Annotated in this window: 60 protein-coding genes and 4 tRNA genes (2 of these 64 running past the window's edge); 10 read left to right on the forward strand and 54 right to left on the reverse strand. The window is 62.6% G+C overall.

All coding sequences use genetic code 11. The annotated features are described in order from the left end of the window. From yccS to V6W80_RS21875, 50 genes are all read right to left on the reverse strand, one after another. A protein-coding gene (gene yccS, locus V6W80_RS21630; RefSeq protein ID WP_026083756.1) for a YccS family putative transporter crosses the window boundary here: on the reverse strand, positions 1–290 show its 5' end (the start). 1,915 nt of this gene lie to the left of the window's left edge; only the first 290 of its 2,205 coding nucleotides appear in the window; it begins with the start codon at positions 288–290; its stop codon lies beyond the left edge, outside the window. A 145-nt stretch (positions 291–435) separates the two neighbouring features. Next, the gene (locus V6W80_RS21635) at positions 436–1,893 is read right to left on the reverse strand and encodes a catalase (RefSeq protein WP_338545363.1); all 1,458 of its coding nucleotides are present in this window, start codon (positions 1,891–1,893) and stop codon (positions 436–438) included. A gap of 211 nt (positions 1,894–2,104) precedes the next feature. Then, positions 2,105–2,494 (reverse strand): 50S ribosomal protein L17, encoded by a 390-nt coding sequence (rplQ, locus tag V6W80_RS21640; protein WP_007161227.1) that lies wholly within the window; start codon positions 2,492–2,494, stop codon positions 2,105–2,107. Positions 2,495–2,538: 44 nt separating this feature from the next. Next, positions 2,539–3,540: a DNA-directed RNA polymerase subunit alpha gene (locus tag V6W80_RS21645; RefSeq protein WP_059316454.1), complete on the reverse strand. Its 1,002-nt coding sequence runs from the start codon at positions 3,538–3,540 to the stop codon at positions 2,539–2,541. A gap of 22 nt (positions 3,541–3,562) precedes the next feature. Beyond that, complete coding sequence (gene rpsD / locus V6W80_RS21650; RefSeq protein WP_017640289.1) at positions 3,563–4,183, reverse strand: 30S ribosomal protein S4; 621 nt, start codon at positions 4,181–4,183, stop codon at positions 3,563–3,565. A gap of 16 nt (positions 4,184–4,199) precedes the next feature. Then, positions 4,200–4,589 (reverse strand): 30S ribosomal protein S11, encoded by a 390-nt coding sequence (gene rpsK, locus V6W80_RS21655; protein ID WP_003281811.1) that lies wholly within the window; start codon positions 4,587–4,589, stop codon positions 4,200–4,202. A gap of 30 nt (positions 4,590–4,619) precedes the next feature. Next, the gene (gene rpsM / locus V6W80_RS21660) at positions 4,620–4,976 is read right to left on the reverse strand and encodes a 30S ribosomal protein S13 (RefSeq protein WP_017640288.1); all 357 of its coding nucleotides are present in this window, start codon (positions 4,974–4,976) and stop codon (positions 4,620–4,622) included. A 130-nt stretch (positions 4,977–5,106) separates the two neighbouring features. After that, on the reverse strand, positions 5,107–5,223 hold the full coding sequence (gene rpmJ, locus V6W80_RS21665) for a 50S ribosomal protein L36 (protein ID WP_002555468.1): 117 nt from the start codon (positions 5,221–5,223) through the stop codon (positions 5,107–5,109). Positions 5,224–5,253: 30 nt separating this feature from the next. Beyond that, a complete protein-coding gene (gene secY, locus V6W80_RS21670; RefSeq protein ID WP_026083755.1) occupies positions 5,254–6,585 on the reverse strand; it encodes a preprotein translocase subunit SecY in 1,332 nt (443 codons plus the stop codon). Continuing rightward, positions 6,586–7,020 carry a 50S ribosomal protein L15 gene (gene rplO, locus V6W80_RS21675; RefSeq protein ID WP_007161232.1) on the reverse strand — a complete coding sequence of 145 codons (435 nt, stop codon included), beginning with the start codon at positions 7,018–7,020 and terminating at the stop codon, positions 6,586–6,588. It abuts the gene before it with no gap. A gap of 3 nt (positions 7,021–7,023) precedes the next feature. Next, the gene (gene rpmD / locus V6W80_RS21680) at positions 7,024–7,206 is read right to left on the reverse strand and encodes a 50S ribosomal protein L30 (protein WP_007161233.1); all 183 of its coding nucleotides are present in this window, start codon (positions 7,204–7,206) and stop codon (positions 7,024–7,026) included. 2 nt (positions 7,207–7,208) lie between these two features. After that, positions 7,209–7,709, reverse strand: a complete 501-nt coding sequence (gene rpsE, locus V6W80_RS21685; RefSeq protein ID WP_007161234.1) for a 30S ribosomal protein S5 — start codon at positions 7,707–7,709, stop codon at positions 7,209–7,211. A gap of 3 nt (positions 7,710–7,712) precedes the next feature. After that, a complete protein-coding gene (gene rplR / locus V6W80_RS21690) occupies positions 7,713–8,063 on the reverse strand; it encodes a 50S ribosomal protein L18 (protein WP_007161235.1) in 351 nt (116 codons plus the stop codon). 10 nt (positions 8,064–8,073) lie between these two features. Further along, the gene (rplF, locus tag V6W80_RS21695; protein WP_017640286.1) at positions 8,074–8,607 is read right to left on the reverse strand and encodes a 50S ribosomal protein L6; all 534 of its coding nucleotides are present in this window, start codon (positions 8,605–8,607) and stop codon (positions 8,074–8,076) included. Between the two features lie 11 nt (positions 8,608–8,618). Continuing rightward, entirely contained in the window at positions 8,619–9,011 is a 393-nt protein-coding gene (gene rpsH / locus V6W80_RS21700; protein WP_017640285.1) for a 30S ribosomal protein S8, read from the reverse strand. Positions 9,012–9,174: 163 nt separating this feature from the next. Continuing rightward, the gene (gene rpsN / locus V6W80_RS21705; protein WP_017640284.1) at positions 9,175–9,480 is read right to left on the reverse strand and encodes a 30S ribosomal protein S14; all 306 of its coding nucleotides are present in this window, start codon (positions 9,478–9,480) and stop codon (positions 9,175–9,177) included. Positions 9,481–9,493: 13 nt separating this feature from the next. Beyond that, positions 9,494–10,033: a 50S ribosomal protein L5 gene (gene rplE / locus V6W80_RS21710; RefSeq protein ID WP_007161239.1), complete on the reverse strand. Its 540-nt coding sequence runs from the start codon at positions 10,031–10,033 to the stop codon at positions 9,494–9,496. Between the two features lie 19 nt (positions 10,034–10,052). Next, positions 10,053–10,367, reverse strand: coding sequence for a 50S ribosomal protein L24 (gene rplX, locus V6W80_RS21715; RefSeq protein ID WP_017640283.1), 315 nt, complete (start codon positions 10,365–10,367; stop codon positions 10,053–10,055). Between the two features lie 12 nt (positions 10,368–10,379). Beyond that, complete coding sequence (rplN, locus tag V6W80_RS21720; RefSeq protein WP_007161241.1) at positions 10,380–10,748, reverse strand: 50S ribosomal protein L14; 369 nt, start codon at positions 10,746–10,748, stop codon at positions 10,380–10,382. Between the two features lie 12 nt (positions 10,749–10,760). Then, positions 10,761–11,027 (reverse strand): 30S ribosomal protein S17, encoded by a 267-nt coding sequence (gene rpsQ / locus V6W80_RS21725; protein ID WP_007161242.1) that lies wholly within the window; start codon positions 11,025–11,027, stop codon positions 10,761–10,763. A gap of 2 nt (positions 11,028–11,029) precedes the next feature. Further along, entirely contained in the window at positions 11,030–11,221 is a 192-nt protein-coding gene (rpmC, locus tag V6W80_RS21730; protein WP_007161243.1) for a 50S ribosomal protein L29, read from the reverse strand. Continuing rightward, positions 11,221–11,634 (reverse strand): 50S ribosomal protein L16, encoded by a 414-nt coding sequence (gene rplP / locus V6W80_RS21735; RefSeq protein WP_017640282.1) that lies wholly within the window; start codon positions 11,632–11,634, stop codon positions 11,221–11,223. The genes rpmC and rplP overlap by 1 nt, the downstream gene beginning before the upstream one ends. Positions 11,635–11,646: 12 nt before the next feature. Continuing rightward, entirely contained in the window at positions 11,647–12,336 is a 690-nt protein-coding gene (rpsC, locus tag V6W80_RS21740) for a 30S ribosomal protein S3 (RefSeq protein WP_007161245.1), read from the reverse strand. Positions 12,337–12,349: 13 nt separating this feature from the next. Beyond that, entirely contained in the window at positions 12,350–12,682 is a 333-nt protein-coding gene (gene rplV / locus V6W80_RS21745) for a 50S ribosomal protein L22 (RefSeq protein ID WP_007161246.1), read from the reverse strand. Positions 12,683–12,694: 12 nt separating this feature from the next. Further along, positions 12,695–12,970 (reverse strand): 30S ribosomal protein S19, encoded by a 276-nt coding sequence (rpsS, locus tag V6W80_RS21750; protein ID WP_007161247.1) that lies wholly within the window; start codon positions 12,968–12,970, stop codon positions 12,695–12,697. Between the two features lie 18 nt (positions 12,971–12,988). Then, a complete protein-coding gene (rplB, locus tag V6W80_RS21755; protein ID WP_007161248.1) occupies positions 12,989–13,810 on the reverse strand; it encodes a 50S ribosomal protein L2 in 822 nt (273 codons plus the stop codon). 12 nt (positions 13,811–13,822) lie between these two features. Further along, a complete protein-coding gene (gene rplW / locus V6W80_RS21760) occupies positions 13,823–14,122 on the reverse strand; it encodes a 50S ribosomal protein L23 (protein ID WP_007161249.1) in 300 nt (99 codons plus the stop codon). Beyond that, positions 14,119–14,721, reverse strand: coding sequence for a 50S ribosomal protein L4 (rplD, locus tag V6W80_RS21765; protein WP_017640279.1), 603 nt, complete (start codon positions 14,719–14,721; stop codon positions 14,119–14,121). Before rplD ends, rplW begins: the two co-directional genes overlap by 4 nt. A 13-nt stretch (positions 14,722–14,734) precedes the next feature. Beyond that, the gene (gene rplC, locus V6W80_RS21770) at positions 14,735–15,370 is read right to left on the reverse strand and encodes a 50S ribosomal protein L3 (RefSeq protein ID WP_007161251.1); all 636 of its coding nucleotides are present in this window, start codon (positions 15,368–15,370) and stop codon (positions 14,735–14,737) included. An 84-nt stretch (positions 15,371–15,454) separates the two neighbouring features. Continuing rightward, positions 15,455–15,766, reverse strand: coding sequence for a 30S ribosomal protein S10 (gene rpsJ / locus V6W80_RS21775; RefSeq protein ID WP_003243886.1), 312 nt, complete (start codon positions 15,764–15,766; stop codon positions 15,455–15,457). A gap of 171 nt (positions 15,767–15,937) precedes the next feature. Next, entirely contained in the window at positions 15,938–17,131 is a 1,194-nt protein-coding gene (tuf, locus tag V6W80_RS21780; protein WP_160921986.1) for an elongation factor Tu, read from the reverse strand. 27 nt (positions 17,132–17,158) lie between these two features. Then, on the reverse strand, positions 17,159–19,261 hold the full coding sequence (fusA, locus tag V6W80_RS21785; RefSeq protein WP_026083934.1) for an elongation factor G: 2,103 nt from the start codon (positions 19,259–19,261) through the stop codon (positions 17,159–17,161). A gap of 30 nt (positions 19,262–19,291) precedes the next feature. Beyond that, on the reverse strand, positions 19,292–19,765 hold the full coding sequence (gene rpsG / locus V6W80_RS21790) for a 30S ribosomal protein S7 (RefSeq protein WP_007163088.1): 474 nt from the start codon (positions 19,763–19,765) through the stop codon (positions 19,292–19,294). Positions 19,766–19,851: 86 nt separating this feature from the next. Beyond that, on the reverse strand, positions 19,852–20,223 hold the full coding sequence (gene rpsL / locus V6W80_RS21795) for a 30S ribosomal protein S12 (RefSeq protein ID WP_007163089.1): 372 nt from the start codon (positions 20,221–20,223) through the stop codon (positions 19,852–19,854). Between the two features lie 165 nt (positions 20,224–20,388). Further along, complete coding sequence (gene rpoC / locus V6W80_RS21800; protein ID WP_338545364.1) at positions 20,389–24,588, reverse strand: DNA-directed RNA polymerase subunit beta'; 4,200 nt, start codon at positions 24,586–24,588, stop codon at positions 20,389–20,391. 62 nt (positions 24,589–24,650) lie between these two features. After that, positions 24,651–28,724, reverse strand: coding sequence for a DNA-directed RNA polymerase subunit beta (rpoB, locus tag V6W80_RS21805; RefSeq protein ID WP_026083933.1), 4,074 nt, complete (start codon positions 28,722–28,724; stop codon positions 24,651–24,653). Positions 28,725–28,948: 224 nt separating this feature from the next. Beyond that, on the reverse strand, positions 28,949–29,317 hold the full coding sequence (rplL, locus tag V6W80_RS21810; protein WP_017641869.1) for a 50S ribosomal protein L7/L12: 369 nt from the start codon (positions 29,315–29,317) through the stop codon (positions 28,949–28,951). An 80-nt stretch (positions 29,318–29,397) separates the two neighbouring features. Next, positions 29,398–29,898: a 50S ribosomal protein L10 gene (gene rplJ / locus V6W80_RS21815; protein WP_017641868.1), complete on the reverse strand. Its 501-nt coding sequence runs from the start codon at positions 29,896–29,898 to the stop codon at positions 29,398–29,400. 208 nt (positions 29,899–30,106) lie between these two features. After that, positions 30,107–30,802 carry a 50S ribosomal protein L1 gene (gene rplA / locus V6W80_RS21820; RefSeq protein ID WP_017641867.1) on the reverse strand — a complete coding sequence of 232 codons (696 nt, stop codon included), beginning with the start codon at positions 30,800–30,802 and terminating at the stop codon, positions 30,107–30,109. Beyond that, on the reverse strand, positions 30,802–31,233 hold the full coding sequence (rplK, locus tag V6W80_RS21825; RefSeq protein WP_017641866.1) for a 50S ribosomal protein L11: 432 nt from the start codon (positions 31,231–31,233) through the stop codon (positions 30,802–30,804). Before rplK ends, rplA begins: the two co-directional genes overlap by 1 nt. A 112-nt stretch (positions 31,234–31,345) precedes the next feature. Further along, a complete protein-coding gene (nusG, locus tag V6W80_RS21830; protein WP_026083932.1) occupies positions 31,346–31,879 on the reverse strand; it encodes a transcription termination/antitermination protein NusG in 534 nt (177 codons plus the stop codon). 11 nt (positions 31,880–31,890) lie between these two features. Beyond that, positions 31,891–32,259 (reverse strand): preprotein translocase subunit SecE, encoded by a 369-nt coding sequence (gene secE / locus V6W80_RS21835; protein ID WP_017641864.1) that lies wholly within the window; start codon positions 32,257–32,259, stop codon positions 31,891–31,893. Positions 32,260–32,294: 35 nt separating this feature from the next. Beyond that, positions 32,295–32,370 (reverse strand) — tRNA-Trp (locus tag V6W80_RS21840). A 54-nt stretch (positions 32,371–32,424) separates the two neighbouring features. Then, a complete protein-coding gene (gene tuf, locus V6W80_RS21845) occupies positions 32,425–33,618 on the reverse strand; it encodes an elongation factor Tu (protein ID WP_338545365.1) in 1,194 nt (397 codons plus the stop codon). An 84-nt stretch (positions 33,619–33,702) separates the two neighbouring features. After that, a tRNA-Thr gene (locus V6W80_RS21850) sits at positions 33,703–33,778 on the reverse strand. Positions 33,779–33,798: 20 nt separating this feature from the next. After that, positions 33,799–33,872: transfer RNA gene (locus tag V6W80_RS21855), tRNA-Gly, on the reverse strand. A 23-nt stretch (positions 33,873–33,895) separates the two neighbouring features. Next, positions 33,896–33,980 (reverse strand) — tRNA-Tyr (locus V6W80_RS21860). 219 nt (positions 33,981–34,199) lie between these two features. Beyond that, positions 34,200–35,741: a phosphoenolpyruvate carboxykinase gene (locus tag V6W80_RS21865; RefSeq protein ID WP_338545366.1), complete on the reverse strand. Its 1,542-nt coding sequence runs from the start codon at positions 35,739–35,741 to the stop codon at positions 34,200–34,202. A 104-nt stretch (positions 35,742–35,845) separates the two neighbouring features. Then, positions 35,846–36,739 (reverse strand): Hsp33 family molecular chaperone HslO, encoded by an 894-nt coding sequence (gene hslO, locus V6W80_RS21870; RefSeq protein WP_017639504.1) that lies wholly within the window; start codon positions 36,737–36,739, stop codon positions 35,846–35,848. A gap of 107 nt (positions 36,740–36,846) precedes the next feature. Then, positions 36,847–37,230, reverse strand: a complete 384-nt coding sequence (locus V6W80_RS21875; protein ID WP_007161254.1) for an RNA-binding S4 domain-containing protein — start codon at positions 37,228–37,230, stop codon at positions 36,847–36,849. A 118-nt stretch (positions 37,231–37,348) separates the two neighbouring features. Here V6W80_RS21875 and V6W80_RS21880 point away from each other — a divergent pair, with 118 nt between their 5' ends. The 3 genes from V6W80_RS21880 (at position 37,349) to rimK (ending at position 39,519) form a co-directional block, all read left to right on the forward strand. After that, entirely contained in the window at positions 37,349–38,125 is a 777-nt protein-coding gene (locus V6W80_RS21880; protein WP_338545367.1) for an EAL domain-containing protein, read from the forward strand. An 81-nt stretch (positions 38,126–38,206) separates the two neighbouring features. Then, entirely contained in the window at positions 38,207–38,617 is a 411-nt protein-coding gene (locus V6W80_RS21885) for an ATP-dependent zinc protease family protein (RefSeq protein WP_231356116.1), read from the forward strand. Continuing rightward, a complete protein-coding gene (gene rimK / locus V6W80_RS21890) occupies positions 38,614–39,519 on the forward strand; it encodes a 30S ribosomal protein S6--L-glutamate ligase (RefSeq protein ID WP_017639501.1) in 906 nt (301 codons plus the stop codon). Before V6W80_RS21885 ends, rimK begins: the two co-directional genes overlap by 4 nt. Positions 39,520–39,672: 153 nt before the next feature. Here the strand turns inward: rimK and V6W80_RS21895 are convergent, their stop codons facing one another. After that, complete coding sequence (locus V6W80_RS21895) at positions 39,673–40,992, reverse strand: ATP-binding protein (RefSeq protein WP_017639500.1); 1,320 nt, start codon at positions 40,990–40,992, stop codon at positions 39,673–39,675. 137 nt (positions 40,993–41,129) lie between these two features. Between V6W80_RS21895 and V6W80_RS21900 the strand changes: the two genes are divergently transcribed. After that, positions 41,130–42,002, forward strand: a complete 873-nt coding sequence (locus V6W80_RS21900) for an undecaprenyl-diphosphate phosphatase (RefSeq protein ID WP_064308151.1) — start codon at positions 41,130–41,132, stop codon at positions 42,000–42,002. Between the two features lie 40 nt (positions 42,003–42,042). Here V6W80_RS21900 and ompR read toward each other — a convergent pair whose 3' ends face one another. Beyond that, entirely contained in the window at positions 42,043–42,777 is a 735-nt protein-coding gene (ompR, locus tag V6W80_RS21905; protein WP_007161260.1) for an osmolarity response regulator transcription factor OmpR, read from the reverse strand. Between the two features lie 175 nt (positions 42,778–42,952). Here ompR and V6W80_RS21910 point away from each other — a divergent pair, with 175 nt between their 5' ends. From V6W80_RS21910 to gshA, 3 genes are all read left to right on the forward strand, one after another. Further along, a complete protein-coding gene (locus V6W80_RS21910) occupies positions 42,953–45,271 on the forward strand; it encodes a Tex family protein (RefSeq protein ID WP_093256949.1) in 2,319 nt (772 codons plus the stop codon). A 2-nt stretch (positions 45,272–45,273) separates the two neighbouring features. After that, positions 45,274–45,657: a PaaI family thioesterase gene (locus V6W80_RS21915; RefSeq protein WP_338545368.1), complete on the forward strand. Its 384-nt coding sequence runs from the start codon at positions 45,274–45,276 to the stop codon at positions 45,655–45,657. A 210-nt stretch (positions 45,658–45,867) separates the two neighbouring features. Continuing rightward, the gene (gene gshA / locus V6W80_RS21920) at positions 45,868–47,445 is read left to right on the forward strand and encodes a glutamate--cysteine ligase (protein WP_338545369.1); all 1,578 of its coding nucleotides are present in this window, start codon (positions 45,868–45,870) and stop codon (positions 47,443–47,445) included. Between the two features lie 471 nt (positions 47,446–47,916). Here the strand turns inward: gshA and argA are convergent, their stop codons facing one another. Together argA and argE are read right to left on the reverse strand one after the other, a co-directional pair. Further along, complete coding sequence (gene argA, locus V6W80_RS21925) at positions 47,917–49,215, reverse strand: amino-acid N-acetyltransferase (RefSeq protein WP_133860543.1); 1,299 nt, start codon at positions 49,213–49,215, stop codon at positions 47,917–47,919. A 159-nt stretch (positions 49,216–49,374) separates the two neighbouring features. After that, positions 49,375–50,535, reverse strand: a complete 1,161-nt coding sequence (gene argE / locus V6W80_RS21930; RefSeq protein WP_093256946.1) for an acetylornithine deacetylase — start codon at positions 50,533–50,535, stop codon at positions 49,375–49,377. 171 nt (positions 50,536–50,706) lie between these two features. Between argE and V6W80_RS21935 the strand changes: the two genes are divergently transcribed. The 3 genes from V6W80_RS21935 to V6W80_RS21945 form a co-directional block, all read left to right on the forward strand. Further along, positions 50,707–52,056 carry an inorganic triphosphatase gene (locus V6W80_RS21935; RefSeq protein WP_093256940.1) on the forward strand — a complete coding sequence of 450 codons (1,350 nt, stop codon included), beginning with the start codon at positions 50,707–50,709 and terminating at the stop codon, positions 52,054–52,056. Between the two features lie 187 nt (positions 52,057–52,243). Further along, positions 52,244–54,025 (forward strand): GspE/PulE family protein, encoded by a 1,782-nt coding sequence (locus tag V6W80_RS21940; RefSeq protein WP_017639492.1) that lies wholly within the window; start codon positions 52,244–52,246, stop codon positions 54,023–54,025. 39 nt (positions 54,026–54,064) lie between these two features. Continuing rightward, positions 54,065–55,999: the beginning of a PAS domain S-box protein gene (locus tag V6W80_RS21945; protein WP_338545370.1), read on the forward strand. Its footprint extends 2,412 nt past the window's final position; only the first 1,935 of its 4,347 coding nucleotides appear in the window; it begins with the start codon at positions 54,065–54,067; its stop codon lies beyond the right edge, outside the window.

Raw genomic sequence — 55,999 nt, forward strand, 5'->3', positions numbered from 1 at the left:
AGGCCGACCACGAAGATCCAGGGATAGGGAAACAGCAGCTCGACCGCGAAGGCCGCCACCGTGAAGCACAGCAGCGTCACCGCCAGCGACTTGAGTCGCCCCAGCCAACTGTCGTCGGTTTCCGCCAGGGCGCTGGCGATGATGCCGAGAAACACCGGCGACAGCGCACGCAGATCCCCCAGCGACCAGCAGACGGCCATGGCGCCGCTCAGGGCGACAAAGACGCGAACGCCATAGCTGGCCTTTTCGTGCGCCCAGAGCTGGCGCAAAGACACTCCAAACACAGTCATGACGGGAGAGCGAGCCTCGTGTTTTCGCGCTTGATGCGAACCTTAGCACTGCGACGTCGCAAGCGGCGTTCGAGACAGCCTTTCCCGCACTTTTTTGACGGACGAAGAAAACCCGGCATTCGCCGGGCTCCTTCCTATCCCTGGATCAGGCCACTTCGCTGGGATCTATCCCCAGGCCCTTGGCCACGCCCATGCCATAGGCGGGATCGGCCTTGAGGAAGTGACCGATCTGCCGCGTTTGCACATCACGAGTCACAGAGCCCAGGGCGCCGACGATGTTGTTGATCAGCAGTGCTTGCTGGTCGGCATTCATCAGGCGGAACAGCGCGCCGGCCTGACTGAAGTAATCCTCGTCCACCCGGTGATCGTAGCGATCGGCGGGGCCGGCGAAGTTCAGCGCCGGCTCGCGATACTGCGGCGCCTGCTTGGGCGTATGCCCATAGCTGTTCGGCTCGTAGTTCGGCTGCGAACCGCCATTGCCATCGAAGCGCATGGCGCCATCGCGCTGATTGTTGGCATAGGGGCAGCGCGGTGCGTTGACCGGTAGCTGCTGATAGTTGGTCCCTACGCGATAGCGCTGGGCGTCGGCATAGGCGAACACCCGGCCTTGCAGCATGCGATCAGGCGACAGCCCTATGCCCGGCACCACGTTGCTCGGTGCGAAGGAGGCCTGCTCCACCTCGGCGAAATAGTTCTGCGGATTGCGGTTGAGCTCCAGCACCCCGACTTCCTGCAACGGATACTGCTGCTGCGACCACACCTTGGTCACATCGAAAGGATTCTCGGCGCGACCGGCTGCCTCCTGCTCGCTCATTACCTGGATGCACATCTTCCAGCGCGGGAATTCACCGCGCTCGATGGCCTGGAACAGGTCACGCTGGCTGTAATCCGGATCGGTACCGGCCAGCCGTGCGGCCTCGGCCGGTGCCAGGTTCTTGATCCCCTGCTGGCTCTTGAAGTGAAACTTCACGAAGTGCCGCTCACCCTGGGCGTTGATCAGGCTGAAGGTGTGGCTACCGAAGCCGTGCATGAAGCGATAGCCATCCGGAATGCCGCGATCGGAAAACAGGATGGTCACCTGATGCAAAGATTCGGGCGACAGCGACCAGAAGTCCCACATCATCTGGGAGCTCTTCAGGTTGCTCCAGGGATCGCGCTTCTGGGTATGGATGAAGTCCGGAAACTTGAGCGGATCGCGGATGAAGAACACCGGGGTGTTGTTGCCGACGATGTCCCAGTTGCCTTCTTCGGTATAGAACTTCAGGGCGAAACCCCGGGGATCGCGCTCGGTATCCGCCGAACCGCGCTCACCACCCACGGTGGAAAAGCGCAGGATGGTCTCGGTCTGCTTGCCCACACTGGCGAACAGCTTGGCGCTGGTGAGGTGGGTGATGTCCTGGGTGACGGTAAAGGTACCGTAGGCCGCGGAGCCCTTGGCATGAACGCGCCGCTCGGGAATGACTTCACGGTTGAAGTGCGCCAGCTTCTCGATCAGATGGAAGTCGTCGAGCATCAGCGGACCGCGCGGACCGGCGGTGCGGGAATTCTGGTTGTCGGCTACCGGAATGCCGCTGGCAGTGGTGAGGATCTTGGTATCGGTCACAGGTATCTCCCTCTGGAAAGCGTTGGCTGATCGCCTGAGGGAAGTATCGCCGGGGTGATACTTTAGGACTAATTTATTGATCCTAGCATCCTGATAGAAAAACCTGAGTCACAAGATCCTACTGTCTGGACCTGAGCAGCGTCTTGCCATAGCCAAAAGGCGGGCATGAAAAAGCCGGGCAAGAGCCCGGCTTTTTCCAGAACGCAGCTACTTATTCAGCAGCCTGTTCCACGGTACCGCCGACCGGACGGTCGATCAGCTCGACATACGCCATGGGCGCATTGTCGCCAGCGCGGAAGCCGCACTTCAGGATACGCAGGTAGCCACCCGGACGGTTGGCGTAGCGCTTGCCCAAGTCATTGAACAGCTTGCCGACGGCAGCTTTCGAACGGGTACGGTCGAAAGCCAGGCGACGGTTGGCGACGCTGTCTTCCTTGGCCAGGGTGATCAGCGGCTCGGCAACGCGGCGCAGTTCCTTGGCTTTCGGCAGGGTAGTTTTGATCAGCTCGTGCTCGAACAGCGACACAGCCATGTTCTGGAACATGGCCTTGCGGTGTGCGCTCGTGCGGCTCAGATGACGACCACTTTTACGATGACGCATGATTGAAATTCCTTCCCAAACTATCGTTCGGTGAACAATGACGATCAGGCAGTAGCCTTGTCGTCCTTCTTAAGGCTTGCAGGGGGCCAGTTGTCCAGGCGCATACCGAGCGACAGACCACGGGAGGCCAGAACGTCCTTGATTTCGGTCAGGGACTTCTTGCCCAGGTTCGGGGTCTTGAGCAGCTCCACTTCGGTACGCTGAATCAGGTCACCGATGTAGTAGATGTTCTCCGCCTTGAGGCAGTTGGCCGAACGAACGGTCAGTTCCAGATCGTCCACCGGACGCAGCAGGATCGGATCGATCTCGTCTTCCTGCTCGACCACGACCGGCTCGCTGTCGCCCTTGAGGTCGACAAAGGCTGCCAGCTGCTGCTGCAGGATGGTGGCGGCACGGCGGATGGCTTCTTCCGGATCCAGGGTACCGTTGGTTTCCAGGTCAAGCACGAGCTTGTCCAGGTTGGTACGCTGTTCGACCCGGGCGTTTTCCACCACATAGGCCACGCGACGAACCGGGCTGAACGTAGCATCGAGTTGGAGACGACCGATTGCGCGGGTTTCGTCTTCTTCGCTCTGACGCGCATCGGCGGGCTCATAGCCACGACCGCGCGCGATTTTCAGCTTCATGTTCAGCGAACCGTTGTCCGCCAGGTGGGCGATGACGTGCTCACCGTTGACGATCTCGACATCGTGATCGACCTGAATGTCGGAGGCCAGAACTGGCCCCTGACCTTTCTTGCTCAGACTCAGGGTGACTTCGTCACGGCCGTGCAACTTGATGGCCAGGCCCTTGAGGTTGAGCAGGATCTCGATCACGTCTTCCTGCACGCCTTCGATGGCGCTGTACTCGTGCAGGACACCGTCGATCTCTGCTTCGACTACCGCGCAGCCAGGCATGGAGGACAACAGGATACGCCGCAGCGCGTTGCCCAAGGTATGGCCGAAACCACGCTCGAGAGGCTCGAGGGTGATCTTGGCACGGGTCTGACTAACCGCCTGCACATCGATATGGCGGGGGGTCAGGAACTCATTTACCGAACTCTGCATGGATGCACCTACTTTCTAGCCCTTACTTGGAGTAGAGCTCGACAATCAGGTTTTCGTTGATGTCGGCGGAGAGATCACCACGGGCCGGCACGCTTTTGAAGGTGCCTTCCTTTTTCTCGGTGCTCACTTCGACCCACTCAACCCGGCCACGCTGGCCGCACAGCTCGAGAGCCTGAGCGATACGCAGCTGGTTTTTGGCCTTTTCACGGACCGCGACGACGTCGCCGACCTTGACCTGATAGGAGGGAATGTTGACGGTCTGACCGTTGACGGTGATCGACTTGTGGGAGACCAGCTGGCGCGATTCGGCGCGAGTGGCACCGAAGCCCATGCGATACACCACGTTGTCCAGACGGCATTCGAGCAGTTGCAGCAGGTTCTCACCGGTAGCGCCCTTGCGACGGGCAGCTTCCTGGTAGTAACCGGCGAACTGACGCTCGAGCACGCCATAGATACGGCGGACTTTCTGCTTTTCACGCAGCTGCAGACCGTAGTCGGACAGACGACCGCGACGCTGACCATGCTGGCCAGGAACGGTTTCCAGCTTGCACTTCGAGTCGAGGGCACGAGCGCCGCTCTTCAGGAAGAGGTCAGTGCCTTCGCGGCGGGACAGTTTGCACTTGGGACCAATGTAACGAGCCATTTCTCACTGTCTCCTATTACACGCGACGCTTCTTCGGCGGACGGCACCCGTTATGCGGGATAGGCGTCACGTCGGTGATGCTGGCGATCTTGTAACCACAGGCATTCAGAGCGCGAACAGCGGACTCACGGCCGGGGCCGGGACCTTTGACGTTCACGTCCAGATTCTTCAGACCATATTCCAGAGCGGCTTGGCCGGCACGTTCGGCTGCAATCTGGGCAGCGAACGGGGTGCTCTTACGGGAGCCACGGAAGCCGGAGCCACCGGAGGTCGCCCAGGACAACGCATTGCCCTGACGATCGGTGATGGTCACGATGGTGTTGTTGAAAGACGCATGGATGTGGGCGATGCCATCAACCACTGTCTTTTTGACTTTCTTACGAGGACGAGCAGCAGGTTTTGCCATGACTAGATTCCTGTCGATTCGCGGATGCGATTACTTGCGGATCGGCTTGCGCGGGCCCTTACGGGTACGGGCATTGGTCTTGGTGCGCTGACCACGGACCGGCAGACCACGGCGGTGACGCAGACCGCGGTAGCAACCCAGATCCATCAGGCGCTTGATGTTCATGTTGATTTCGCGGCGCAGGTCACCCTCGGTGAGGATTTTGGCGACCTCGTTACGCAGCTGATCGACCTGCTCGTCGCTCAGTTCTTTGATCTTGGCGGTCGGCTGGATGCCGGTGGCCGCGCAGATCTTCTGAGAGGTGGTGCGACCGACACCATAGATGTAGGTCAGCGAGATAACAGTATGCTTGTTATCTGGAATGTTGACGCCTGCAATACGGGCCATTCAGAAAAACTCCAATTGACAGCTACCGACGCCCCGGAAGCCAAGAAAAGGGCGCGCGATATTAACGCTGTAGGAACAAATGATCAACCCGGCAGCACACTAGCTGCCGGGTTAGACGCGTGGTTCACACTCAGCCTTGGCGCTGCTTGTGACGCGGTTCAGCGCTGCAGATCACGCGCACGACGCCTTCGCGGCGAATGATCTTGCAGTTACGGCACAGCTTCTTGACCGATGCACGAACTTTCATGACAACTCCTCTAACCTTACGAGTAACGGCTCAACGCATCATGCCGTTGCCGTAGCCCTTCAGGTTGGCTTTCTTCATCAGGGACTCGTATTGATGAGATACGAGATGGGACTGGACCTGGGACATGAAGTCCATGACCACTACCACCACGATCAGCAACGAGGTCCCGCCGAGATAGAACGGCACGTTCGCCGCGACCACCAGGAACTGGGGCAACAAGCACACCGCCGTCATGTACAGGGCACCGAACATGGTCAGCCGGGTCAGCACGCCATCGATATAGCGCGCGGACTGCTCACCAGGACGAATACCCGGGATGAACGCCCCGGATTTCTTCAGGTTTTCCGCCACATCCTTGGGGTTGAACATCAGTGCCGTATAGAAGAAGCAGAAGAAGATGATCCCTGCACTAAACAGCAAGATGTTCAGCGGTTGGCCGGGGGCGATGGCCTGAGCCACGTCCTGCAACCAACCGAGACCTTCGGACTGACCGAACCACGAACCGAGCGATGCCGGAAACAGCAGGATGCTGCTGGCGAAGATCGCCGGGATGACCCCGGCCATGTTCACCTTGAGCGGCAGATGGCTGTTCTGCGCCGCGAAGACCTTGCGGCCCTGCTGACGCTTGGCGTAGTGCACGGCGATACGACGCTGCCCACGCTCGATGAACACCACGAAGGCGATGATGGCGACCGCCACCACACCGACCATGATCAGCGCGAAGATGTTGATATCGCCCTGCCGTGCCGACTCGAAGGACTGACCGATGGCGCGAGGCAAGCCCGCGACGATACCAGCGAAGATCAGCATCGAGATGCCATTGCCGATACCGCGCTCGGTGATCTGCTCACCCAGCCACATCATGAACAGTGCGCCGGCGACGAACGTGGTGACAGCGACGAAATAGAAGCTGAAGCCCACGCTGAACGCGACGCCCTGACTGGCGAGTCCTACCGACATCCCGGTGGCCTGAACGAGCGCCAGAACCAGCGTGCCGTAACGGGTGTACTGGCTGATCTTGCGACGACCAGACTCACCCTCTTTCTTCAATTGCTCCAGCTGTGGGCTGATCGCGGTAAGCAGCTGCATGATGATCGAGGCCGAGATGTACGGCATGATCCCCAGGGCAAAGATGCTCATCCGCTCCAGCGCACCGCCAGAGAACATGTTGAAGAGGCTAAGAATGGTCCCCTCGTTCTGCCTGAACAGTGCGGCCAGCTGATCGGGATTGATACCCGGAACAGGGATGTGCGCACCGATCCTGTAGACGATGATCGCCAGGAACAGGAATCGGAGGCGGGTCCACAGTTCGGACATACCACCGGTCTTGCTGAGCGCAGAGAGAGCACCTTGCTTAGCCATTTATTCCTCGATCTTGCCGCCAGCTGCTTCGATGGCTGCACGGGCACCCTTGGTGGCACCAATGCCCTTCAGGGTGACGGCACGAGTGACGTCGCCGGACAGCACAACCTTGACACGCTTGATGTCACGGCTGATCACGTTGGCGTCTTTCAGCGCCTGCAGATCGACCACATCGACATCAACCTTGGCCAGCTCGGAGGTACGAACCTCGGCGCGGTCCAGGGCCTTCAGCGATACGAAGCCGAACTTGGGCAGACGACGGTGCAGCGGCTGCTGGCCGCCCTCGAAACCGGGGGCAACCTTGCCACCGGAACGGGAGGTCAGACCCTTGTGGCCACGGCCACCGGTCTTGCCCAGGCCGCTACCGATACCACGACCGGGACGCAGCTTCTCGCGGCGAGCGCCGGGAGCGGAACGCAGATCATTCAATTTCATGATTTAACCCTCCACACGCAGAAGGTAATAGGCCTTGTTGATCATGCCGCGATTCTCAGGGGTGTCCTGAACTTCGACGGTGTGACCAATGCGACGCAGGCCGAGACCCTTGACGCAAGCCTTGTGATTGGCCAGACGGCCGTGGACGCTCTTGATCAGCGTGACCTTAACGGTTGCGTTAGCCATGATCAGAGAATCTCCTCGACGCTCTTGCCACGCTTGGCGGCAACAGCTTCCGGCGCCTGCATGTGCTTGAGACCTTCAAAGGTCGCGTACACCACGTTTACCGGGTTGGTGGAGCCGTAGCACTTGGCCAGGACGTTCTGCACACCAGCGACTTCCAGCACGGCGCGCATGGCACCGCCGGCGATGATGCCGGTACCGTCGGAAGCGGGCTGCATGTACACCTTGGAGGCGCCATGGGCGGCCTTGACGGGGTACTGCAGGGTGGTGCCGTTCAGATCCACCTGGATCATGTTGCGGCGAGCAGCTTCCATAGCCTTCTGGATGGCGGCAGGCACTTCACGGGCCTTGCCACGGCCGAAGCCAACGCGGCCTTTGCCATCGCCAACCACGGTCAGAGCGGTGAAGGCGAAGATACGGCCGCCTTTCACGGTTTTGGCTACGCGGTTAACTTGAACCAGCTTCTCGATGTAGCCTTCGTCGCGCTTTTGATCGTTATTTGCCATGACTTAGAACTCCAGCCCGCCTTCACGAGCAGCGTCGGCCAGCGCTTTGACGCGACCATGGTACTTGAAGCCAGAACGATCAAAGGCCACCTGGGTAACGCCAGCGGCCTTGGCACGCTCGGCGACCAGCAGACCAACTTTCTTGGCCGCCTCGACGTTGCTGGTAGCGCTTTCGCGCAGTTCTTTGTCCAACGTAGAAGCGCTGGCCAGGACCTTGCTGCCGTCGGCCGCGATGACCTGGGCATAGATGTGCTGGGAAGAGCGGTACACGCACAGACGGACCACTTCCAGTTCGCGCATCTTCAGGCGAGCCTTGCGAGCGCGACGCAGTCGGGTTTCTTTCTTGACGGTCATTTGCTATGCCCTACTTTTTCTTGGCTTCTTTACGGTGGACGACTTCGTCGGCATACCGTACACCCTTGCCCTTGTAAGGCTCCGGCGGACGGAAACCACGAATCTCAGCCGCAACCTGGCCGACCAGCTGCTTGTCGATACCCTTGATCAGGATTTCGGTCTGGTTGGGGGTTTCTGCGGTGATGCCTTGCGGCAGGTCGTAGTCCACGGGGTGAGAGAAGCCCAGAGCGAGGTTCAGCACCTGACCTTTGGCCTGGGCCTTGTAGCCCACACCGACCAGTTGCAGCTTGCGCTCGAAGCCCTGGCTGACGCCGACCACCATGTTGTTGACCAGGGCACGGGTAGTGCCGGCCATCGCACGGGTCTGCTGATCGCCATTGCGAGCAGCGAAACGCAGCTCACCGGACTCTTGAGTGACTTCAACGGACGGATGGACCTTCAGTTCCAGAGCGCCCTTGGCACCCTTGATCGAAAGCGCCTGACCGGCCAGATTAACTTCGACGCCTGCAGGCAGTCTTACAGGGTTTTTAGCAACGCGAGACATGCTGATTCCCCTTAGAAGACTGTGCAGAGCACTTCGCCGCCAACACCAGCAGCACGGGCCGCGCGATCAGTCATCACACCTTTGTTGGTGGAAACGATCGACACGCCCAGACCGCCACGCACTTTCGGCAGCTGGTCAACGGCTTTGTACTGGCGCAGACCGGGACGGCTGCTACGCTTCAGCTCTTCGATGACAGGCTTGCCTTCGAAGTACTTCAGCTCGATGGACAGCGACGGCTTGGATTCCGCGCTGACCTGAAAATCCGCGATGTAACCTTCGTCCTTGAGGACTTTGGCAACGGCAGCCTTCAGCTTGGAAGAAGGCATGCTCACAACGGCCTTTTCAGCCATCTGGGCATTACGGATACGAGTTAGCATGTCTGCTAACGGGTCCTGCATACTCATGGGCTATTAGCTCCTAATACAGAAATTGAGCCTACCGGCTCTCAAAAATCACCCCTCGGCAATAGGCCGATTCGGGCGAGCCGAGCATTCTAGAGATCGGCCTGAAACGAATCAAGCCCCAAAAGGGGCTTGATTCAATTACCGCGATGAAAGGCGCTAGCTGTTACCAGCTGGCCTTCACCAGGCCGGGCACGTCACCGCGCATGGCTGCTTCACGCAGCTTGATGCGGGACAGACCGAACTTACGGTACACGCCGTGCGGACGACCGGTCAGGCGGCAGCGGTTACGCATGCGGCTGGCGCTGGCGTCACGGGGCTGCTTCTGCAGGGCGACCTGGGCATTCCAACGGTCCTCGGGGGAGGCGTTGACATTACCGATGGTCGCCTTCAGCTCGGCGCGCTTCTTGGCGTACTTGGCAACCGTCTGCTGACGCTTCAGCTCGCGGTTAATCATGCTTTGCTTAGCCATCTGAAGACCTCAATCAGTTACGGAACGGGAAGTTGAACGCGCGCAGCAGCGCACGGCCTTCCTCGTCGGTACGAGCGGTGGTGGTCAGGGTGATGTCCATACCACGCAGCGCATCGATCTTGTCGTAATCGATTTCCGGGAAGATGATCTGCTCTTTCACGCCCATGCTGTAGTTGCCGCGACCGTCGAAGGACTTGGCATTCAGGCCGCGGAAGTCACGCACGCGCGGCAGGGAGATGGACAGCAGACGATCCAGGAATTCATACATGCGATCGCTACGCAGGGTCACCTTGACGCCAATCGGCCAGCCTTCGCGAATCTTGAAGCCAGCAATGGAATTGCGAGCATAAGTCACGACCGGCTTTTGACCAGCGATCTTTTCCAGGTCAGCTACGGCGTTGTCGATGATCTTCTTGTCACCGACCGCTTCGCCCAGACCCATGTTCAAGGTGATCTTGGTGATGCGCGGAACTTCCATCACGTTACCCAGCTGAAGCTGCTCTTTCAGCTTGGGCGCGATTTCCTTCCGATAAATCTCTTTCAATCGAGCCATGGTGATCTACCTAGCAGCTTCAGGCCTGGACCGCTTTTTGGGTCGACTTGAAGATACGAATCTTCTTGCCGTCTTCGACTTTGAAACCAACGCGGTCAGCCTTGTTGGTCTCGGAGTTGAAAATGGCAACGTTGGAGACATGCAGAGGGGCTTCTTTCTCTACGATGCCACCCTGAACACCCAGCATGGGGTTGGGCTTGGTGTGGCGCTTGATCAGGTTGACCCCGCCAACGACCAGACGGTCATCGGCGAGTACCTTCAGCACCTTGCCACGCTTGCCCTTGTCCTTGCCGGCAATGACGATTACCTCGTCGTCACGACGAATCTTTTGCATGTCGGCTACTCCTTACAGCACTTCGGGGGCAAGGGAGACGATCTTCATGAACTTCTCGGAGCGAAGTTCACGGGTCACCGGCCCAAAGATACGGGTGCCAATCGGCTCTTGCTTGTTATTCAGCAGAACCGCGGCGTTGCCGTCGAAGCGGATGATGGAACCGTCGGTGCGGCGGACGCCGTGCTTGGTACGCACGACGACAGCAGTCATCACCTGACCTTTCTTCACCTTGCCGCGCGGAATTGCTTCCTTGACGGTGACTTTGATGATGTCGCCAATGCCGGCGTAACGGCGGTGGGAACCGCCGAGCACCTTGATGCACATCACGCGACGAGCGCCGCTGTTGTCGGCGACGTCAAGCATGGATTGAGTCTGGATCATGGCTCTCTACCCTTATACCTGAACGGCGCGCTCGACGACGTCAACCAGGGTCCACGCCTTGGTCTTGGCCAGCGGGCGGGTTTCGCGAATGGTGACCAGGTCACCAATGCGGCACTGATTGGTTTCGTCGTGAGCGTGCAGCTTGGTGGAACGCTTCACGTATTTGCCGTAGATCGGGTGCTTGACGCGACGCTCGATCAGTACGGTGACGGTTTTGTCCATCTTGTCGCTGACCACTCGGCCGGTCAGCGTACGGACAGTTTTTTCAGCTTCAGCCATGATCACTTACCTGCTTGCTGGTTCAGCACAGTCTTGACGCGAGCGATGTCGCGCTTCACTTGCGAGAGCATGTGAGACTGACCCAACTGGCCAGTTGCCTTCTGCATACGCAGATTGAACTGGTCACGCAGCAGGTTGAGAAGCTGCTCGTTCAGCTCCTCTACGGATTTCTCACGCAAATCTTTCGCTTTCATCACATCACCGTCCGCTTAACAAAGGAGGTTTCGAGCGGAAGCTTGGCAGCGGCCAGGGCGAATGCCTGACGAGCCAGATCCTCGGAAACACCCTCGATCTCGTACAGGACCTTGCCCGGCTGGATCTGGGCTACCCAGTACTCGACACTACCCTTACCTTTACCCATCCGCACTTCGAGAGGCTTCTTGGTGACAGGCTTGTCAGGGAAGACGCGGATCCAGATCTTGCCGCCACGCTTCACGTGACGGGTCAGCGCACGACGTGCGGATTCGATCTGGCGAGCGGTCAGACGGCCACGGCCGACAGCCTTCAGCGCGTACTCGCCGAAGCTGACCTTGCTACCGCGATGAGCCAGACCACGGTTGTGGCCGGTCATCTGCTTGCGGAATTTTGTACGCTTGGGTTGCAGCATGTTGCGTACTCCTTACTTAGCAGCAGCTTTTTTGCGCGGAGCCGGGGCGACGGGCTTGAGCTCTTCCTGGCGGCCACCAATGACCTCACCCTTGAAGATCCAAACCTTCACACCGATCACACCGTAAGTGGTGTGGGCTTCCGCAGTGGCGTAGTCGATATCGGCACGCAGGGTGTGCAGAGGCACACGACCTTCGCGATACCACTCGGTACGGGCGATTTCAGCACCGCCCAGACGACCGCTCACCTGAATCTTGATGCCTTTGGCACCAATGCGGATCGCGTTCTGTACGGCGCGCTTCATGGCGCGACGGAACATCACACGACGCTCAAGCTGCTGCGCAACGCTCTGCGCAACCAGGGCACCGTCGAGCTCCGGCTTGCGGATCTCTTCGATGTTGATGTGCACGGGCACACCCATTCTTGCGGTCAGGTCCTGACGCAGCTTCTCGACATCCTCACCTTTCTTGCCAATCACGATACCGGGACGGGCGGTGTGGATGGTGATGCGTGCGGTTTGAGCCGGGCGATGAATATCGATACGGCTTACGGACGCGCTTTTTAGTTTGTCCTGGAGGTACTCACGAACCTTCAGGTCGGCCAGCAGATAGTCCGCATAAGTGCGCTTATCCGCGTACCAGACCGAAGTGTGCTCCTTGACGATACCCAGGCGAATGCCATTGGGATGTACTTTCTGACCCATCTGATCGACTCCGTTACTTGTCCGCAACCTTGACCGTGATATGGCAAGACCGCTTCACGATGCGATCAGCACGACCTTTGGCACGCGGCATGATGCGCTTGAGCGAACGACCTTCGTTTACGAAGACAGTGGAGACCTTCAGGTCGTCCACGTCGGCGCCTTCATTGTGCTCGGCGTTGGCAACAGCCGACTCCAGCACCTTCTTCATGATCTCAGCGGCTTTCTTGCTGCTGAAAGTCAACAGGTTGAGCGCTTCGCCCACCTTCTTCCCGCGAATCTGGTCGGCGACCAAGCGGGCTTTCTGGGCGGAGATACGAGCGCCCGACAGCTTAGCGGCTACTTCCATCGTCCTTACCCCTTAACGCTTGGCTTTCTTGTCAGCCGCATGACCGCGATAGGTGCGGGTAGCAGCGAACTCGCCGAGTTTGTGGCCGACCATGTCTTCGTTCACCAGAACGGGGACATGTTGACGACCGTTGTGCACAGCGATGGTCAGGCCGACCATTTGCGGCAGGATCATCGAACGACGCGACCAGGTCTTGATCGGTTTGCGTTCGTTCTTTTCCACCGCGACTTCGATCTTCTTCAACAGGTGAAGATCGATAAAAGGACCTTTCTTCAGAGAACGGGGCACAGTCGAATCCTCTACTGATTACTTGCCGCGACGGACAATCATCTTGTCGGTACGCTTGTTGGAGCGCGTCTTGAGACCCTTGGTCTTGACGCCCCACGGCGAAACCGGATGACGGCCACCGGAAGTACGACCTTCACCACCACCGTGCGGGTGATCGACCGGGTTCATGGCGACACCACGAACGGTCGGACGCACGCCACGCCAGCGGGTGGCACCGGCCTTACCCAGCGAACGCAGGCTGTGCTCACCGTTGGACACTTCGCCCAGGGTGGCACGGCACTCGGACAGCACCTTGCGCATTTCACCGCTGCGCAGACGCACGGTGACGTAGGCGCCTTCGCGGGCGACCAGCTGAGCGGAGGTACCCGCGGAGCGAGCGATCTGAGCGCCCTTGCCAGGCTTCAGCTCGATACCGTGGATGGTGCTACCGACCGGCACGTTACGCAGCGGCAGGTTGTTGCCAGCCTTGATGGGCGCGCCAGCGCCGGACAGCAGCTGGTCACCGGCAGCAACGCCCTTGGGAGCGATGATGTAGCGACGTTCGCCATCGGCGTACTTCAGCAGAGCGATGTGTGCAGTACGGTTCGGATCGTATTCGATACGCTCAACGACGGCAGGGATGCCATCCTTGTTGCGACGGAAATCGACCAGACGGTAGTGCTGCTTGTGACCACCGCCGATGTGGCGAGTGGTGATACGACCATTGTTGTTACGGCCGCCGGACTTGCTCTTCTTCTCCAGCAAAGGAGCGTAGGGCGCGCCTTTGTGCAGATCAGAGTTGACCACCTTGACCACAAAGCGGCGGCCAGCGGAGGTCGGCTTGCATTTTACGATTGCCATGATGCCCCCTGATTACTCGGCGCTGCTGGAAAAGTCGAGATCCTGGCCCGGCTGGAGCGCGATGTACGCTTTTTTCCAGTCGTTACGCTTGCCCAGACCACGAGCGGTACGCTTGGTCTTGCCCTGGACGTTCAGGGTGCTGACGCTGCGAACCTTGACCTCGAACAGCTGCTCGACGGCCTTCTTGATTTCCAGCTTGGTTGCATCGGTGGCAACCTTGAATACGAACTGCTTCTGGCTGTCCGCCAGCATGGTGGCCTTCTCGGAGATGTGCGGGCCAAGCAGCACTTTGAATACGCGTTCCTGGTTCATGCCAGCAGCTCCTCGAATTTCTTCACGGCGGACACAGTGACCAGCACCTTGTCGTAGGCGATCAGGCTGACCGGGTCAGAACCCTGGACATCACGCACGTCGACGAAAGGCAGGTTGCGGGCGGCCAGATACAGGTTCTGGTCGACAGCGTCGGTCACGATCAGCACGTCGCTCAGGCCCAGGCCGTCCAGCTTGCTGACCAGGGTCTTGGTCTTGGGCGCGTCGACGGCGAAGTCGTCAACCACGACCAGACGATCCAGACGGACCAGCTCGGCGAGGATGGAGCGCAGTGCAGCGCGGTACATCTTCTTGTTCAGCTTCTGGCTGTGATCCTGGGGCTTGGCTGCGAAAGCCACGCCACCGGAGCGCCAGATGGGGCTGCGGATGGTACCGGCACGGGCACGACCGCTGCCCTTCTGACGCCAGGGCTTCTTGCCACCGCCACGGACTTCGGAACGGGTCTTCTGGGCACGGGTGCCCTGACGACCGCCAGCCATGTAGGCGACGACTGCCTGGTGAACCAGGGTCTCGTTGAATTCACCGCCGAAGGTGTGCTCGGAGACTTCGATAGCTTGAGAGCCATTCACATTGAGTTGCATGTTCTCTCTCCTCTCAACCACGGGCCTTGACAGCGGGACGCACGATCACGTCACCACCCGGCGCGCCGGGGACGGCACCCTTGACCAGCAGCAGGTTGCGCTCGGCGTCTACACGCACGACTTCCAGCGACTGAACGGTTACACGCTCCGCACCCAGGTGACCGGACATTTTCTTGCCCTTGAACACTCGACCAGGAGTCTGGCACTGGCCGATGGAACCAGGTGCACGGTGGGAAACGGAGTTACCGTGGGTGTTGTCCTGACCACGGAAGTTCCAGCGCTTGATGGTACCGGCGTAGCCCTTACCTTTGGACTGACCAGTGACATCAACCATCTGACCGGCTTCGAACAGGGCTACGGTGACTTCGTCGCCGGCCTTGTACTCACCGTCCTCCAGGCGGAATTCGAGGACGCTACGACCAGCGGCAACGCTGGCCTTGGCGAAGTGACCGGCTTGCGCCTTGGTCACGCGGGAAGCACGACGCTCGCCCACGGTTACCTGAATGGCACGATAGCCATCGGTTTCTTCGCTTTTGAATTGGGTTACGCGATTCGGCTCGATCTCAATGACCGTAACCGGAACGGAAACGCCTTCTTCGGTGAAAACGCGGGTCATACCGCATTTACGACCGACTAAACCAATCGTCATGTTGAGAACCTCTTGAGTGTACGGGGCTTTCACCCGCTATGGCCGCCCATTTCAGAGCGTTACACGACTGAAACCTTGACGGTCTCAGCCGAGGCTGATTTGCACTTCAACGCCAGCGGCGAGATCGAGCTTCATCAGCGCATCGACGGTCTTGTCGGTGGGCTGAACGATGTCGAGCACACGCTTGTGGGTACGAATTTCGTACTGGTCACGAGCGTCCTTGTTGACGTGCGGAGAAATCAGCACTGTGTAACGTTCCTTGCGGGTAGGCAGAGGAATCGGACCACGCACCTGAGCACCAGTACGTTTCGCAGTTTCTACGATTTCCTGGGTGGATTGATCGATCAGGCGATGATCAAAAGCCTTCAACCGAATACGGATTTGTTGATTTTGCATTTGACCTCAGACTCCAAGCTTTCCTCTCGGACAAAAAGGTGCCCGATTAAAGGAGGCGCAATTCTAAGGATGTCGCCGGCGGCTGTCAAGAACGCCTCTTTTGCCATCTGTCAATTTCACGAGCCAAGAAAAAAGGCCCCGGAGGGCCTTTTTTCGTTTCAGATCAATCGATTACTCGATGATCTTGGCAACCACGCCGGCGCCGACGGTACGACCGCCTTCACGGATGGCGAAACGCAGACCGTCTTCCATCGCGATCGGAGCGATCAGGGTGACAACCATCTTGATGTTGTCGCCCGGCATCACCATCTCGACGCCTTCCGGCAGCTCGCAGTTACCGGTCACGTCGGTGGTGCGGAAGTAGAACTGCGGACGGTAGCCCTTGAAGAACGGGGTGTGACGACCACCTTCTTCCTTGGACAGCACGTACACTTCGCACTCGAACTTGGTGTGCGGCTTGATGGTGTTCGGCTTGGCCAGAACCTGGCCACGCTCCACGTCTTCACGCTTGGTGCCACGCAGCAGCACGCCGACGTTCTCGCCAGCACGGCCTTCGTCCAGCAGCTTGCGGAACATTTCAACGCCGGTGCAGGTGGTCTTGACGGTGGCCTTGATGCCCACGATCTCGACTTCTTCCTGGACCTTGACGATGCCACGCTCGACACGACCGGTTACCACGGTGCCGCGACCGGAGATCGAGAACACGTCTTCGATCGGCATCAGGAACGGCTTGTCGATGGCACGCTCGGGCTCGGGGATGTACGAGTCCAGGGTCTCGACCAGCTTGCGCACGGCGGAGGTACCCATTTCGTTGTCGTCGTTGCCGTTCAGAGCCATCAGCGCGGAGCCGATGACGATCGGGGTGTCGTCGCCGGGGAAGTCGTAGGTGTTCAGCAGATCGCGAACTTCCATTTCGACCAGTTCCAGCAGCTCGGCGTCGTCAACCATGTCGGCCTTGTTCAGGAACACGACGATGTAGGGAACGCCTACCTGACGGGACAGCAGGATGTGCTCGCGGGTCTGCGGCATGGGGCCGTCAGCAGCCGAGCAAACCAGGATCGCGCCGTCCATCTGGGCAGCACCGGTGATCATGTTCTTCACGTAGTCGGCGTGGCCGGGGCAGTCGACGTGCGCGTAGTGACGGATCGCCGAGTCGTACTCAACGTGGGAGGTGTTGATGGTGATACCGCGAGCCTTTTCTTCCGGCGCGTTGTCGATCTGGTCGAAACCACGAGCGGAACCGCCCCAGGTGTCGGCACAGACTTTGGTCAGCGCTGCGGTCAGCGTGGTCTTACCATGGTCAACGTGACCGATGGTGCCCACGTTCAGGTGCGGTTTGTTACGTTCGAATTTTTCTTTAGCCACGAGATAAACCTCTAGTCAAAGCGCTGATTAAGCTTGTTTCTTGATGATGGCTTCGGCGATGTTCGACGGAGCTTCGGCGTACTTGGAGAACTCCATGGAGTAGCTTGCGCGACCCTGAGACATGGAGCGGACATCCGTAGCGTAGCCAAACATCTCGCCCAGCGGAACCTCGGCACGGATGACCTTGCCGGTCACGGTGTCTTCCATACCCTGGATCAGGCCACGACGACGGTTCAGGTCGCCCATGACGTCGCCCATGTAGTCTTCCGGGGTCACGACCTCGACCTTCATGATCGGCTCGAGCAGCACGGCACCACCCTTCTGGGTGAGCTGCTTGGTCGCCATGGAGGCAGCGATCTTGAACGCCATCTCGTTGGAGTCGACGTCATGGTAGGAACCGTCGAACACAGCGGCCTTCAGGCCGAGCAGCGGATAGCCGGCAACGATGCCGTTCTTCATCTGCTCTTCGATGCCCTTCTGGATCGCCGGGATGTATTCCTTCGGAATCACACCGCCCACGACTTCGCTGACGAACTCCAGACCTTCCTGACCTTCGTCGGCCGGCGCGAAGCGAATCCAGCAGTGACCGAACTGGCCACGACCACCCGACTGGCGAACGAACTTGCCTTCGATCTCGCAGGTGTTGCGGATGGTTTCGCGGTAGGCGACCTGAGGCTTACCGATGTTCGCTTCCACGCCGAATTCGCGCTTCATGCGATCCACCAGGATGTCCAGGTGCAGCTCGCCCATGCCGGAGATGATGGTCTGACCGGACTCTTCGTCGGTCTTGACGCGGAACGAGGGGTCTTCCTGGGCCAACTTGCCCAGTGCGATACCCATCTTCTCCTGGTCGGCCTTGGTCTTCGGCTCGACAGCGACCGAGATCACCGGCTCCGGGAAGTCCATGCGCTCGAGGATGATCGGCTTCTCGATCGAGCACAGGGTGTCACCGGTGGTGACGTCCTTCATGCCGATCAGGGCGGCGATGTCGCCAGCACGAACTTCCTTGATCTCTTCACGGGTGTTGGCGTGCATCTGCACCATACGGCCGACGCGCTCCTTCTTGCCCTTCACCGAGTTGATGACGGAGTCACCGGAGCTCAGTACACCCGAGTAGACGCGGGCGAAGGTCAAGGTACCCACGAAGGGGTCGGTAGCGATCTTGAACGCCAGCGCCGAGAAGGGCTCGTCGTCGTCTGCATGACGCTCGTCGTGGATTTCCTCGTTGTCCGGGTTGGTACCCTTGATCGCGGGAATCTCGATCGGCGCCGGCAGGAAGTCGATCACGGCGTCCAGAACCAGGGGCACGCCCTTGTTCTTGAAGGACGAACCGCAGACGGCCGGGACGATTTCGCAGGCGATGGTACGCTGACGCAGGCCGGCCTTGATCTCGTCGATCGACAGCTCGCCGCCTTCCAGGTACTTGTTCATCAGCTCTTCGTTGGCTTCGGCCGCAGCCTCGACCATGTTGGAGCGCCACTGCTCGGCATCGGCCAGCATGTCCGCAGGAATGTCTTCCTCGCGGTAGGTCATGCCCTGGTCGTCATCGTTCCAGAAGATGGCCTTCATCTTCAGCAGGTCGATCTGGCCCTGGAAGTTCTCTTCCGCGCCGATGGCCAACTGAACCGGGACCGGAGTATGGCCCAGGCGCTTCTTGATCTGCTCGACGACGCGCAGGAAGTTGGCACCGGCACGGTCCATCTTGTTGACGTAGACGATGCGCGGGACGCCGTACTTGTTGGCTTGACGCCATACGGTCTCGGACTGAGGCTCGACACCGGAGGTACCGCAGAACACCACGACCGCACCGTCCAGCACGCGCAGGGAACGCTCCACCTCAATGGTGAAGTCCACGTGGCCGGGGGTATCGATGATGTTGACGCGGTACTTGTCGTACTGCTTGGTCGAACCGGACCAGAACGCGGTGGTGGCAGCGGAGGTGATGGTGATACCACGCTCCTGCTCCTGCACCATCCAGTCCATGGTCGCAGCGCCGTCGTGAACCTCACCCATTTTGTGGTTCACGCCGGTGTAGAACAGAATCCGCTCGGTAGTAGTCGTCTTACCTGCGTCCACGTGGGCGCAGATACCGATGTTCCGATAGCGGTTAATAGCGGTTGTACGAGCCATAAGGTCCTCGCTTGATTGGAAGCGCTAGGCTTAGAAGCGGTAGTGCGAGAAGGCCTTGTTGGCTTCTGCCATGCGATGCACGTCTTCGCGCTTCTTGACTGCGGCACCCTTGCCTTCAAAAGCGTCCATGAGTTCACCCGCCAGGCGCAGAGCCATGGACTTCTCGCCACGCTTGCGCGCGGAGTCCACCAGCCAGCGCATGGCCAGGGCATTACGACGGGAAGGACGAACCTCAACCGGCACCTGGTAGGTAGCACCGCCGACACGGCGGGACTTCACTTCGACCAGCGGAGCGATGGCGTCGAGCGCTTTTTCGAAAACTTCCAGGGGTTCGGCATTCTTGGAACGCTCTTTGACCTTGTCCAGAGCACCATAAACGATACGCTCGGCAACGGCTTTCTTGCCGCTTTCCATCACGTGGTTCATGAACTTGGCCAGGATCTGGCTTCCGTATTTCGGATCGTCAAGTATTTCGCGCTTGGCCGCTACACGACGTCTTGGCATTGATAAGCCCTCAAAACGGTCTTCAGGTTAGCTCGGGACTCGTTGCCCGACCTTACTCTTATCGACTCGAACAAAAAGAAAGGTGATTACTTCGGACGCTTGGTGCCGTACTTGGAACGGCCCTGCTTGCGGTCCTTCACACCGGTGGTGTCCAGCGAACCGCGCACGGTGTGATAACGCACACCCGGCAGATCCTTGACCCGGCCACCGCGGATCAGCACGACGCTGTGTTCCTGCAGGTTGTGGCCTTCACCGCCGATGTAGGAGGTGACTTCGAAGCCGTTGGTCAGACGCACACGGCAGACCTTCCGCAGTGCGGAGTTGGGCTTCTTGGGAGTGGTGGTGTACACGCGGGTGCACACGCCACGACGTTGCGGGCAGTTTTGCAGCGCAGGCACGTCGGATTTCTCGACGATACGCTTGCGTGCACTACGCACCAGCTGGTTGATAGTTGCCATCTATAGCTCCACTGATTGTCTTGCGACATAAACGAAATAGCAGAACGTCAGTCCTGCCCATTTTCGGGGAACGAAAGTCTAAAGAGCTTGGGCGCCCCAGTCAAGACAAAGCCCCCGGACGCCTGGGGCGCCGGGGGCTTTGTCAAGCGAGACCCGCTACCGAACTCAGCTGGCGCTGGAGTTCAGCGCTTCGGTCAGGGCGGCTTCGGCCTCGCTGGCGCTGACGCGCTGCGGCTTGCCGAGTTCGCGCTGGCGCTTGCGCTCGCTGTGGTAGGCCAGACCGGTACCGGCCGGGATCAGACGACCCACCACCACGTTTTCCTTCAGGCCGCGCAGGAAGTCGCGCTTGCCGGTCACGGCGGCTTCGGTCAGGACACGGGTGGTCTCCTGGAAGGAAGCGGCCGAGATGAAGGACTCGGTGGACAGCGAAGCCTTGGTGATACCCAGCAGCACGCGCTCGTACTTGGCGACGAAGCGATCATTGCCGACCAGTTGCTCGTTCTCTTCCAGGACATGGGTCAGTTCGACCTGATCGCCCTTGATGAAGCTCGAGTCACCGGTATCGCTCACTTCGACCTTGCGCAGCATCTGCCGCAAGATGGTCTCGATGTGCTTGTCGTTGATCTTCACGCCCTGCAGGCGGTACACGTCCTGGATCTCGTTGACGATGTACTTGGCCAGCGCGCTGACACCCAGCAGACGCAGGATGTCGTGCGGATTGCTCGGACCGTCGGAGATGACTTCGCCGCGGCTGACCTGTTCGCCTTCGAAGACGTTCAGGTGGCGCCACTTCGGAATCAGTTCCTCGTAGGGATCGGTGCCGTCGGTCGGAGTGATGACCAGACGACGCTTGCCCTTGGTTTCCTTGCCGAAGGAGATGGTACCGCTGATCTCCGCCAGGATGGCCGGCTCCTTGGGACGACGCGCTTCGAAGAGGTCGGCCACGCGGGGCAGACCACCGGTGATGTCGCGAGTCTTGGAGGTTTCCTGGGGGATACGGGCGATAACGTCACCCACATGCACCTTGGCACCGTCGCTCAGGTTGACAAGCGCGTTCGGCGGCAGGAAGTACTGGGCCGGTACGTCAGTACCCGGCAGCAGCAGATCCTTGCCGTTGGCGTCGATCAGCTTGACCGCCGGACGGATGTCCTTGCCGGAGGTCGGGCGATCCTTGGCGTCGAGCACCTCGATGTTGGTCAGACCGGTCAGTTCGTCGGTCTGGCGCTTGATGGTGATGCCCTCCTCCATGCCGACGAAGGCCACGGTACCGTCCATCTCGGTGACGATGGGGTGGGTGTGCGGGTCCCACTTGGCGACGATGGCGCCAGCGTCGACCTTGTCGCCTTCCTTGACCGAAATCACCGCACCGTAGGGCAGCTTGTAGCGCTCGCGCTCACGACCGAAGTCGTCGGCGATGGCCAGCTCACCGGAACGGGACACGGCAACCAGGGCACCGTCGGCACGTTCGACGTGCTTCAGGTTGTGCAGACGGATGGCACCGCCGTTCTTGACCTGGACGCTGTCGGCCGCGGAGGTCCGGCTGGCCGCACCACCGATGTGGAAGGTACGCATGGTCAGCTGGGTACCCGGCTCACCGATGGACTGGGCGGCGATGACGCCGACCGCTTCACCGATGTTGACCTGGTGACCGCGAGCCAGATCGCGACCGTAGCACTTGGCGCAGATGCCATGACGGGTTTCGCAGGTGATCGGCGAACGCACCACGACTTCGTCGACGCTGTTGAGCTCGAGGAACTCGACCCAGCGCTCGTCGACCAGAGTGCCTGCAGGCACGATGATCTCTTCGGTACCCGGCTTGGGCACGTCGCGGGCGATGACTCGACCCAGCACGCGCTCACCCAGGGGCTCGACCACGTCACCGCCTTCGATGTGCGGGGTCATGATCAGGCCGCGCTCGGTACCGCAGTCGACCTCGGTCACCACCAGATCCTGGGCCACGTCGACGAGACGACGGGTCAGGTAACCGGAGTTCGCGGTCTTCAGAGCGGTATCCGCCAGACCCTTACGGGCACCGTGGGTGGAGATGAAGTACTGGAGTACGTTCAGGCCTTCACGGAAGTTGGCGGTGATGGGCGTCTCGATGATGGAGCCGTCCGGCTTGGCCATCAGGCCACGCATGCCGGCGAGCTGGCGAATCTGGGCCGCGGAACCCCGGGCGCCGGAATCGGCCATCATGTACATGGAGTTGAAGGACTCCTGGTCGACTTCCTTGCCCTCGCGATCGATGACCTTCTCTTTCGAGAGGTTGGTCATCATCGCCTTGGACACTTCGTCGTTGGCCTTCGACCAGAGGTCGATCACCTTGTTGTACTTCTCGCCCTGGGTCACCAGGCCGGAGGCGTACTGGCTCTCGATCTCCTTCACCTCGGCGGTGGCGGCATCGATGATGCGGGCCTTCTCGTCCGGAATGACGAAGTCGTTGACGCCGATGGAGACGCCGGACAGGGTCGAATAGGCGAAACCGGTGTACATCAACTGGTCGGCGAAGATGACGGTGTCCTTCAGACCCACCACGCGGTAGCAGTGGTTGATCAGCTTGGAGATGGCCTTCTTCTTCATCGACTGGTTGACCACGTCGTACGGCAGACCGGCGGGCACGACCTGGAACAGCAGCGCGCGGCCGACGGTGGTGTCGACGATGCGGGTGTTCTTGGTCAGGCTGCCGTCCTTGTGAAGGATGGTCTCGTTGATGCGTACCTTGACCTTGGCATGCAGCGCGGCTTCGCCGGCACGGAAGACGCGATCGACTTCCTGCAGGTCGGCGAACACGCGGCCTTCGCCCTTGGCGTTGATGGCTTCACGGGTCATGTAGTACAGACCCAGGACCACGTCCTGCGACGGCACGATGATCGGCTCGCCGTTGGCGGGCGACAGGATGTTGTTGGTCGACATCATCAGGGCGCGCGCTTCCAGCTGGGCTTCCAGCGTCAGCGGCACGTGCACGGCCATCTGGTCACCGTCGAAGTCGGCGTTGTACGCGGCGCAGACCAGCGGGTGCAGCTGGATCGCCTTGCCTTCGATGAGGACCGGCTCGAACGCCTGGATGCCCAGACGGTGCAGGGTCGGGGCGCGGTTGAGCAGCACGGGGTGTTCGCGGATGACTTCGGCGAGCACGTCCCAGACCTCGGGCAGTTCGCGCTCGACCATCTTCTTGGCGGCCTTGATGGTGGTCGCCATGCCGCGGGCTTCCAGCTTGCCGAAGATGAACGGCTTGAACAGTTCCAGGGCCATCTTCTTGGGCAGACCGCACTGGTGCAGACGCAGGGTCGGGCCCACGGTGATCACGGAACGACCGGAGTAGTCGACGCGCTTGCCCAGCAGGTTCTGACGGAAACGACCCTGCTTGCCCTTGATCATGTCGGCCAAGGACTTCAGCGGGCGCTTGTTGGAACCGGTGATGGCACGACCGCGACGGCCGTTGTCCAGCAGGGCGTCGACGGCTTCCTGCAGCATGCGCTTCTCGTTGCGCACGATGATGTCGGGCGCGGCGAGGTCGAGCAGCCGCTTGAGGCGGTTGTTCCGGTTGATGACGCGACGATAGAGATCGTTCAGGTCGGAGGTCGCGAAGCGGCCGCCATCCAGCGGTACCAGCGGACGCAGGTCCGGCGGCAGCACGGGCAGCACGGTCATGACCATCCACTCCGGCTTGTTGCCGGAGCCCTGGAAGGCTTCCATCAGCTTCAGGCGCTTGGACAGCTTCTTGATCTTGGTCTCGGAGTTGGTCTGCGGAATCTCTTCGCGCAGGCGACCGATCTCGTGCTCCAGATCAATGGCGCCGAGCAGCTGGAACACGGCTTCCGCACCCATGCGGGCGTCGAAGTCGTCACCGAACTCTTCCAGCGCCTCGAAGTACTGCTCGTCGTTGAGCAGCTGGTACTTCTCGAGGGTGGTCATGCCCGGATCGATCACCACGTAGCTCTCGAAATAGAGCACGCGCTCGATGTCACGCAGGGTCATGTCCAGCAGCAGGCCGATACGGGACGGCAGCGACTTCAGGAACCAGATGTGGGCGACGGGCGAAGCCAGCTCGATGTGGCCCATGCGCTCGCGGCGCACCTTGGCCAGGGCGACTTCCACGCCGCACTTCTCGCAGATCACGCCGCGGTGCTTGAGGCGCTTGTACTTTCCGCACAGGCACTCGTAGTCCTTGACCGGGCCAAAGATCTTGGCGCAGAACAGACCATCGCGCTCGGGCTTGAAGGTACGGTAGTTGATGGTCTCCGGCTTCTTCACTTCACCGAACGACCAGGAACGAATCATCTCGGGCGAGGCCAGACCAATGCGGATGGCATCGAACTCTTCGAGTTGACCCTGGTTTTTCAACAGATTGAGCAAGTCTTTCAAGGCCTTTCCTCCTCACGGACCGGAGACGACCGCCGCGCGGTCGTCTCCTCTAGGGTCTCGTGTTATTCGGTTTCCAGTTCGATATCGATGCCGAGCGAACGGATTTCCTTGATCAGTACGTTGAAGGACTCGGGCATGCCGGCCTCCATGCGGTGATCTCCGTCCACGATGTTCTTGTACATCTTGGTCCGGCCGTTCACATCGTCCGACTTCACCGTCAGCATTTCCTGCAGGGTGTAAGCCGCGCCATAGGCCTCCAGTGCCCAGACCTCCATCTCCCCGAAACGCTGACCACCGAACTGCGCCTTACCACCCAGCGGCTGCTGGGTAACCAGGCTGTAGGAACCGGTGGAACGGGCGTGCATCTTGTCGTCCACCAGGTGGTTCAGCTTGAGCATGTACATGTAGCCAACGGTGGTGGTGCGCTCGAAGGCATTGCCAGTGCGGCCGTCGTACAGACGCATCTGGCCGCTCTCCGGCAGATCGGCCAGCTTCAGCATAGCCTTGATCTCGCTTTCCTTGGCACCGTCGAACACCGGGGTAGCCATGGGAACACCGCCGCGCAGGTTCTTCGCCAGGTCGAGGACTTCCTGATCGCTCAGGTCGTCGAGCTTCTCCTGACGGCCACCGATCTCGTTGTAGATCTCGTGCAGGAAGCTGCGCAGCTCTGCAACCTTGCGCTGCTCTTCGATCATCACGTTGATCTTCTCGCCCAGGCCCTTGGCCGCGAGGCCCAGGTGGGTTTCGAGGATCTGACCGACGTTCATCCGCGAGGGTACGCCCAGCGGGTTCAGCACGATGTCCACCGGCGTGCCGTTGGCGTCGTAGGGCATGTCTTCGACCGGCATGATCACCGAGACCACACCCTTGTTACCGTGACGACCAGCCATCTTGTCGCCCGGCTGGATGCGGCGCTTGATGGCGAGGTAGACCTTAACGATCTTCAGTACGCCCGGCGCCAGGTCATCGCCCTGCTGCAGCTTGCGCTTCTTGTCTTCGAACTTGTCGTCCAGCAGCTGGCGACGGTCGGACAGGTAGGCCTGGGCCTTTTCCAGCTGCTCGTTGTGAGCATCTTCCGCCATGCGCAGCTTGAACCACTGACCGCGCTCCAGGCCGTTCAGGTACTCGTCGGTGATGACGGCACCCTTCTTGACCGCCGGACCGCCTTCGGCAACCTGACCGACCAGGGCCTGACGCAGACGCTCGAAGGTCGCGCCTTCGACGATGCGGAACTCTTCGTTCAGATCCTTGCGGATCTCGTCGAGCTGGGACTTCTCGATGGCCAGGGCGCGGGAGTCGCGCTCGACGCCGTCACGGGTGAAGACCTGGACGTCGATGACGGTACCCTTGGTGCCAGTGGGCACACGCAGGGAGGTGTCCTTCACGTCGCTGGCCTTCTCGCCGAAGATGGCGCGCAGCAGCTTCTCTTCCGGGGTCAGCTGGGTTTCGCCCTTGGGCGTGACCTTGCCGACCAGGATGTCACCGGCGCCGACCTCGGCACCGACGTAGACGATACCGGCCTCGTCCAGCTTGTTCAGCGCAGCCTCACCCACGTTCGGGATGTCGGAGGTGATCTCCTCCGGGCCGAGCTTGGTGTCACGGGCCACACAGGTCAGTTCCTGGATGTGGATGGTGGTGAAGCGATCTTCCTGGACCACACGCTCCGACAGACAGATGGAGTCTTCGAAGTTGAAGCCGTTCCAGGGCATGAAGGCCACGCGCATGTTCTGACCCAGTGCCAGCTCGCCCATGTCGGTCGAGGGGCCATCGGCCAGGATGTCGAACTTGGCCACCTGATCACCCTTGCTCACCAGCGGACGCTGGTTGATGCAGGTGTTCTGGTTGGAACGGGTGTACTTGGTCAGGTTGTAGATGTCGACACCGGCTTCACCGGTTTCGACTTCGGCATCGTTGACACGCACCACGATACGGCTGGCATCGACGGAGTCGATCACGCCACCACGACGGGCCACGACGCAGACGCCGGAGTCACGGGCGACGTTGCGCTCCATGCCGGTACCCACCAGCGGCTTGTCCGAACGCAGGGTCGGCACGGCCTGACGCTGCATGTTGGAACCCATCAGCGCGCGGTTGGCGTCGTCGTGCTCGAGGAACGGAATCAGCGAGGCGGCGACGGAGACGACCTGCTTGGGCGAAACGTCCATCAGGGTGACGTCTTCGGGCGCCTTGACGGTGAATTCGTTCAGGTGGCGCACGGCCACCAGCTCATCGATCAGCCGGTTGTTCTCGTCCAGGCCGGCGGAGGCCTGGGCGATGACGTGGTTGGCTTCTTCGATGGCCGACAGGAAGACGATCTCGTCGGTAGCCACGCCGTCCTTGACCATGCGGTACGGGCTTTCGAGGAAGCCGTACTGGTTGGTGCGGGCATAGGCAGCCAGGGAGTTGATCAGGCCGATGTTCGGACCTTCCGGCGTTTCGATCGGGCAGACCCGGCCGTAGTGCGTCGGGTGTACGTCGCGGACTTCGAAGCCGGCGCGCTCACGGGTCAGACCGCCCGGGCCGAGTGCGGAGACGCGGCGCTTGTGGGTGATCTCCGACAGCGGGTTGTTCTGGTCCATGAACTGGGACAGCTGGCTGGAACCGAAGAATTCCTTGATCGCGGCGGCCACCGGCTTGGCGTTGATCAGGTCTTGCGGCATCAGGCCTTCGCTTTCGGCCATGGACAGGCGTTCCTTGACGGCACGCTCCACCCGCACCAGGCCCACGCGGAACTGGTTCTCGGCCATTTCACCGACGCAACGGACACGACGGTTACCCAGGTGGTCGATGTCGTCGACGATACCCTTGCCGTTACGGATGTCGACCAGGGTCTTGAGCACGTCGACGATGTCTTCGCGGCTCAGCACGCCCGAGCCTTCGATGGCATCGCGACCGATACGGCGGTTGAACTTCATGCGGCCGACGGCGGACAGGTCGTAACGCTCGGCGCTGAAGAACAGGTTGTTGAACAGGGTCTCGGCAGCTTCCTTGGTCGGCGGCTCGCCAGGACGCATCATCCGATAGATCTCGACCAGGGCTTCCAGCTGGTTGCCGGTGGAGTCGATCTTCAGGGTATCGGAGATGAACGGACCACAGTCGATGTCGTTGGTGTACAGCGTCTCGAGCCGCACGACATTGGCCTTGGCCATCTTGGCCAGCATGTCCAGGGTCAGCTCGGTGTTGCACTCGGCGATGATCTCGCCGGTGGACGGGTGCACGATGGCCTTGGCGGTGGTACGGCCAATGACGTAATCGAAGGGCACTTCCAGCTCGGTGATACCGGACTTTTCCAACTGGTTGATGTGGCGAGCGGTCACGCGACGGCCCTGCTCCACGATCACCTTGCCGGTTTCGTCCTTGATGTCGAAGCTGGCGATGTCACCACGCAGGCGCTGGGGCACCAGTTCCAGGTTCAGGGTCTCGCCCTTGATGTGGAAGACGTTGGTGTCATAGAAGGCGTCCAGCACTTCTTCGGTGCTGTAGCCGAGCGCGCGCAGCAGAACCGAGGCCGGCAGCTTGCGGCGGCGGTCGATACGCACGAAGACGGCGTCCTTGGGGTCGAACTCGAAGTCCAGCCAGGAGCCGCGGTAGGGAATGATGCGCGCCGAGTACAGCAGCTTGCCCGAGCTGTGGGTCTTGCCGCGGTCGTGGTCGAAGAACACGCCCGGGCTGCGGTGCAGCTGGGACACGATGACACGCTCGGTACCGTTGATGATGAAGGTACCGTTCTCGGTCATCAGGGGGATTTCCCCCATGTAGACTTCCTGCTCCTTGATGTCCTTGATCGCCTTGTTCGACGACTCGCGGTCGAAGATGATCAGGCGAACCTTGACCCGCAGCGGGACGGCGAAGGTCACGCCGCGCAGGACGCATTCCTTCACATCGAAAGCCGGCTCGCCCAGGCGATAGCCGACGTATTCCAGGGCCGCATTGCCGGAATAGCTGATAATCGGGAAAACGGACTTGAAGGCCGCATGCAGGCCGATATCGCGGAACTGGTCTTTGCCTGCGCCCGCCTGCAGGAATTCGCGGTACGAATCCAGTTGGATAGCCAGCAAATAGGGCACGTCCATGACGTGCGGCAACTTGCTAAAGTCCTTGCGGATACGTTTTTTCTCAGTGTATGAGTAAGCCATCAGCGTTCCCCAGCTTGGTCACCAGCTTGTTTGGCCTCTCCGACGGGAGCAGCCGGAAAATCGTGCAAACCCTTGGTTTGCCGCACCCCGAGAGCGAGGTGGATACAGCGCGTTTTGCCAGGCGGATATGCTCGCCCTGCACAAAACGGCAAAAGGCCGGTGGCGTTCGCCACCAGCCATCAGCCGAACGTGAGACGTTGCGGCTGTAGACGCAAGAACCGAACTTACTTGAGCTCGACCTTGGCGCCTGCTTCTTCCAGAGACTTCTTGGCAGCCTCGGCTTCCTCTTTGGAAACGCCTTCCTTGACCACGCCCGGGGCGCCGTCAACGACAGCCTTGGCTTCTTTCAGGCCCAGACCGGTCAGTTCACGAACGACCTTGATGACGTTCACTTTCTTGTCGCCGGCTTCGGTCAACATGATGGTGAATTCGGTCTGCTCTTCGACGACGGCAGCGGCAGCAGCCGGGCCAGCGGCAACGGCGGCAGCGGCGGTCACGCCGAACTTCTCTTCCATCGCCTTGATCAGTTCCACCACTTGCATGACGGACATTTCGGATACGGCGTTGATGATGTCTTCGTTGGTCAGAGCCATGACTCTAGATTCCTATAACAGGGTGCGGCTTCAGGCCGCAAATAATAAGAAAGACTTACAGGAAACGCAGCACGCACGGATTAGGCGGCGGCAGCTTCCTTTTGGTCGCGAATGGCGGCGAGGGTACGAGCCAGCTTGCTGGTAGCGCCCTGGATGACACTCATCAGCTGGGACACAGCTTCGTCGTAGGTCGGCAGGGTTGCCAGTACGTCGATCTGGTTGGCTGGAATGAGCTTGCCTTCGAACGCGGCGGCCTTGATCTCGAACTTGTCCTGACCCTTGGCGAAATCCTTGAAGATACGGGCGGCAGCGCCCGGATGCTCTTGGGAGAACGCGATCAGGGTCGGGCCCTTGAAGGTGTCGTTGAGGACGTCGAAAGACGTGCCTTCAACGGCACGACGCAGCAGGGTGTTACGTACGACACGTACATAGACACCAGCCGCGCGGGCCTCTTTACGGAGTCCGGTCATGGCACCCACAGTCACGCCACGGGCATCGGCCACGACAGCGGACAGGGCACCTTGGGCAGCCTCGTTGACTTCAGCGACGATAGCCTTCTTGTCTTCGAGTTTGATTGCCACGGGTTTAACTCCTGGATGTTACCGTTTCGCCCGATGGACTGGGCGGCGTTTTGGTGTCTGACTCGGTAACCGAATCGGGAGCACCATCTGCGTAGGCTAGGGTTTCCCCGGTTTAAGACCTGCGTCCCCTACGGTCTTGGACAGCCCCCGCCAGGCAGGGACCCCAATCTTGGCGCCGCGCCCGAAGGCACGGCGACTTGTGTCTTGCTTAGGCTTCCAGGGAAGCCTGGTCGATCTGCAGACCCGGGCCCATGGTGGAGCTCAGGGTGATGCGCTTGACGTAGATGCCCTTGGAGGTCGAGGGCTTCAGGCGCTTCAGGTCGGCCAGCAGAGCTTCAACGTTCTGCTTCAGCTTCACGGGCTCGAAATCGATCTTGCCAACGGAAGCGTGAATGATGCCGTTCTTGTCGGTACGGAAACGCACCTGACCAGCCTTGGCATTCTTGACGGCGGTAGCGACGTCCGGGGTCACGGTGCCAACCTTGGGGTTAGGCATCAGACCACGCGGGCCGAGCAGCTGACCCAGCTGACCGACAACGCGCATGGCGTCCGGCGAGGCGATGACCACGTCATAGTTCAGGTCGCCGCCCTTCATCTCGGCAGCCAGGTCGTCCATGCCGACTCTTTCGGCACCGGCAGCCAGTGCGGCTTCGGCATTGGCACCCTGGGTGAACACGGCAACGCGAACCGACTTGCCAGTGCCATTGGGCAGCACGGTAGCGCCACGAACGACCTGGTCGGATTTACGCGGATCCACGCCCAGGTTCACGGAGACGTCGATGGACTCCTTGAACTTGATGGTGGACAGCTCGGCCAGCAGGGCTGCAGCTTCTTCGAAGCCGTACTGCTTGCCAGCCTGGATTTTTTCGGCGATAGCCTTTTGACGCTTAGTGAGCTTGGCCATTACACGCCCTCCACATTCAGACCCATGCTACGAGCGGAACCGGCGATGGTACGCACGGCGGCGTCCATATCGGCGGCGGTGAGATCGGCATTCTTGGTCTTGGCGATCTCTTCCAGCTGGGCGCGGGTGACGGTACCGACCTTCTGGCTGTTCGGACGAGCGGAACCGCTCTTGATGCCAGCCGCCTTCTTGAGCAGCACGGAGGCCGGGGTGCTCTTGATTTCGAAGGTGAAGCTACGGTCGCTGTACACGGTGATGATCACCGGGGTGGGCAGACCGGGCTCCATGCCCTGAGTGCGGGCGTTGAACGCCTTGCAGAACTCCATGATGTTGACGCCGTGCTGACCCAGCGCCGGACCGACCGGCGGGCTCGGGTTGGCTTGAGCGGCCTTAACCTGCAGCTTGATGTAAGCCTGAATTTTCTTAGCCATGTGCTACTCCAATGATGGGTTCAACGCCCCGCGGGGCTCCCCAATTACTTGCTATATCCCAGTGACGACAAAACCCCGCAGCCGGGGCTACGGGGTGGGGGATGCGAACAACCTAGACCTTTTCGACCTGGCTGAACTCGAGCTCCACAGGGGTCGACCGACCAAAGATCAGTACCGCCACGTGGATGCGGCTCTTCTCGTAATTCACTTCTTCGACAACGCCGTTGAAGTCGGCGAACGGACCGTCCACCACCCGAACCGTCTCACCCGCTTCGAACAGGGTCTTCGGCTTGGGCTTGTCGCTGCTGTCGGAGACACGACGCAGAATCGCATCCGCCTCACGATCAGTGATGGGCGCCGGCTTGTCGGCGGTGCCGCCGATGAAACCCATGACACGAGGGGTATCCTTGACCAGGTGCCAAGTCCCTTCGTTCATCTCCATCTGCACCAGGACGTATCCTGGGAAAAACTTACGCTCGCTCTTGCGCTTCTGGCCATTGCGCATTTCCACCACTTCTTCGGTGGGCACGAGAATGTCGCCGAACTCGTCTTCCATTTCGTGCAGCTTGACGCGCTCGATCAACGAACGCATGACATGCTTCTCGTAACCCGAGTAGGCATGCACGACGTACCAACGCTTAGCCACGGCGAACCCTTTCAACCAACAATCGTGGAAACCAGCCAACCGAGCAGGGAGTCTAGCCCCCACAACAACAAAGCCATCACGAGCACCACGGCAACCACGATCAGCGTGGTCTGGGTGGTCTCTTGCCGGGTAGGCCAGACAACCTTGCGAATCTCGGTACGGGCGTCTTTCAGCAAGCCAAAGAAGGCCTGCCCCTTGGCGGTCTGCAGCGCAACGAAGGCAGCGATAGCCGCCAGCACCAACAGACCTACCACTCGATACAGGATGGACTGAGCAGCGAAGTAGTGATTGGCAACAACACCGATCGCTACCAGAACGACAACCACCAGCCACTTCAGCGCATCGAAGCGCGACTCTTTGGCTTCCGCCTTGATGCTCATTGCATGAATCCTGTAAGGAGTGCCAGATGGGAATCTGGCAGGCCAGGAGGGAATCGAACCCCCAACCTGCGGTTTTGGAGACCGCCGCTCTGCCAATTGAGCTACTGGCCTGTAACTTGAATCAGGCCGACCATTATGCCGACCTGACAGGCCAAGATCAATCGATTACTCGATGATCTTGGCAACCACGCCGGCGCCAACGGTACGACCGCCTTCACGAATGGCGAAACGCAGACCGTCTTCCATCGCGATCGGAGCGATCAGGGTGACAACCATCTTGATGTTGTCGCCCGGCATCACCATCTCGACGCCTTCCGGCAGCTCGCAGTTACCGGTCACGTCGGTGGTGCGGAAGTAGAACTGCGGACGGTAGCCCTTGAAGAACGGGGTGTGACGACCACCTTCTTCCTTGGACAGCACGTACACTTCGCACTCGAACTTGGTGTGCGGCTTGATGGTGTTCGGCTTGGCCAGCACCTGGCCACGCTCCACGTCTTCACGCTTGGTGCCACGCAGCAGCACGCCGACGTTCTCGCCAGCACGGCCTTCGTCCAGCAGCTTGCGGAACATTTCAACGCCGGTGCAGGTGGTCTTGACGGTGGCCTTGATGCCCACGATCTCGACTTCTTCCTGGACCTTGACGATGCCACGCTCGACACGACCGGTTACCACGGTGCCGCGACCGGAGATCGAGAACACGTCTTCGATCGGCATCAGGAACGGCTTGTCGATGGCACGCTCGGGCTCGGGGATGTACGAGTCCAGGGTCTCGACCAGCTTGCGCACGGCGGAGGTACCCATTTCGTTGTCGTCGCTACCGTTCAGAGCCATCAGCGCGGAGCCGATGACGATCGGGGTGTCGTCGCCGGGGAAGTCGTAGGTGTTCAGCAGATCGCGAACTTCCATTTCGACCAGTTCCAGCAGCTCGGCGTCGTCAACCATGTCGGCCTTGTTCAGGAACACGACGATGTAGGGAACGCCTACCTGACGGGACAGCAGGATGTGCTCGCGGGTCTGCGGCATGGGGCCGTCAGCAGCCGAGCAAACCAGGATCGCGCCGTCCATCTGGGCAGCACCGGTGATCATGTTCTTCACGTAGTCGGCGTGGCCGGGGCAGTCGACGTGCGCGTAGTGACGGATCGCCGAGTCGTACTCAACGTGGGAGGTGTTGATGGTGATACCGCGAGCCTTTTCTTCCGGCGCGTTGTCGATCTGGTCGAAACCACGAGCGGAACCGCCCCAGGTATCGGCACAGACTTTGGTCAGCGCTGCGGTCAGCGTGGTCTTGCCATGGTCAACGTGACCGATGGTGCCCACGTTCAGGTGCGGCTTGTTACGTTCAAACTTTTCTTTAGCCATCGACACTCTCTCCCTTCACGAATTGAGCAAAGCAATGCCGCCATTAAAACAAAGGCAGATATTTTCATATCTGCCTTTTTAAGATGGAGCTCATGAGCGGATTTGAACCGCTGACCTCACCCTTACCAAGGGTGTGCTCTACCAACTGAGCTACATGAGCGAAACATTTGCCAGTCAAACTGGAGCGGGTAGCGGGAATCGAACCCGCATCATCAGCTTGGAAGGCTGAGGTTCTACCACTGAACTATACCCGCAGAGCCTAAGCGCTCTAACAATCTGGTGGAGGGGGAAGGATTCGAACCTTCGAAGTCTGCGACGTCAGATTTACAGTCTGATCCCTTTGGCCACTCGGGAACCCCTCCAAAGTGAGGCGGCATTTTCTTCATCTGCCCTCCTCTTGTCAAGGATCTTTTTAAAATTTCCTTAACAATCAATGCTTTCGCGTCGCTCGCTAGCGTTATCAGCGAAAGCGGGCGCAGTTTATGCAATCACAACGAACCATGCAACCCCAAAACGCAAAAAAAGCTTAAAAAACAAAGGCCGCCCTATCGGCGGCCTTTGTTCACAGGCAAGCGCCCTGCTTACAGCTGGGGACCAGCCGCCAGGATGCCTTCGGAGACGCCGGAGAACTTCTTGAAATTCTCGACGAACTTGCCAGCCAGCTCGCGCGCGGCGGCGTCATAGGCTGCGCCATCCTGCCAGGTATCGCGAGGATTGAGCAGGACGCTGTCGACGCCAGGAACGGCGACCGGGACGTCCAGATTGATGACCGGCACGTGGCGGGTCTCGGTACCGATGAGGGCACCGCTCTGGATGGCCGCGATCACGGCACGGGTGGTGGGGATGTTGAAGCGCTTGCCGACGCCATAACCGCCACCGGTCCAGCCGGTGTTGACCAGGTAAACCTTGGAGCCAAAGCCCTGGATGCGCTTGATCAGCAGATCGGCGTATTCAGCCGCCGGACGTGGGAAGAAGGGCGCGCCGAAGCAGGTGGAGAAGGTCGACTTGATACCGGGACCGGAACCCATCTCGGTCGAGCCGACCAGGGCGGTGTAGCCGGACAGGAAGTGGTAGGCCGCCTGCTCATTATTAAGGATGGATACCGGGGGCAGGACACCGGTGAGGTCGCAGGTCAGGAAGATGACCGCGTTGGGCTCGCCACCCAGGTTGTGCTCGGCGCGCTTGTCGATCAGCTCGCGCGGATAGGCTGCCCGGCTGTTCTGGGTCAGGCTGTCGTCGGCATAGTTGGGCTGACGGGTCTGGGGATCCAGAACCACGTTCTCCAGCACGGCGCCGAACTGGATGGCCTTCCAGATCACCGGCTCGTTCTTCTCGGACAGGTCGATGCACTTGGCGTAGCAACCCCCTTCCATGTTGAAGACGGTGCCCACGCCCCAGCCGTGCTCGTCGTCACCGATAAGGTAGCGGCTCTGGTCGGCGGACAGGGTGGTCTTGCCGGTACCGGAGAGACCGAAGAACAGGGTGACATCACCCTCCTCGCCCACGTTGGCGGCGCAGTGCATCGGCAGCACGTCCTTTTCCGGCAGCAGGAAGTTCTGCACCGAGAACATGGCCTTCTTCATCTCGCCGGCGTAGCGCATGCCGGCGATCAGCACCTTGCGAGCGGCGAAGTTGATGATGACGGTACCGTCGGAATTGGTGCCGTCACGCGCGGGCTCGCAGACGAACTCAGGCGCGTTGATGATCTCCCAGGCCGGCTTGGACTGGGGATTGTATTCGGCCGGATTGATGAACAGGCAGCGGCCGAACAGATTGTGCCAGGCGGTCTGGGTGCGCATGACGACGGGCAGGTAGTGCTCGACATCGGCACCTACATGCACGTGGGAGACGAATTGATCACGCTCGTCCAGGTAGGCGCTAACGCGCTCCCACAGCGGTGCGAACTTCTCCTCTGGGAAGGCACGGTTGATCGGCCCCCAGTGGATGGCATCGCGCGTGGAGGCTTCCTCGACGATGAAGCGATCTACCGGCGAACGCCCCGTGCGATGCCCCGTCTTGACGACCAGCGAGCCATTGGCGGCCAGCTCTCCTTCGCCACGTCGCAGGGACTCTTCCACTAACTGCGCGACGCTGATATCGGTATACACGTTGGCTTTCGTCATTTCGTTCCCCATGGCCCTGGGCCGTTCCTCATGCTTGTAGCTCTTACACGGCAGAACTACACGTTGCGGGATTATGCCAGAAAGCCTTCGGGCTTTTGCAACGGCTAGTGCCGGGTATTTCCTGGGGTTTGCGTGCCGCCGCCCGCAAAAATCTGCGTGATATCGGCGGCGTCGAACACCTGCTGCTCATTGCAAAACTGACAATCGACCCGAATTTCTCCCTGCTGTTCGTCGAGCAGACTCTCGACGTCCGCCTGTCCCATGCTGATCAGGGCATTGGCCGCCCGATCACGCGAGCAGCTGCAGCTGAAGGCCACCGGTTGCTCGTCGAACAGGCGCACCGCTTCCTCGTGGAACAGGCGATGCAGGATCACCTCGTTGTCGAGACCCAGCAGCTCTTCGGCCGTGAGGGTATCGGCCAGGGTGACGACATGCTCCCAACTGTCCTGACGGGCCTGGGCATCCTTGATGCGCGACGGCGGCAGCTGCTGGAGCAGCAGGCCGCGGGCGCGGCGACCATCGGCGTTCAGCCAGAAACGGGTGGGCAGTTGTTCGGAGGTGGCGAAGTAGCCGGACAGGCATTCGGCCAGGTTGGCGCCCTCCAGCGGGACGATGCCCTGGTAACGCTGGCCATGCCGGGGATCGATGGTCAGGGCCAGGACGCCATCGGGCATGAGTTCGCCCAGGGAGGCGGACGCGGTGATTTCGGCTTCTTCGTAGCGGGCGATGCCGCGCACCTCACGTTCGCTGGAACATTCGACCATGAGCAAAGGGATGGGGCCGCTGGAGCGTGCCTGGAGCACCAGCAGCCCTTCGAACTTGAGGGTTCCGCACAGTAGGGCAGCCGCCGCCAGCATCTCGCCCAGCAGCTGGGCGACCGGCTCGGGGTAGGAATGCTTGGCCAGGACCTCGACGTAGCTGCGGTCCAGTGTGGCCAGTTCGCCGCGGACGTCGGTTTCGTCGAACAGGAAGCGTTGGGTGAAATCGTGGGAAGTCATGAACTACCTATATAAGGAGGAAGGCCGCGAAACGTGACGCTCACGGCGCACGCCAGGACCGGCGAGCGGACCTGGCCAGGAAAGGGATCCGCCGAGTCGCGACGGGATCAGTCGTCGAACGGGTGGACGTACTCGCGGAACTGATGGATCTGTCGACGCTGCTTCTTGGTGGGCCGGCCATCGGTCTGTAACCCGAGGTTGCCCGCCTTACGCGCGGCTGCGGCCTGCTCGCGCGCCTTGAGGCTTTCCGGCGTCTCGGTATAGAGCTGCTGGGCTTCGGGCGCACCGCGGCGATTCTGCGACAGGGCGACGATCACCACGGTCTTTTCGTCATAGCCCTGACGAATGGTGAGAACATCGCCAACACGGGGCTCCTTGCTGGGCTTGCAGCGCTCGCCACGGCACTGGACCTTGCCGCCTTCGAGGGCTGCCTTGGCCAACGCACGGGTCTTGAAAAAACGTGCCGCCCACAGCCATTTGTCGAGGCGCATCCGTTCTTCAGTGTGATCTACTGCATACATCGAATAAAAGGTCCCCTATTGGGTCTTAGACTCTTCTCAAGAACTCTAAACCATCGGACCGACGCTGCAAGCGTGCCTCTGGAGAGCCATGACCACATTCTTTCCTTCCGACCTGACCGGCCAGACCCGCTGCGCGGGTTGCCAGCAGTCGGAACCCCTGGGCTTCGACTTCGACTTCGCCTATCAGCCCATCGTGGACCTGGGCAAAGGCGCGGTCTTCGCTCGAGAAGCGCTGGTACGCGGACCGGGCGGCGAAGGCGCGCTGTCGGTGCTCAATCAGGTGACCGACAGTAACCGCTATCGTTTCGACCAGCTCTGCCGCACCAAGGCGATCGCCGCCGCGGCGACCCTGGGCCTGCAGGAGAGTCTGTCGATCAACTTCCTGCCCAACGCCGTCTATCGTCCGGAGCTGTGCATCCGCAGCACCCTGGCCGCCGCGCGTGAGCACGGCTTTCCCCTGGAGCGGCTGATCTTCGAGACGGTGGAAACCGAGCACGTGGCCAGCAACCACCTGACGCACATCCTGCGCGAGTATCAGCAATTCGGCTTCAAGACCGCCATCGACGACTTCGGTGCCGGTCATTCCGGCCTGACGCTGCTGGCCGAATTCCAACCCGACCTGGTCAAGCTCGACATGGCGCTCATCCGCGACATCGACCGGGACCAGGTGCGGCGGACCATCGTGCGCAACCTGATCGTCATGTGCCGCGAACTGGGCACCCAGGTAATCGCCGAGGGCGTGGAGACCGTGGCCGAACGCGATTGCCTGCGCGACCTCGGGATCGAGCTGATGCAGGGGTATCTGTTCGCCAAACCAGCCTTCAAGCAGCTCGTCGATCCGCAACATTTAGGCGGAGGCCACTGATTTCAAGGAGCAGCGATGAGCAATTCCGCCGAACCGGTCATTATCGGCCTGAGTGAGTGGGTGACCTTGCCCGAACTGGGCGTGGTGGGCCTGAGAGCCAAGATAGATACCGGCGCCAGCACCTCGGCCCTGCATGCGACGGAAGTCCAGCCCTTCATGCGCGGCAAGGAACGCTGGGTGAGATTCACCGTGCACCTGGGCACCCTGGTCCAATCCCGGCATCGCCATTGCGAAGCGCCGCTGGTGGCGAAAAAGACCATCCGCAGTTCCAACGGCATCGCCCAGACCCGCTACGTCATCCGTACCCTGCTGGCCCTGGGCGAATGCCAGTGGCCGGTGGAATTCACACTAGCCTGTCGCAAGAGCATGCGCTATCGCATGCTGCTCGGCTCCAAGGCCTTGATCGATGGTGGCCTGCTGGTGAATCCGGCCGTCTCCTATGCGCAAGACAAACCCCAGTTGTCCCTTACTCCGGCCTCCGGTGCCCCATGAAAATCGCCGTTCTCTCGCGTAACCCCAATCTGTACTCCACCCGGCGCCTGGTCGAAGCCGGCGTCAGCCGCGGCCATGAGGTGGTCGTGGTCGACACCCTGCGCGCGTACATGAACATCGCCAGCCACAAGCCACAGATCCATTACCGCGGCAAACCGTTGGAAGGCTTCGACGCAGTCATCCCGCGCATCGGTGCCTCGGTGACCTTCTATGGCTGCGCGGTGCTGCGCCAGTTCGAGATGCAAGGGGTCTTTCCGCTCAACGAGAGCGTGGCCATCAGCCGTTCGCGCGACAAGTTGCGCTCCCTGCAGCTGCTCTCGCGCAAGGGCATCGGTCTGCCGGTGACGGGCTTCGCCCATTCTCCGGACGACGTGCCGGACCTGATCCGGATGGTCAATGGCGCGCCGCTGGTGATCAAGGTGCTGGAAGGCACCCAGGGCATCGGGGTGGTGCTGTGCGAGACCGAGAAGGCAGCCGAATCGGTGATCGAGGCCTTCATGGGGCTCAAGCAGAACATCATGGTGCAGGAATACATCCGCGAGGCGGGCGGCGCGGACATTCGCTGCTTCGTGGTCGGCGACAAGGTGATCGCCGCGATGAAACGCCAGGCCGCGCCCGGGGAATTCCGCTCCAATCTGCATCGCGGCGGTACCGCCAGCCTGATCAAGATCACCCCAGAGGAACGCATGACCGCCCTGCGTGCGGCCCGGGCCATGGGCTTGAGCGTGGCCGGGGTGGATATCCTTAGATCCAATCACGGCCCGCTGGTGATGGAGGTCAATTCCTCGCCCGGCCTGGAAGGCATCGAGCAGACCACCGGCAAGGACGTGGCCGGGATCATCATCGAGTACCTGGAGAAGAACGCGGAGCCGGGGCTGACGCGGACCAAGGGCAAGGGTTGAGGCATTTGCTCCAGGGGTGGTTTGGGCGTTCGCGTTATCGCGGCCATGGGCCGCTCCTACAGCCTCCGGCGTAATCGTAGGAGCGGCCCATGGCCGCGATAAGACAGTTGCCCCTACAGGCTCAGGTGTAGTAGCTCCGCCATGGCCGAGAGATCAGCTGGCGCTGCGGGGGAGCAGCAGGCCCAGGGGCAATAGCACCCGGGCTTCCACGCCGCCGCCTTCGCGATTGCGCAGCTCGGCGCTGCCGCCGTGCTGCGCGGCGATGCGCTTGACGATGGCCAGGCCCAGCCCGGAACCGCTGACGGTGCGGGCGCGATTGCCTCGGGTGAAGGGATTGAAGATGTCCTGCAGGTCCTTGGGATCGATGCCGGGACCACGATCCATGACGCTCAGGGCGACATAGGGCGCCGTGGCCGATCCCGCGACCTGCCCGACCACCTCGATACCGCCACCGCCGCCATGGCGCAGGGCGTTTTCCACCAGGTTGGTCAACAGCCGCTTGAAGGAGATGCGTCGCACCGGCAGCGGCGGCAGGACATCCAGCATCAGCCGCACCCGCTCCGTGTGCTGGTTGTAGGGCGCCACCACCTGGCGGGCCAACTCGTTGAGGTTGGTGAGTTCCTGAGGTTCGTCGCGACCGTCACGGACGAAGGCGAGGAACTGGTCGAGGATGGCGTTCATGTCCTCGATGTCGCGGATCATGTCCTCCGCCTCTTCGCGCTCGGCCGGCGGCATCAGCTCCACCGCCAGCCGCAGGCGGGTCAGGGGCGTGCGCAGGTCATGGGAGACGCCGGCCAGCATCAGCTCGCGCTCGCGACCGGCCTGCTCGACGTCTTCGGCCATCTGGTTGAAGGCGTGGTAGACGTCCTGGATCTCGCTGGGGGCATCGGTTTCCGGCAGCCGTACGCTACGCCCCTTGCCCAGCTCGCGCGCGGCATTCACCAGGCGACGCAAGGGCTGGTTGAGCTGCCGCACGAAGACCCAGGCGGCGCCGACGGACAGCAGGCCGATGGCCAGGAACCAGCCGAGTACGCTCCAGATGTGCTGACCGCGCAGGGGGTGGGCCATCAGCGGGATCTTGATCCAGTCCGGCCCAAGGGTGGGCGCCAGCACCCAGAGCGCTGGCCCGTGCTGGACCCGCACCCGCACCTCGGTCTCCTCGCCCAGCTCCTGTTTCATCTGGCGCTCGAAGATCTCGCTGTAGGGCCAGTGGTACTCCCCGGCCGGTACGGTCTCGGGCGACTCGTAGCGCAGGCCGGCGGCCTGGGCGATGCGCGGCCGCTCGGCTTCCGGGGTGGCCCAGTAGGCCCTGAGCGTCAGGGCCGCGCCATGGCTGTACTGGCGATCGACCAGGACGTCCTCGTTGAGCAGCAGATAGACCAGGGTCAGCGCCTTGGAAAACAGCACCGCGAGCAGGACCATCCACAGCGAGCGGGCGAAGAAACTCTGGGGAAACCAGCTAGGCGCCTTCATCGACCAGGATTTCCGCGCAAAACGGCGCGAAAGCCATCACAACCTCTAGGGTTGCAGGGTTCAGATAGGCAACCCGACATGGAAACATTCGGATACATTTGCTCGTCCATTTTTTCCCTTCGACCTGGAGTTCTCTCGTGTCCGACATCTGCCAGACCGGCCTGGACATCGGCTTCGCCTCGCTCAGCTATGCGCAGATCGCCTTTCTCGGCGTGGTGCAGGGTATCACCGAGCTGCTTCCCATTTCGTCCACGGCGCACATGCGGGTGGTCCCCGCGCTGCTCGGCTGGCGCGATCCCGGTTCGGCCTTTTCCGCCGCCATGCAGATGGCGGCCCTGGCCGCGGTGATCAGCTACTTCTGGCGCGATGTCAGCGGTGTGACCCGGGGCAGCCTCGCCGCGGTGCGCCAGCGCGACTTCGACAGCCCGGACTTCCTGCTGGCAGTGATGATCGTGCTGGCGACCATTCCCATCTGCATCGCCGGACTCTTGCTGGCGCCCCTGCTCAACGCCTGCGACTCGCCGCTGCGGGGCCTGAGCGTCATCGGCTATGCCTGTCTGGCCATGGCCGCCCTGCTGGCCCTGGCGGAGCGGCTCTGCCGGCATAACAGAGACATCTCGCAGATGCGCCTGCGCGATGCCCTGATCGTGGGGATCGCCCAGGTCGGCGCGCTGATTCCGGGCGTGTCCCGCTCGGGCTCGACCTTGACCGCCGCCATGTTCCTCAATCTGCGTCGCGAGGAAGCCGCGCGCTTCTCCTTCCTGCTAGGCCTGCCGGCCATCGCCCTGGCGGGACTCAAGGAGCTGGTGGTGCTCTGGCACGCGCACATCCCGGCCGAAGCCTGGTCGCTGCTGCTGGTGGGATTGCTGGTGGCGAGTCTGTCGGCCTTTGCCGCGATCTGGGGCCTGATGCGCTTTCTGGAACGTTTCTCGACCTGGCCCTTCATCATCTATCGCGCGCTGCTGGGGATCTTTCTGCTGGTGGGCGTGCATCAAGGCTTGTTCGCCTGAGCCACCCCCTAGCCGGGGCGCGATGCCCCGGCTACCTGCCCTACTTGCCGGCGCCGTCCGGTACGAAGACGTAACCCACGCCCCAGACGGTCTGGATATAGCGCGGCTTGGACGGATCGGGCTCGATCATCCGGCGCAGGCGCGAAATCTGGACGTCGATGGAGCGCTCCAATGCATCCCATTCGCGACCGCGGGCCAGATTCATCAGCTTGTCGCGGGTCAGTGGCTCGCGGGCGTGATCGACCAGCGCCTTGAGCACGGCGAATTCGCCGGTGGTGAGCATGTGGGTCTCTTCGCCACGCTTGAGTTCGCGGGTGGCCAGGTGCAGGGCGTAGTCGCCAAAGGTCACCACCTCGTCGGTCCCGGCGGGGGCGCCAGGTACCACCGGGGCCTGGCGACGCAGCACGGCCTTGATGCGGGCCACCAGCTCCAGCGGGTTGAAGGGCTTGGCCAGATAGTCGTCGGCACCCTGGTCGAGGCCCTGGATGCGGCTGCCTTCGTCGCCCTTGGCGGTCAGCATGATGATGGGAATGCGATTGCCGCTCTCACGCAGCCGACCGCAGGCGGACAGGCCGTCTTCGCCAGGCATCATCAGATCGAGAACGACCAGATTGAAGACTTCCCGCGCCAACAGGCGGTCCATCTGTTCGGCGCTCTCGACGGTGCGTACGCGATAACCCTGTTCGGCTAGAAAACGCTCCAAGAGGCGGCGCAGCCGGGCGTCGTCATCGACGACCAGGATCTTTTCACCTTCTGGGGCAGCAGGGGTGCTCATAATATCTCCTTGTGATCTAGCACTGGATTATGCCGTAGGCCATCCGACCGCGGCGTTGGGCCATTGTTAGCAGATTTTGCCCCACCGCGGGCGGTGGTGGTGGCGCAGGAAGCGGCGGCCCGGTGGGCTCGGGTATACTGCGGCCCGCTTTTTCTTGTGCCAGCCAGGTAGCCCGATGGATATCAATAGCCGTATCGCCGAGGAGCTCGGCGCCCGCCCGCAACAGGTCGCCGCCGCCGTGGCGCTGCTCGACGAAGGGTCGACCGTGCCCTTCATCGCCCGTTACCGCAAGGAAGTCACCGGCAGCCTGGACGACACCCAGCTGCGTCATCTCGAAGAGCGACTGCGCTATCTGCGCGAGCTGGAAGAACGCCGCGGTGCGGTGCTGGCCAGCATCGAGGAACAGGGCAAGCTGACCGCCGAACTGGCGCGCGAGATCAATCTGGCCGATACCAAGACGCGGCTGGAGGACCTCTATCTGCCCTACAAGCAGAAGCGCCGCACCAAGGGCCAGATCGCCCTGGAGGCCGGCCTCGGCCCGCTGGCCGAAGCGCTGTTGGGCGATCCGACCCTGAATCCCGAGTCCGAGGCGGCCGCCTATGTCGACGCGGACAAGGGCGTGGCGGACGTCAAGGCCGCCCTGGAAGGCGCCAAGTACATCCTCATGGAGCGCTTCGCCGAAGACGCCGACCTGCTGGCGCGGCTGCGCGGCGTCCTGCAGCAGGACGCCATCCTCAGCGCGCGCCTGGTGCCCGGCAAGGAGACCGAAGGCGCCAAATTCAGCGACTACTTCGAGCATGACGAGCCCTTCAAGGCGGTGCCCTCGCATCGGGCCCTGGCGATCTTCCGCGGGCGCAACGAGGGCATCCTCAGCGCCGCGCTCAAGCTCGGCGAAGAAGGCCCGGGCATCGCCCATCCCTGCGAAGGGCTGATCGCCGCGCATTTCGGCCTGAAGAACGAAGGCCGCGCTGCGGACAGGTGGCTGGCCGAGGTGGTGCGCTGGACCTGGAAGGTCAAACTCTACACCTCCCTGGAAACCGATCTGCTCGGCGAGCTGCGCGAAAAGGCCGAGGAAGAGGCCATCGCGGTCTTCGCCCGCAATCTGCACGACCTGCTGCTGGCCGCGCCGGCCGGTCCGCGCACCACCCTGGCGCTGGACCCGGGTCTGCGCACCGGGTGCAAGGTCGCCGTGGTGGACGCCACCGGCAAGCTGCTGGCCACCGACACCGTCTATCCCCACGCGCCGCGCAATCAGTGGGACCAGACCCTGGCCACCCTCGGCGTGCTCTGCACCAAGCACGGCGTGGACCTGATCGCCATCGGCAACGGCACCGCCAGCCGCGAGAGCGACAAGCTGGCCGGCGAGCTGATCAGCAAGTACCCGGGCCTGGGCCTGACCAAGGTGATGGTCAGCGAAGCCGGCGCCTCGGTGTACTCCGCCTCGGAACTGGCCGCCCGGGAATTCCCCGAGCTGGACGTCTCCCTGCGTGGCGCCGTGTCCATCGCCCGCCGCCTGCAGGATCCGCTGGCCGAGCTGGTGAAGATCGAGCCCAAGTCCATCGGCGTCGGCCAGTACCAGCACGATGTCTCCCAGCTCAAGCTGGCGCGCAGCCTGGACGCCGTGGTGGAAGACTGCGTGAATGCCGTGGGCGTGGACGTGAATACCGCCTCCGCCGCCCTGCTGGCGCGGATTTCCGGCCTCAACGCCACCCTGGCGCAGAACATCGTGCAATTCCGCGACGCCAACGGCGCCTTCGCCACCCGCGAGGCGCTGAAGAAGGTGCCGCGGCTGGGCGAGAAGACCTTCGAGCAGGCCGCCGGCTTCCTGCGCGTCATGAGCGGCGCCAATCCGCTGGACGCCTCGGCGGTGCACCCGGAGACCTATCCGCTGGTGCAGCGCATCGCCGCCGACACCGGCCGCGACATCCGCTCGCTGATCGGCGACTCGGCCTTTCTCAAGCGCCTGGATCCGAAGAAATTCACCGACGAGAGCTTTGGCCTGCCGACGGTGACCGACATCCTCCAGGAACTGGACAAGCCGGGTCGCGATCCACGTCCAGAGTTCAAGACCGCGGTGTTCCAGGACGGCGTGGAGAAACTTTCCGACCTCAAGCCGGGCATGGTGCTGGAGGGCGTCATCACCAACGTCACCAACTTCGGTGCCTTCGTCGACATCGGCGTGCACCAGGATGGCCTGGTGCACATCAGCGCCCTGTCGGAGAAGTTCGTCAAGGACCCCTACGAGGTGGTCAAGGCGGGCGACATCGTCAAGGTCAAGGTGATGGAGGTGGACGTGCCGCGCAATCGCGTGGGGCTGTCCATGCGCATGGGCGACACCCCCGGCGAGAAGGTCGACGGCAAGCCCGGCGGCCAGGCTCGCGGCAACGGCGGCAAGCCCCGCGCCGACAAGAGCGCCCCGCGTCAGACCCAGGCCACGCCGGCCAACAATGCCATGGCGTCGCTGTTTGCCAACGCCAAGCAACTGAGGAAATAGGCATGAGCGGTTCTCCCGTAGGCAAGGACAGCGCCTTCAGCACCCTGCTGGGCATGACCATCTACAAAGCCGAGGCCGGCGAGTCCGAGGTGCGCATGAGCGTGCAGGACAGGCTCATCAACCTGCATGGCAAGCTGCACGGCGGGGCCATCTTCTCGCTGATCGACACCGCCCTGGGCCAGGCCAGCCACAGCCTGTTCGACGGCCAGCCCGGCAGCGTGACCCTGGAGTGCAAGGTCAACTACGTGCGTGGCGTCAGCGAAGGCGAACTGGTCTGTCGCGCCCGGGTGATCCACCCGGGTCGCAAGACCCATGTGCTGGAAGCCCAGGTGCATCAAGGCGACAAGCTGATCGCCCTGGCCCAGGCGACCTTCGCCTGTCTGTGACCGGCCAGCCCGGGCGGCAGCGAAGCGGCGCATATCGCCCTTTGCCGCCGCCTGAGCTACGCTGGGAGACAACTGAGCGGGTTGCGGTCTGAGGCTTGAACCCGGACCGCAGCAGTGACTGCTGCCCCCGCGTCGGCCCTGGCCGGCAACCCTCATTTCAGTCGGTTTCTTCTACCCTGCCCGGGGCGAGTACCGCCAAAGGAAGTCAACTTGAGCGATATCCTGTCCCGCCGCCTGGCCCTGCTCGGCGCTGATCCCACCCTTCTGGCCGAATGCCTGCACGGTATCGAGCGCGAGACCCTGCGGGTGGACGCCCGTGGCCAGCTGTCCCGGCGCCCCCATCCCCAGGCGCTGGGCTCGGCCCTGACCCATCCGCAGATCACCACGGACTACTCCGAAGCCCTGCTGGAATTCATCACCCCCACCGGTACCCGCACCCCCGAGGTGCTGGCCGCCCTGGATCGGGTGCATCGCGCCGCGGTCGCCGAACTCGATGGCGAGCGCCTCTGGAGCGGCTCCATGCCCTGCGCGCTGCCGGCCGAGGACGAGATCCCCATCGCCGACTACGGCAGCTCCAACATCGGCCGGCTCAAGCACGTCTATCGGCGTGGTCTGGCCCTTCGCTACAGCCGCACCATGCAGTGCATCGCCGGCATCCACTACAACTTCTCGTTGCCGGAAGCGGCCTGGGAGCGCCTGCGCCAGCAGGAAGGTGACGCCCGCGACGCCCGCGACTATCAGTCAGCACGATACATCGCCCTGATCCGCAACTTCCGCCGCTACAGCTGGTTGCTGATGTACCTGTTCGGCGCCTCGCCAGCACTGGACGTGGGGTTCCTGCGCGGCCGGCCGCACCAGCTGCAGACCCTCGATGAGCGGACCCTGTACCTGCCCCATGCCACCAGCCTGCGCATGAGCGACCTGGGCTACCAGAGCAACGCCCAGGCCAGCCTGACGCCGGATTACAACGACCTGACCACCTACACCGAGAGCCTGAGACGCGCGGTGGGCACGCCCTACCCGCCCTATGCGGAAATCGGCACGCATCAGAACGGCGAGTGGGTGCAGCTCAACACCAACATCCTGCAGATCGAGAACGAGTACTACGCCACCATCCGCCCGAAGCGCGTCACCCGCAGCGGCGAGCGGCCGGTGCAGGCGCTGATGGCGCGCGGCGTGCAGTACATCGAGGTGCGCTGCCTGGACATCGATCCCTTCCTGCCGCTGGGCATCGATACCACCACCGCCCTCTTCCTCGACGCCTTCCTGCTCTATTGCGCCCTGGAAGGCAGCCCGCCGCTCAACGGCGAGTGCAGCGAATGCACCGACAACTTCGCCAGCGTGGTGCGTGAAGGCCGCAAGCCCGGTCTGCGTCTGCAGCGCCATGGCGCCTCGGTGACCATGATCGACTGGGCGGCGGAGATGCTCGACCAGATCGAACGCTGCGCCGAGACCCTGGACGCCAGCCTGGGCGGTGACGCCCACCGGCAGGCGGTGGCGGCACAGCGGCAGAAGGTCGCCGACGTCCGTCTCACGCCCTCGGCGCGGGTGCTGCAGGAGCTGCGCGAGCGCGGCGAGAGCTTTGCCGACTTCGGCCTACGCCAGAGCGAGGCTCATGCGGCCTATTTCGCCAGTCATCCGCTGAGCGAAGGCGAGCAGGCCTGCTATGCCCAGATGGCGCGCCAGTCGCTGGACGAGCAGGCGGAGATCGAGGCGGCGCCCCAGGGGGATTTCGACACCTTCGTGGCGGCTTATCAGGCGAGCATTCTGGCGACGATTGGGGTGTAGGCAGGTAGGTTGGGTTGAGACGGCTTCATCGTCGAAGCCCAACGTTGTGGTGCCAAGTGCCGAAGAGCTTATTGGTGCCCTAGCTGATTGTTGTGCTTTGCTGATGGCTCTTGTTTCGCCCCCTCGGGCGACTCACTTTTTTCAGTCGCGGCTGCGCGCCCCGGACAAAAGTAAGCAAAAACGCTTGCCCCGGCCATCCGGCCCTACGCTGCGCTCCGGGTGACTCGCGTTGCTCGCCCTTCGGGCCAGCCTGCGGCTGTTACTTCGCTACGCTACGTCTCCAAACGCCAGCGGACGAATCGATGGTTGATGAGGGCGCCTTCCGGTATCGATGCAGGAAGGGCCAGCTCCACCTTGGAGCGGTTTCGATTGGGGCTGGCGCTATCACGGCCCATGGCCGCGATGATGAGGAGCTTGGTAGCGTTGGGCTTCGACGATGCAGCCGTCTCAGCCCAACCTACGAGCGCGCCCTTACAAGCCCTTCTCGAAGATCTTCGAGTTGCGCTGGAAGTTGTACAGCGACGCCCGCGCCGCGGGCAGACGTTCCACGCCGCTGGGTTCGAAGCCGCGCTCGCGGAACCAGTGGGCGGTCTTGGTGGTGAGCACGAACAGGGTGCCGAGGCCGCGCTCGCGGGCTCGTTGTTCGATGCGTGCCAGCAGGGCGTCGCCGCGGCCGCCGTGGCGGTAGTCGGGATTGACCGCGAGGCAAGCCAGCTCGCCCGCCGCCGAGTCGGCGATGGGATAGAGCGCCGCGCAGGCGATGATCAGGCCTTCGCGTTCGACGATGCTGAATTGCTCGATCTCGCGCTCCAGCACCTCGCGGGAGCGGCGCACCAGGATGCCCTGCTCTTCCAGCGGGCGAATCAGCTCCATCAGGCCGCCGACGTCGGCGATGGTCGCTTCGCGCAGGGTCTCGAAGGGTTCCTGGGCCACCAGGGTGCCGCTGCCGGCGCGGGTGAAGAGTTCGGTGAGCAGGGCGCCGTCCTCGGCGTAGCCGACGATGTGGCAGCGGCGAACACCGCCACGGGTGGCCTGGGCGGCGGCGTCGAGCAACTCGGCCTGGTAGGAGCTGCCCAGGCGCGCCAGATGGGTGGGGATCTGCTGCGGGCCGATCTCGCGGATCAGGGCGCCGTGTTCGTCCAGCAGGCCCGGTTCGGCACCGTAGAGCACCAGCTTGTCGGCGCCCAGGTCGATGGCGGCGCGCATGGCGACGTCTTCGCAGGCCAGGTTGAAGGTCTCGCCGGTGGGGGAATAGCCCAGCGGCGAGAGCAGCACGATGGTGCGCTCGTCGAGCAGCCGGCCGATGCCGCGGCGGTCGATGCGGCGGACTTCGCCGGTATGGTGGAAGTCGACGCCGTCCTGCACCCCCACCGGGCGCGCGGTGACCAGGTTGCCACTGGCGACCCTCAGCCGCGAGCCCTGCATGGGCGAGGCGGCCATGTCCATGGACAGCCGCGCCTCGATGGCGCTGCGCAGGCTGCCGACGGCATCGATCACCGCTTCCAGGGTCGGGCCGTCGGTGATGCGCAGGTCGTTGTAGAAGCGCGGCTCGATGCCACGGGCGGCCAGGCGCGATTCGATCTGCGGACGCGATCCATGCACCAGCACCAGGCGCACGCCCAGGCTGTGCAGCAGCACCAGGTCGTGGACGATGTTGCCGAAGTTGGGGTGGGCGACGCCGTCACCGGGCAGCATGACGACGAAGGTGGCGTCGCGGTGGGCATTGATATAGGGCGAGGCGTGACGGAGCCAGTTGACGTAGTCGTGCATCGAGACGAAGACCCTTGGTGGATAGGCGTGAGGGTGAACGAGGGCAGGCAGGGCGTTCAGCGTCGTCGCAGCACGGAGGTTCCTCGACAGGGAGCGGATGGGCAGGGTCAGTAGACCGCCTGGAGTTTACAAAAAGTCACGCCAAGCGCGCGGATCTGTTCATCGGGCGACCGCCGCCTGCTCCAGGCAGTAGTGGCCGATCAGTTGCTGCAGCAGCTTGACGGTAGGTGCGATCCGCGCCAGCGCCAGGTGCTCCTCGGGCTGGTGCGCGCAGCCGATGTCGCCGGGGCCGAGGACCAGCACCTCCTGGGCGATCGCCTGCAGATAGGGCGCCTCGGTGGCGAAGGCCACGGCGTCGGCGGCGTGGCCGGTGAGGCGCTCGGCCAGGCGCACCAGCTCGGCGTCGGCCGGCTGCTCGAAGGGCGGCACGGCGGGAAACAGTGGCTGGTAGTCGATGCGTACCCCGAAGCGCTCGGCGACGGGCAGCAGGCGTCCGCGGATGGCCTGGCGCAGGACTTCGGGCTGCATGCCCGGCAGCGGGCGCAGGTCGAATTCCAGGGCGCACTGGCCGCAGATGCGATTGGGGTTGTCGCCGCCATGGATGCAGCCCAGGTTGAGGGTCGGCTGGGGCACCAGGAACAGCGGATTGCGGTATTCGCGCTGCCACTGGGCGCGCAGGTCGAGCAGCTCGCCCATCACCGCCTGCATGGCCTCCAGGGCGCTGTGGCCCAGACTCGGATCGGAGGAATGGCCGCTCTGCCCGAGGATGTCGATGCGCTCCATGAGGATGCCCTTGTGCAGGCGGATCGGCCGCAGCCCGGTCGGCTCGCCGATCACAGCGGCGCGGCCCAGCGGGCGGCCGGCCTCGGCCAGCACCCGGGCGCCGTCCATGGAGGATTCCTCGTCGCAGGTGGCGAGCACGATCAGCGGCTGGCGCAACTGGCGCGGATCCAGTTCGCGCACCGCTTCGAGGATCAGCGCGAAGAAGCCCTTCATGTCGCAACTGCCCAGGCCGTACCAGCGATCGTCGGCTTCGCGCAGACGCAGGGGATCGGCCTGCCAGAGCGCCTCGTCATAGGGCACGGTATCGGTATGGCCGGCCAGCACCAGACCACCCGGCCCGCTGCCCAGGGTGGCGATCAGGTTGAACTTGCCCGGCGCCACCTCCTGGGTCGCGCAGGCGAAGCCCAGGGCGCCGAACCAGTCGCTCAGGCGAGCGATGACGCCGGCGTTGGACTGGTCCAGCGCCGGCTGGGTGCAGCTCACCGAGCTTTCGGCGATGAGGGTTGAGAACAGAGCTTTCAGCGCGGGCAGGGTCATGCGGGGTCTCCTGGTCACGGCTCCATCATGGCGCCATCCGCCGTGCGATGAAACCTTCATGGGCCTTGGCGACGCGGACCGGCTAAACTAGCGACCACGTTCTCGCCGTCCGTCATCACGACGCGCTCGGCACGGAGCCGGACCGTTCTCTTCCGGCGCCAGGATCTTCCAATGGCCAAAGAAACCGAAATCAAGCTGCGCGCCAGTGCGGCCACCCTCGACGCCCTGCGCGCTCATCCGCTGCTGAAAAAGCGCTGCAAGGAAGGCTGGCAGCGCCACGAACTCTCCAATTGCTATTACGACACCGATACCCGCGACCTGGCCCATGCCAAGGTCGCCCTGCGCGTGCGGCGTGATGGCGAGCGCTTCATCCAGACGCTCAAGAGCCGTGGCCAGAGCCTGGCCGGGCTGTCCGAGCGCAACGAGTGGGAGTGGCCGCTGGCCGATGCCACCCTGGACACCGCGCTGTTCGACGACAGCTGCTGGCCGGCGGAGCTGGCCGACCTCGACCTGCGCCGCCTGCAGCCGGTGTTCGATACCGATTTCGTCCGCGACGCCGCGGAAATCGCCTGGGGCCGGGGCAAGACCCGTACCGTGATCGAGGTGGCCCTGGACCAGGGCGAGGTGCGCGTGGGCGAGCAGCGCGAGGCCATCGCCGAGGTCGAGCTGGAATTGCGCCAGGGCGAACCGGCGGCGTTGCTGGAGCTGGCCGAGCAACTGGCGGCCGAATTCCCGTTGATGCCGTGCGACATCAGCAAGGCCGAGCGCGGCTATCGCCTGCACGATGCGGCCAGCTACACCCTCTATCTGTCCGCGCCGGAACTGGACGCCGAGACGCCGCTGGACGAAGCCGTCGCGCGCCTGGGCTGGCACCTGCTGGCCGGCAGTCAGCGCCTGGCCGAACAGTATCGCTGGAATGGCCACTGGCGCCTGCTGGTGGACTGGGTGCACCAGCTGATCGATCTGCGCGCCTTGCTCGGCAGTCTCGGCCAGGCCGCGCCGCGTGCCACCAGCCGCGAGCTGCGCCAGGCCCTCGATGACCTGCTCGCCGACTGGCGCCCGCTGGCCGCCATCGGCCAGGACGACGAAGAGGCCCGCCGCCAGGCGCCGCAACGCTTTGCCGCCGAACTGGAACAGCCACGCTGGGGCCTGTTCTCCCTGCGTGCGGCGCGCTGGCTGCATGAGCGCGCCTGGATCCAGGGGCGTACCGGCCGCGGCGAGCGCCAGGGTGTGACGCCCCTGGGCCAATGGCTGCCGCGCCTGCTGGCCCAGGAGGCGGCCGAACTGCCGCTGCTGCGCGCCATCACCGAACCCGAGTTGATCCAGCAGCAGTTGCCCCGTCTGGAGCGGATGCAGGTCTGGCTGCACCTGGCGCGGGGCGCCCTGGACCTGCCCGAAGCCGACCGCCTGTATGGCGAACTGGGCAAGCTGGCGCCGCTGAGCGCCCATGGCGATCTCGCCGGGGTGGCCGAACAGGCGCGCCTGGTCCATGGCCTGACGCCCTGGAAAGCCCTGGCCTGAGCCACCGGACGGCAGGAACGCCTGGCGCGCCCAGCCGTCCATCCTGATGGCACAAGGCCGCGAGCGATTCCTTAAAACAAAGTCGCTATGCTGGAGGAGGCGACCAACCTGGCGGTACGGCAGGCGGGTCGTTCCCGGTCAGGCACCGGGCGCCACCCGAGTGTGACCACCTTTTCAAGGAGTCCAGATGTCCGCCATAGCTTCCCCTTCCGCTGATCGTTGGCTCGACCTGGGCGACATCCTGCGCGAGCTGGTCAGCCAGCAGCGGATCGACCAGCAGACCGCTGAGCAGTGCCTGCTCTTGCGCCGTGGCTCGGCCAATCCGCAGCAGCATCCGCTGGAGTTCCTGGCGGCGCAGAGCGTGGACGACCTCAGCCGACCGGGACGCAAGCTGGATCTGGACAGCCTGACCCGCTGGCTCGCCGAGTACTCGGGCCAACCCTTCTACCGCATCGATCCGCTCAAGGTGGACGTGGCCTCGGTCACCCCGCTGATGTCCTACGCCTTCGCCCAGCGCAACAAGATCCTCGCCGTGGCGGTGAGCCCGGACGAGGTGACGGTGGCCAGCGCCCAGCCCTTCGTGCACAGCTGGGAGAGCAACCTCACCCATGTGCTGCAGCGACCGATCAAGCGGGTGGTGGCCAGCCCCGCGGACATCACCCGCTATACCCAGGAATTCTTTCGCCTGGCGCGCTCGGTCACCGGCGCCTCGGCGGTGGAGCAGAAGACCAGCGGCGTCGGCAACTTCGAGCAACTGGTCAATCTCGGTGCCGCCGATGGCGAGCCGGATGCCAACGATGCCCACATCGTCAACATCGTCGACTGGCTGTTCCAGTACGCCTTCCAGCAGCGCGCCAGCGATATCCACGTCGAGCCGCGCCGCGAGCAGGGCGCGGTGCGCTTTCGCATCGACGGGGTGCTGCACACCGTCTACCAGTTCCCCGCCCAGGTCACCCTGGCGGTGGTCAGCCGGATCAAGAACCTCGGCCGCATGAACGTCGCCGAGAAGCGCAAGCCCCAGGATGGCCGGATCAAGACGCGCATGGCCGGCGAGAAGGAAGTCGAACTGCGCCTGTCGACCATGCCCACCGCCTTCGGCGAAAAGCTGGTGATGCGGATCTTCGACCCGGACGTGCTGCTCAAGAGCTTCGACCAGCTCGGTTTCTCCGCCGACGACCTGCGCCGCTGGGCCGGCATGACCGGGCAGCCCAACGGCATCATCCTGGTCACCGGCCCCACCGGTTCGGGCAAGACCACCACGCTGTACACCACCCTCAAGCAGCTGGCCACGCCCGAGGTGAACGTCTGTACCATCGAAGACCCCATCGAGATGGTGGAAGACGCCTTCAACCAGATGCAGGTGCAGCACAATATCGAGGTGACCTTCGCCAGCGGTGTCAGGGCGCTGATGCGGCAGGACCCGGACATCATCATGATCGGCGAGATCCGCGACCTGGAAACCGCCGAGATGGCCATCCAGGCGGCCCTGACCGGCCACCTGGTGCTCTCCACCCTGCACACCAACGACGCCCCCAGCTCGGTGAGCCGGCTGATCGAACTGGGCGTGCCCTATTACCTGATCCGCGCCACGGTGCTGGGCGTCATGGCTCAGCGGCTGGTGCGCACCCTCTGCCCGGCCTGCAAGACGCCCACCGAGCTGGACCCGGCCGCCTGGCAGGAACTGACCAAGCCCTGGAACGCGCCGCTGCCCACCGGGGCCATGCAGCCGGTGGGTTGTCCGGAGTGTCGCGACACCGGTTACCGCGGTCGTGCCGGGGTATACGAAATCCTCACCCTCTCCGATAGTCTGCGCGAACTGGTGACGGCGGATACCGACATCACCGCGCTGCGGCGGCAGGCGTTCAAGGAAGGCATGCGCAGCCTGCGGCTGTCCGGTGCGCAAAAGATCGCCGCCGGCTTCACCACCGTGGAAGAAGTCCTGCGCGTCACGCCCCAGAGCGAACGTTAGCGCCCCAGCATCCCGCGAGCGGAACAAGGATAGCCAGCCGTGCAGACAACCGTCGTGAATCCTGCCGTAGGCGCCGAGGACGCCGAACAGCGCCGTCGCCGCCAGGAGGTCCTGACCGCCTACGGTGTGCTCGACGACCAGCCGGAGCCGGCCCTCGACGACCTGGTGGAACTGGCGGCCACCCTGTGCGAGACGCCCATCGCCGCGGTCAACCTGCTCGGTGAAGAGCAGCAGTTGTTCATCGCCGAGCGCGGCCTGGGCGTGGCGGAGATCCCCCTGGCCCTGTCCTTCTGCCAACACCTGCACGCGGCCCAGGAGGCGCGGCAGATCGAAGACCTGAGCCAGGACCCACGCTTCACCGACAATCCCCTGGTCACCGATCCGGCCGGGCTGAGATTCTATGCCGGCGCTCCGCTGCGCACGGCGGACGGTGTCTTTCTCGGCACCCTCTGCGTGCTGGACTGGCAACCGCGCGAATTGAGCACCGCGCGCCTGAGCGGACTCGAACGCCTGGCGCGCCAGGTGCTGCGCCTGTTCGAGACTCGCCTGCAGGCGGCGTCGCCCACCCGGCACAGCACCCTCGACGAAACCCATTACCGCGCCCTGATGGACGTCAATCCACAGATCATCTGGTTCGCGCGGCCCGATGGCAGCTTCGAATACGCCAATCGCTACTGGTACGAATACAGCGGCCTGAGTCCGGCCAACGTGGTCGCCGATCCCGATCTCTGGGCCGGCGCCATCCATCCCGAGCAGCGCCCGCAATTGCTGCGCCGCTGGCGCGAGGTACGCGAGCAAAGAGTCGCCGGCAGCCTGGAGTTGCAGCTGCGCGATGCCGAGGGTCGCTACCGCTGGTTCGAAACCCGCACCATGCCCTTCACCAATGCCAGCGGCGAGATCGAGCACTGGGTCGGCGTGGCCCAGGACATCGACAGCCGCAAGCGGGCGGAAACGGCGCTGCGGGAGAGCGAGGCCTTCGCCCATCTGCTGCTCGAATCGACCCACGAAGGCTTCTGCGCCCTGGATCGCGACGGCCGCGCCACCCTGTGCAATCGCGCCTTCCGGCAGATGCTCGGGCTGTCCGAGGAACGAGACCTCCTCGGCGAACGCCTGGATACGCGACTCAGCTCCGCCCGCAGCGAGGATGGCGCCCGAGCCCTGCAACGTGCTGCCAGCGAAGGCGCCACCCTGCACCTGTCCGCCGATGCGCTGTTGCGCGAGGACGGCAGTCTGCTGCCGGTGGAATGGCGCGCCCAGCCGCTGTGGCGCGACGGCGAGGTCCAGGGCGCCATCTGCACCTTCGTCGATCTCAGCGAACGCATCCGCAGCCATGATCGCCAGCGCTTCCTGCTCGAACTGGGCGATCTGCTGCATGGCGTGACCCACACCGGCGAGGTCGCCTCGGTACTGGGCGACAGCCTTGGCCACCTGCTGGCCGTGCAGCGCATCGGCTACGCCAGGGTCGGTCGCGACGGCAGCCTGACCATCGACAGCGACTGGCTCGAACAGGGCCGTACCCATCGCCTCAACCTGCCCAGCCTGGGTCACTGGCACACCTCGGCGGTGGAGGAATTGCGCCGTGGCATCATCGTCAGCGTGGAAGACAGCGCCCAGGACAGTCGCCTGGGCGAGATGCGCGCCCAGCTGGTCGAGCATGGCGTGCGCGCCGGCCTGGTGGTGCCCTTGCTCGCCGAAGAGCAACTGGTTGGCCTGTTGTTCCTCTATGCCGACACGCCCCGTCACTGGACCATCGGCGATGTGGCCCTGGTGCGCGAGGTGGCCGAGCGCATCCGCATCGTCATCGAACGCACCGCGGCGGCCGAGGCCCTGCGCCTGGCCGAGCAGCGCATCGCCCTGGCCATGGACGTGGCCGACCTGGGCGTCTGGGACTATGACATCGACCGTGACCTGATCAGCTGGGATTCCCGTCTCGCCCACCTGGTCGGTGCCGCCGGGCGCCGCTGCACGATGCGC

Origin of the sequence: Pseudomonas benzopyrenica (assembly GCF_036884265.1) — a bacterium.
Classification (GTDB): Bacteria; Pseudomonadota; Gammaproteobacteria; order Pseudomonadales; family Pseudomonadaceae; genus Chryseomonas; species Chryseomonas benzopyrenica.

Excerpts from the sequence above, each read along its gene's own strand:
- tuf (WP_338545365.1), bottom strand. The coding sequence starts at position 33,618 with ATGGCTAAAGAAAAGTTTGAACGTAACAAGCCGCACCTGAACGTGGGC.
- rpsG (WP_007163088.1), bottom strand. The coding sequence starts at position 19,765 with ATGCCAAGACGTCGTGTAGCGGCCAAGCGCGAAATACTTGACGATCCG.
- rplO (WP_007161232.1), bottom strand. The coding sequence starts at position 7,020 with ATGAAATTGAATGATCTGCGTTCCGCTCCCGGCGCTCGCCGCGAGAAG.
- rplB (WP_007161248.1), bottom strand. The coding sequence starts at position 13,810 with ATGGCAATCGTAAAATGCAAGCCGACCTCCGCTGGCCGCCGCTTTGTG.
- rplW (WP_007161249.1), bottom strand. The coding sequence starts at position 14,122 with ATGAACCAGGAACGCGTATTCAAAGTGCTGCTTGGCCCGCACATCTCC.
- rplQ (WP_007161227.1), bottom strand. The coding sequence starts at position 2,494 with ATGCGTCATCGTAAAAGTGGTCGTCATCTGAGCCGCACGAGCGCACAC.
- V6W80_RS21935 (WP_093256940.1), top strand. The coding sequence starts at position 50,707 with ATGGCCAAAGAAACCGAAATCAAGCTGCGCGCCAGTGCGGCCACCCTC.
- V6W80_RS21875 (WP_007161254.1), bottom strand. The coding sequence starts at position 37,230 with ATGCGCCTCGACAAATGGCTGTGGGCGGCACGTTTTTTCAAGACCCGT.
- rimK (WP_017639501.1), top strand. The coding sequence starts at position 38,614 with ATGAAAATCGCCGTTCTCTCGCGTAACCCCAATCTGTACTCCACCCGG.
- rpmC (WP_007161243.1), bottom strand. The coding sequence starts at position 11,221 with ATGAAAGCGAAAGATTTGCGTGAGAAATCCGTAGAGGAGCTGAACGAG.
- rplE (WP_007161239.1), bottom strand. The coding sequence starts at position 10,033 with ATGGCTCGATTGAAAGAGATTTATCGGAAGGAAATCGCGCCCAAGCTG.
- rplN (WP_007161241.1), bottom strand. The coding sequence starts at position 10,748 with ATGATCCAGACTCAATCCATGCTTGACGTCGCCGACAACAGCGGCGCT.
- rpsC (WP_007161245.1), bottom strand. The coding sequence starts at position 12,336 with ATGGGTCAGAAAGTACATCCCAATGGCATTCGCCTGGGTATCGTCAAG.
- V6W80_RS21910 (WP_093256949.1), top strand. The coding sequence starts at position 42,953 with ATGGATATCAATAGCCGTATCGCCGAGGAGCTCGGCGCCCGCCCGCAA.
- V6W80_RS21880 (WP_338545367.1), top strand. The coding sequence starts at position 37,349 with ATGACCACATTCTTTCCTTCCGACCTGACCGGCCAGACCCGCTGCGCG.
- rpoB (WP_026083933.1), bottom strand. The coding sequence starts at position 28,724 with ATGGCTTACTCATACACTGAGAAAAAACGTATCCGCAAGGACTTTAGC.
- argA (WP_133860543.1), bottom strand. The coding sequence starts at position 49,215 with ATGCACGACTACGTCAACTGGCTCCGTCACGCCTCGCCCTATATCAAT.
- rplL (WP_017641869.1), bottom strand. The coding sequence starts at position 29,317 with ATGGCTCTGACCAACGAAGACATCATCAACGCCGTATCCGAAATGTCC.
- rpsL (WP_007163089.1), bottom strand. The coding sequence starts at position 20,223 with ATGGCAACTATCAACCAGCTGGTGCGTAGTGCACGCAAGCGTATCGTC.
- V6W80_RS21915 (WP_338545368.1), top strand. The coding sequence starts at position 45,274 with ATGAGCGGTTCTCCCGTAGGCAAGGACAGCGCCTTCAGCACCCTGCTG.
- secE (WP_017641864.1), bottom strand. The coding sequence starts at position 32,259 with ATGAGCATCAAGGCGGAAGCCAAAGAGTCGCGCTTCGATGCGCTGAAG.
- rplV (WP_007161246.1), bottom strand. The coding sequence starts at position 12,682 with ATGGAAGTAGCCGCTAAGCTGTCGGGCGCTCGTATCTCCGCCCAGAAA.
- rplC (WP_007161251.1), bottom strand. The coding sequence starts at position 15,370 with ATGACGATTGGTTTAGTCGGTCGTAAATGCGGTATGACCCGCGTTTTC.
- rpsM (WP_017640288.1), bottom strand. The coding sequence starts at position 4,976 with ATGGCCCGTATTGCAGGCGTCAACATTCCAGATAACAAGCATACTGTT.
- rplA (WP_017641867.1), bottom strand. The coding sequence starts at position 30,802 with ATGGCCAAGCTCACTAAGCGTCAAAAGGCTATCGCCGAAAAAATCCAG.
- fusA (WP_026083934.1), bottom strand. The coding sequence starts at position 19,261 with ATGGCTCGTACAACCGCTATTAACCGCTATCGGAACATCGGTATCTGC.
- secY (WP_026083755.1), bottom strand. The coding sequence starts at position 6,585 with ATGGCTAAGCAAGGTGCTCTCTCTGCGCTCAGCAAGACCGGTGGTATG.
- rpsD (WP_017640289.1), bottom strand. The coding sequence starts at position 4,183 with ATGGCTCGTTACATTGGTCCCAAGTGCAAACTGTCCCGCCGCGAAGGC.
- rplK (WP_017641866.1), bottom strand. The coding sequence starts at position 31,233 with ATGGCTAAGAAAATTCAGGCTTACATCAAGCTGCAGGTTAAGGCCGCT.
- rplP (WP_017640282.1), bottom strand. The coding sequence starts at position 11,634 with ATGCTGCAACCCAAGCGTACAAAATTCCGCAAGCAGATGACCGGCCAC.
- V6W80_RS21645 (WP_059316454.1), bottom strand. The coding sequence starts at position 3,540 with ATGCAGAGTTCGGTAAATGAGTTCCTGACCCCCCGCCATATCGATGTG.
- argE (WP_093256946.1), bottom strand. The coding sequence starts at position 50,535 with ATGACCCTGCCCGCGCTGAAAGCTCTGTTCTCAACCCTCATCGCCGAA.
- rpmJ (WP_002555468.1), bottom strand. The coding sequence starts at position 5,223 with ATGAAAGTTCGTGCATCGGTCAAGAAGCTGTGCCGTAACTGCAAGATC.
- rpsQ (WP_007161242.1), bottom strand. The coding sequence starts at position 11,027 with ATGGCTGAAGCTGAAAAAACTGTCCGTACGCTGACCGGCCGAGTGGTC.
- rpsE (WP_007161234.1), bottom strand. The coding sequence starts at position 7,709 with ATGGCAAATAACGATCAAAAGCGCGACGAAGGCTACATCGAGAAGCTG.
- rpmD (WP_007161233.1), bottom strand. The coding sequence starts at position 7,206 with ATGGCTAACGCAACCGTTAAGGTCACGCTGATCAAGAGCGTCCACGGC.
- V6W80_RS21940 (WP_017639492.1), top strand. The coding sequence starts at position 52,244 with ATGTCCGCCATAGCTTCCCCTTCCGCTGATCGTTGGCTCGACCTGGGC.
- rplX (WP_017640283.1), bottom strand. The coding sequence starts at position 10,367 with ATGCAAAAGATTCGTCGTGACGACGAGGTAATCGTCATTGCCGGCAAG.
- rplR (WP_007161235.1), bottom strand. The coding sequence starts at position 8,063 with ATGACCGTCAAGAAAGAAACCCGACTGCGTCGCGCTCGCAAGGCTCGC.
- rpsJ (WP_003243886.1), bottom strand. The coding sequence starts at position 15,766 with ATGCAAAATCAACAAATCCGTATTCGGTTGAAGGCTTTTGATCATCGC.
- V6W80_RS21895 (WP_017639500.1), bottom strand. The coding sequence starts at position 40,992 with ATGAAGGCGCCTAGCTGGTTTCCCCAGAGTTTCTTCGCCCGCTCGCTG.
- V6W80_RS21865 (WP_338545366.1), bottom strand. The coding sequence starts at position 35,741 with ATGACGAAAGCCAACGTGTATACCGATATCAGCGTCGCGCAGTTAGTG.
- ompR (WP_007161260.1), bottom strand. The coding sequence starts at position 42,777 with ATGAGCACCCCTGCTGCCCCAGAAGGTGAAAAGATCCTGGTCGTCGAT.
- hslO (WP_017639504.1), bottom strand. The coding sequence starts at position 36,739 with ATGACTTCCCACGATTTCACCCAACGCTTCCTGTTCGACGAAACCGAC.
- rpsK (WP_003281811.1), bottom strand. The coding sequence starts at position 4,589 with ATGGCAAAACCTGCTGCTCGTCCTCGTAAGAAAGTCAAAAAGACAGTG.
- rplD (WP_017640279.1), bottom strand. The coding sequence starts at position 14,721 with ATGCAACTCAATGTGAATGGCTCTCAAGCTATCGAAGTCTCCGAGCAC.
- rpsN (WP_017640284.1), bottom strand. The coding sequence starts at position 9,480 with ATGGCTAAGCAAAGCATGATTAACCGCGAGCTGAAGCGTCAGCAGACG.
- rpsH (WP_017640285.1), bottom strand. The coding sequence starts at position 9,011 with ATGAGTATGCAGGACCCGTTAGCAGACATGCTAACTCGTATCCGTAAT.
- rplF (WP_017640286.1), bottom strand. The coding sequence starts at position 8,607 with ATGTCTCGCGTTGCTAAAAACCCTGTAAGACTGCCTGCAGGCGTCGAA.